The 57,084-nt window shown below is 50.7% G+C and carries 61 protein-coding genes; 50 read left to right on the top strand and 11 right to left on the bottom strand.

Going from position 1 to position 57,084, the window contains the following annotated elements:
• Positions 1-169 precede the first annotated feature (169 nt).
• The 17 genes from O9139_RS18865 to O9139_RS18785 all read left to right on the top strand — a co-directional run bounded on the left by O9139_RS18865 (position 170) and on the right by O9139_RS18785 (position 17,292).
• Positions 170-1,033, top strand: coding sequence for a MurR/RpiR family transcriptional regulator (locus tag O9139_RS18865; protein ID WP_270881017.1), 864 nt, complete (start codon positions 170-172; stop codon positions 1,031-1,033).
• Between the two features lie 180 nt (positions 1,034-1,213).
• Positions 1,214-2,128 carry an N-acetylmuramic acid 6-phosphate etherase gene (gene murQ, locus O9139_RS18860; RefSeq protein ID WP_270881016.1) on the top strand — a complete coding sequence of 305 codons (915 nt, stop codon included), beginning with the start codon at positions 1,214-1,216 and terminating at the stop codon, positions 2,126-2,128.
• Positions 2,129-2,170: 42 nt separating this feature from the next.
• Positions 2,171-3,616, top strand: a complete 1,446-nt coding sequence (locus O9139_RS18855) for an ABC transporter substrate-binding protein (RefSeq protein ID WP_270881015.1) — start codon at positions 2,171-2,173, stop codon at positions 3,614-3,616.
• Positions 3,617-3,706: 90 nt separating this feature from the next.
• Entirely contained in the window at positions 3,707-4,609 is a 903-nt protein-coding gene (locus tag O9139_RS18850; RefSeq protein WP_270881014.1) for a carbohydrate ABC transporter permease, read from the top strand.
• Positions 4,610-4,625: 16 nt separating this feature from the next.
• Positions 4,626-5,486, top strand: coding sequence for a carbohydrate ABC transporter permease (locus O9139_RS18845; RefSeq protein ID WP_270881013.1), 861 nt, complete (start codon positions 4,626-4,628; stop codon positions 5,484-5,486).
• A 27-nt stretch (positions 5,487-5,513) separates the two neighbouring features.
• Positions 5,514-6,485 (top strand): GNAT family N-acetyltransferase, encoded by a 972-nt coding sequence (locus O9139_RS18840; protein WP_270881012.1) that lies wholly within the window; start codon positions 5,514-5,516, stop codon positions 6,483-6,485.
• Positions 6,482-7,189, top strand: a complete 708-nt coding sequence (locus O9139_RS18835; protein ID WP_270881011.1) for a PIG-L deacetylase family protein — start codon at positions 6,482-6,484, stop codon at positions 7,187-7,189. Before O9139_RS18840 ends, O9139_RS18835 begins: the two co-directional genes overlap by 4 nt.
• 94 nt (positions 7,190-7,283) lie before the next feature.
• Positions 7,284-8,423, top strand: coding sequence for an exo-beta-N-acetylmuramidase NamZ family protein (locus O9139_RS18830; RefSeq protein WP_270881010.1), 1,140 nt, complete (start codon positions 7,284-7,286; stop codon positions 8,421-8,423).
• A gap of 12 nt (positions 8,424-8,435) precedes the next feature.
• The gene (locus O9139_RS18825; RefSeq protein ID WP_270881009.1) at positions 8,436-9,365 is read left to right on the top strand and encodes an N-acetylglucosamine kinase; all 930 of its coding nucleotides are present in this window, start codon (positions 8,436-8,438) and stop codon (positions 9,363-9,365) included.
• Between the two features lie 26 nt (positions 9,366-9,391).
• Positions 9,392-11,011 carry a beta-N-acetylhexosaminidase gene (gene nagZ / locus O9139_RS18820; protein ID WP_270881008.1) on the top strand — a complete coding sequence of 540 codons (1,620 nt, stop codon included), beginning with the start codon at positions 9,392-9,394 and terminating at the stop codon, positions 11,009-11,011.
• Positions 11,008-12,207, top strand: a complete 1,200-nt coding sequence (locus O9139_RS18815) for an anhydro-N-acetylmuramic acid kinase (RefSeq protein WP_270881007.1) — start codon at positions 11,008-11,010, stop codon at positions 12,205-12,207. Before nagZ ends, O9139_RS18815 begins: the two co-directional genes overlap by 4 nt.
• Positions 12,208-12,363: 156 nt before the next feature.
• On the top strand, positions 12,364-12,804 hold the full coding sequence (locus O9139_RS18810; protein ID WP_270881006.1) for a MarR family winged helix-turn-helix transcriptional regulator: 441 nt from the start codon (positions 12,364-12,366) through the stop codon (positions 12,802-12,804).
• Between the two features lie 36 nt (positions 12,805-12,840).
• The gene (locus O9139_RS18805; RefSeq protein WP_270881005.1) at positions 12,841-13,170 is read left to right on the top strand and encodes a DUF1904 family protein; all 330 of its coding nucleotides are present in this window, start codon (positions 12,841-12,843) and stop codon (positions 13,168-13,170) included.
• Between the two features lie 267 nt (positions 13,171-13,437).
• Positions 13,438-14,358, top strand: coding sequence for an AEC family transporter (locus O9139_RS18800; protein WP_270881004.1), 921 nt, complete (start codon positions 13,438-13,440; stop codon positions 14,356-14,358).
• A gap of 151 nt (positions 14,359-14,509) precedes the next feature.
• Positions 14,510-14,809: a hypothetical protein gene (locus tag O9139_RS18795; protein ID WP_270881003.1), complete on the top strand. Its 300-nt coding sequence runs from the start codon at positions 14,510-14,512 to the stop codon at positions 14,807-14,809.
• Positions 14,810-14,918: 109 nt separating this feature from the next.
• Positions 14,919-15,284, top strand: a complete 366-nt coding sequence (locus O9139_RS18790; protein WP_270881080.1) for a DUF423 domain-containing protein — start codon at positions 14,919-14,921, stop codon at positions 15,282-15,284.
• 145 nt (positions 15,285-15,429) lie between these two features.
• Positions 15,430-17,292 (top strand): putative bifunctional diguanylate cyclase/phosphodiesterase, encoded by a 1,863-nt coding sequence (locus tag O9139_RS18785; RefSeq protein ID WP_270881002.1) that lies wholly within the window; start codon positions 15,430-15,432, stop codon positions 17,290-17,292.
• Positions 17,293-17,428: 136 nt separating this feature from the next.
• On the opposite strand, the gene O9139_RS18780 is transcribed toward O9139_RS18785, so the two are convergent.
• Both O9139_RS18780 and O9139_RS18775 read right to left on the bottom strand, forming a co-directional pair.
• A complete protein-coding gene (locus O9139_RS18780; RefSeq protein ID WP_270881001.1) occupies positions 17,429-17,629 on the bottom strand; it encodes a hypothetical protein in 201 nt (66 codons plus the stop codon).
• A 108-nt stretch (positions 17,630-17,737) separates the two neighbouring features.
• Positions 17,738-18,235 carry a hypothetical protein gene (locus O9139_RS18775; RefSeq protein ID WP_270881000.1) on the bottom strand — a complete coding sequence of 166 codons (498 nt, stop codon included), beginning with the start codon at positions 18,233-18,235 and terminating at the stop codon, positions 17,738-17,740.
• A gap of 197 nt (positions 18,236-18,432) precedes the next feature.
• On the opposite strand from O9139_RS18775, the gene O9139_RS18770 reads away from it, so the two are divergent.
• The 4 genes from O9139_RS18770 (at position 18,433) to O9139_RS18755 (ending at position 21,222) form a co-directional block, all read left to right on the top strand.
• Positions 18,433-18,735, top strand: a complete 303-nt coding sequence (locus O9139_RS18770; RefSeq protein WP_270880999.1) for a YunC family protein — start codon at positions 18,433-18,435, stop codon at positions 18,733-18,735.
• Between the two features lie 222 nt (positions 18,736-18,957).
• Complete coding sequence (locus tag O9139_RS18765) at positions 18,958-19,746, top strand: basic amino acid ABC transporter substrate-binding protein (RefSeq protein ID WP_270880998.1); 789 nt, start codon at positions 18,958-18,960, stop codon at positions 19,744-19,746.
• A 92-nt stretch (positions 19,747-19,838) separates the two neighbouring features.
• Complete coding sequence (locus O9139_RS18760; RefSeq protein ID WP_270880997.1) at positions 19,839-20,486, top strand: amino acid ABC transporter permease; 648 nt, start codon at positions 19,839-19,841, stop codon at positions 20,484-20,486.
• A 13-nt stretch (positions 20,487-20,499) separates the two neighbouring features.
• Positions 20,500-21,222: an amino acid ABC transporter ATP-binding protein gene (locus tag O9139_RS18755; protein ID WP_270881079.1), complete on the top strand. Its 723-nt coding sequence runs from the start codon at positions 20,500-20,502 to the stop codon at positions 21,220-21,222.
• Between the two features lie 48 nt (positions 21,223-21,270).
• On the opposite strand, the gene namA is transcribed toward O9139_RS18755, so the two are convergent.
• Positions 21,271-22,275: an NADPH dehydrogenase NamA gene (namA, locus tag O9139_RS18750; RefSeq protein WP_270880996.1), complete on the bottom strand. Its 1,005-nt coding sequence runs from the start codon at positions 22,273-22,275 to the stop codon at positions 21,271-21,273.
• Between the two features lie 232 nt (positions 22,276-22,507).
• On the opposite strand from namA, the gene O9139_RS18745 reads away from it, so the two are divergent.
• The 3 genes from O9139_RS18745 to O9139_RS18735 all read left to right on the top strand — a co-directional run bounded on the left by O9139_RS18745 (position 22,508) and on the right by O9139_RS18735 (position 25,551).
• A complete protein-coding gene (locus O9139_RS18745; protein WP_270880995.1) occupies positions 22,508-23,374 on the top strand; it encodes a M15 family metallopeptidase in 867 nt (288 codons plus the stop codon).
• 122 nt (positions 23,375-23,496) lie between these two features.
• On the top strand, positions 23,497-24,516 hold the full coding sequence (locus O9139_RS18740) for a Gfo/Idh/MocA family protein (RefSeq protein ID WP_270880994.1): 1,020 nt from the start codon (positions 23,497-23,499) through the stop codon (positions 24,514-24,516).
• 51 nt (positions 24,517-24,567) lie between these two features.
• Complete coding sequence (locus tag O9139_RS18735) at positions 24,568-25,551, top strand: AraC family transcriptional regulator (protein WP_270880993.1); 984 nt, start codon at positions 24,568-24,570, stop codon at positions 25,549-25,551.
• Between the two features lie 183 nt (positions 25,552-25,734).
• Here O9139_RS18735 and mtnA read toward each other — a convergent pair whose 3' ends face one another.
• Positions 25,735-26,802, bottom strand: coding sequence for an S-methyl-5-thioribose-1-phosphate isomerase (gene mtnA, locus O9139_RS18730; RefSeq protein WP_270880992.1), 1,068 nt, complete (start codon positions 26,800-26,802; stop codon positions 25,735-25,737).
• Positions 26,799-28,025, bottom strand: a complete 1,227-nt coding sequence (mtnK, locus tag O9139_RS18725) for an S-methyl-5-thioribose kinase (RefSeq protein WP_270880991.1) — start codon at positions 28,023-28,025, stop codon at positions 26,799-26,801. The genes mtnA and mtnK overlap by 4 nt, the downstream gene beginning before the upstream one ends.
• Positions 28,026-28,211: 186 nt before the next feature.
• On the opposite strand from mtnK, the gene O9139_RS18720 reads away from it, so the two are divergent.
• From O9139_RS18720 to sufB, 8 genes are all read left to right on the top strand, one after another.
• Positions 28,212-28,661 (top strand): Dps family protein, encoded by a 450-nt coding sequence (locus O9139_RS18720; RefSeq protein WP_270880990.1) that lies wholly within the window; start codon positions 28,212-28,214, stop codon positions 28,659-28,661.
• A gap of 91 nt (positions 28,662-28,752) precedes the next feature.
• A complete protein-coding gene (locus O9139_RS18715) occupies positions 28,753-28,941 on the top strand; it encodes a hypothetical protein (RefSeq protein ID WP_270880989.1) in 189 nt (62 codons plus the stop codon).
• Positions 28,942-29,062: 121 nt separating this feature from the next.
• On the top strand, positions 29,063-29,635 hold the full coding sequence (locus O9139_RS18710; protein WP_270881078.1) for a DUF1802 family protein: 573 nt from the start codon (positions 29,063-29,065) through the stop codon (positions 29,633-29,635).
• A gap of 155 nt (positions 29,636-29,790) precedes the next feature.
• Positions 29,791-30,621: a Fe-S cluster assembly ATPase SufC gene (sufC, locus tag O9139_RS18705; RefSeq protein WP_270880988.1), complete on the top strand. Its 831-nt coding sequence runs from the start codon at positions 29,791-29,793 to the stop codon at positions 30,619-30,621.
• A 15-nt stretch (positions 30,622-30,636) separates the two neighbouring features.
• Positions 30,637-31,932 (top strand): Fe-S cluster assembly protein SufD, encoded by a 1,296-nt coding sequence (gene sufD / locus O9139_RS18700; protein ID WP_270880987.1) that lies wholly within the window; start codon positions 30,637-30,639, stop codon positions 31,930-31,932.
• Positions 31,929-33,152 (top strand): cysteine desulfurase, encoded by a 1,224-nt coding sequence (locus tag O9139_RS18695; RefSeq protein ID WP_270880986.1) that lies wholly within the window; start codon positions 31,929-31,931, stop codon positions 33,150-33,152. The genes sufD and O9139_RS18695 overlap by 4 nt, the downstream gene beginning before the upstream one ends.
• A complete protein-coding gene (gene sufU, locus O9139_RS18690) occupies positions 33,139-33,573 on the top strand; it encodes a Fe-S cluster assembly sulfur transfer protein SufU (protein WP_270880985.1) in 435 nt (144 codons plus the stop codon). Before O9139_RS18695 ends, sufU begins: the two co-directional genes overlap by 14 nt.
• Before the next feature lie 24 nt (positions 33,574-33,597).
• Positions 33,598-34,995, top strand: coding sequence for a Fe-S cluster assembly protein SufB (gene sufB, locus O9139_RS18685; protein ID WP_270880984.1), 1,398 nt, complete (start codon positions 33,598-33,600; stop codon positions 34,993-34,995).
• Positions 34,996-35,277: 282 nt separating this feature from the next.
• Here the strand turns inward: sufB and O9139_RS18680 are convergent, their stop codons facing one another.
• Positions 35,278-35,658 carry an Asp23/Gls24 family envelope stress response protein gene (locus O9139_RS18680; RefSeq protein ID WP_270880983.1) on the bottom strand — a complete coding sequence of 127 codons (381 nt, stop codon included), beginning with the start codon at positions 35,656-35,658 and terminating at the stop codon, positions 35,278-35,280.
• Positions 35,659-35,929: 271 nt separating this feature from the next.
• Between O9139_RS18680 and O9139_RS18675 the strand changes: the two genes are divergently transcribed.
• Positions 35,930-36,427, top strand: a complete 498-nt coding sequence (locus O9139_RS18675) for a hypothetical protein (protein ID WP_270880982.1) — start codon at positions 35,930-35,932, stop codon at positions 36,425-36,427.
• Here O9139_RS18675 and O9139_RS18670 read toward each other — a convergent pair.
• Entirely contained in the window at positions 36,422-36,697 is a 276-nt protein-coding gene (locus O9139_RS18670; RefSeq protein ID WP_270880981.1) for a hypothetical protein, read from the bottom strand. The genes O9139_RS18675 and O9139_RS18670 overlap by 6 nt on opposite strands.
• Positions 36,698-36,821: 124 nt before the next feature.
• Between O9139_RS18670 and O9139_RS18665 the strand changes: the two genes are divergently transcribed.
• The 6 genes from O9139_RS18665 to O9139_RS18640 all read left to right on the top strand — a co-directional run bounded on the left by O9139_RS18665 (position 36,822) and on the right by O9139_RS18640 (position 41,253).
• Positions 36,822-37,934, top strand: a complete 1,113-nt coding sequence (locus tag O9139_RS18665) for a C40 family peptidase (protein WP_270880980.1) — start codon at positions 36,822-36,824, stop codon at positions 37,932-37,934.
• Between the two features lie 119 nt (positions 37,935-38,053).
• Complete coding sequence (locus tag O9139_RS18660; protein ID WP_270880979.1) at positions 38,054-38,275, top strand: hypothetical protein; 222 nt, start codon at positions 38,054-38,056, stop codon at positions 38,273-38,275.
• Positions 38,272-39,009, top strand: a complete 738-nt coding sequence (locus O9139_RS18655) for a hypothetical protein (protein WP_270880978.1) — start codon at positions 38,272-38,274, stop codon at positions 39,007-39,009. Before O9139_RS18660 ends, O9139_RS18655 begins: the two co-directional genes overlap by 4 nt.
• 5 nt (positions 39,010-39,014) lie before the next feature.
• A complete protein-coding gene (locus O9139_RS18650; protein WP_270880977.1) occupies positions 39,015-40,211 on the top strand; it encodes a glutathionylspermidine synthase family protein in 1,197 nt (398 codons plus the stop codon).
• On the top strand, positions 40,208-40,867 hold the full coding sequence (locus tag O9139_RS18645) for a hypothetical protein (protein WP_270880976.1): 660 nt from the start codon (positions 40,208-40,210) through the stop codon (positions 40,865-40,867). Before O9139_RS18650 ends, O9139_RS18645 begins: the two co-directional genes overlap by 4 nt.
• On the top strand, positions 40,864-41,253 hold the full coding sequence (locus O9139_RS18640) for a DUF350 domain-containing protein (RefSeq protein WP_270880975.1): 390 nt from the start codon (positions 40,864-40,866) through the stop codon (positions 41,251-41,253). Before O9139_RS18645 ends, O9139_RS18640 begins: the two co-directional genes overlap by 4 nt.
• 3 nt (positions 41,254-41,256) lie before the next feature.
• On the opposite strand, the gene O9139_RS18635 is transcribed toward O9139_RS18640, so the two are convergent.
• From O9139_RS18635 to O9139_RS18625, 3 genes are all read right to left on the bottom strand, one after another.
• Positions 41,257-42,303, bottom strand: coding sequence for an HD-GYP domain-containing protein (locus tag O9139_RS18635; RefSeq protein WP_270880974.1), 1,047 nt, complete (start codon positions 42,301-42,303; stop codon positions 41,257-41,259).
• A 115-nt stretch (positions 42,304-42,418) separates the two neighbouring features.
• Positions 42,419-43,453: a ThiF family adenylyltransferase gene (locus tag O9139_RS18630; protein WP_270881077.1), complete on the bottom strand. Its 1,035-nt coding sequence runs from the start codon at positions 43,451-43,453 to the stop codon at positions 42,419-42,421.
• A gap of 32 nt (positions 43,454-43,485) precedes the next feature.
• The gene (locus tag O9139_RS18625) at positions 43,486-44,199 is read right to left on the bottom strand and encodes a molybdenum cofactor biosynthesis protein (RefSeq protein ID WP_270880973.1); all 714 of its coding nucleotides are present in this window, start codon (positions 44,197-44,199) and stop codon (positions 43,486-43,488) included.
• 301 nt (positions 44,200-44,500) lie between these two features.
• Here O9139_RS18625 and O9139_RS18620 point away from each other — a divergent pair, with 301 nt between their 5' ends.
• From O9139_RS18620 to O9139_RS18585, 8 genes are all read left to right on the top strand, one after another.
• Complete coding sequence (locus O9139_RS18620) at positions 44,501-45,973, top strand: bifunctional metallophosphatase/5'-nucleotidase (RefSeq protein WP_270880972.1); 1,473 nt, start codon at positions 44,501-44,503, stop codon at positions 45,971-45,973.
• 98 nt (positions 45,974-46,071) lie between these two features.
• The gene (locus O9139_RS18615) at positions 46,072-46,884 is read left to right on the top strand and encodes an undecaprenyl-diphosphate phosphatase (protein ID WP_270880971.1); all 813 of its coding nucleotides are present in this window, start codon (positions 46,072-46,074) and stop codon (positions 46,882-46,884) included.
• Positions 46,885-46,996: 112 nt separating this feature from the next.
• Entirely contained in the window at positions 46,997-48,130 is a 1,134-nt protein-coding gene (locus O9139_RS18610) for an HD-GYP domain-containing protein (RefSeq protein WP_270880970.1), read from the top strand.
• Positions 48,131-48,217: 87 nt separating this feature from the next.
• Complete coding sequence (locus O9139_RS18605; RefSeq protein ID WP_270880969.1) at positions 48,218-50,440, top strand: MMPL family transporter; 2,223 nt, start codon at positions 48,218-48,220, stop codon at positions 50,438-50,440.
• Positions 50,441-50,586: 146 nt separating this feature from the next.
• Positions 50,587-51,714: a radical SAM/CxCxxxxC motif protein YfkAB gene (gene yfkAB / locus O9139_RS18600; protein WP_270880968.1), complete on the top strand. Its 1,128-nt coding sequence runs from the start codon at positions 50,587-50,589 to the stop codon at positions 51,712-51,714.
• Positions 51,715-51,735: 21 nt separating this feature from the next.
• Positions 51,736-53,082 (top strand): hemolysin family protein, encoded by a 1,347-nt coding sequence (locus O9139_RS18595; RefSeq protein WP_270881076.1) that lies wholly within the window; start codon positions 51,736-51,738, stop codon positions 53,080-53,082.
• 18 nt (positions 53,083-53,100) lie between these two features.
• Positions 53,101-54,147, top strand: coding sequence for a sporulation integral membrane protein YtvI (gene ytvI / locus O9139_RS18590; protein WP_270880967.1), 1,047 nt, complete (start codon positions 53,101-53,103; stop codon positions 54,145-54,147).
• A gap of 24 nt (positions 54,148-54,171) precedes the next feature.
• The gene (locus O9139_RS18585; RefSeq protein ID WP_270880966.1) at positions 54,172-54,867 is read left to right on the top strand and encodes an HAD family hydrolase; all 696 of its coding nucleotides are present in this window, start codon (positions 54,172-54,174) and stop codon (positions 54,865-54,867) included.
• A gap of 51 nt (positions 54,868-54,918) precedes the next feature.
• On the opposite strand, the gene O9139_RS18580 is transcribed toward O9139_RS18585, so the two are convergent.
• On the bottom strand, positions 54,919-55,599 hold the full coding sequence (locus tag O9139_RS18580) for a C40 family peptidase (RefSeq protein ID WP_270880965.1): 681 nt from the start codon (positions 55,597-55,599) through the stop codon (positions 54,919-54,921).
• A gap of 173 nt (positions 55,600-55,772) precedes the next feature.
• Here O9139_RS18580 and O9139_RS18575 point away from each other — a divergent pair, with 173 nt between their 5' ends.
• From O9139_RS18575 to O9139_RS18565, 3 genes are read left to right on the top strand one after another with little or no spacing between them, the layout of a single operon-like run.
• A complete protein-coding gene (locus O9139_RS18575) occupies positions 55,773-55,997 on the top strand; it encodes a spore coat associated protein CotJA (protein WP_270880964.1) in 225 nt (74 codons plus the stop codon).
• Positions 55,994-56,260 carry a spore coat protein CotJB gene (locus O9139_RS18570; RefSeq protein ID WP_270880963.1) on the top strand — a complete coding sequence of 89 codons (267 nt, stop codon included), beginning with the start codon at positions 55,994-55,996 and terminating at the stop codon, positions 56,258-56,260. Before O9139_RS18575 ends, O9139_RS18570 begins: the two co-directional genes overlap by 4 nt.
• 15 nt (positions 56,261-56,275) lie before the next feature.
• A complete protein-coding gene (locus tag O9139_RS18565) occupies positions 56,276-56,845 on the top strand; it encodes a manganese catalase family protein (RefSeq protein ID WP_270880962.1) in 570 nt (189 codons plus the stop codon).
• The last annotated feature ends 239 nt before the right edge of the window (positions 56,846-57,084 follow it).

The following is a 57,084-nucleotide window of genomic DNA, read 5'->3' as shown; positions in this document are numbered from 1 at the left end:
CCCTTGCAATAATTTCATGCTCATTATAAAATGAAGTAAAATTTCAGGGTTGATATTTATTTTGAAATAAAATTTCTGAAAAACAGCAATATGAAGCCATTGAACTTGTGTGTGCGAAACATTACACTAAAAGTAATTTTGAAAACGAAGACGGCAAAGGAATGAACGTATGTCCATTAACGATAACATTTTAATTAAAATTAGAGATATGAAGGACAGCCTAACCCCCGTTGAGAAGCTGGTGGCCGATTATGTGCTGGACAACCTTGAAGAAATTCCTCACCTATCGATTAAGAGTTTGGCTCAGTTGACGAAGACAAGCGACGCCTCTGTGCTGCGGTTCTGCAAGACGATGGGCTACAAAGGCTACCGGAATTTCATCGTCAGCATTTCGGCTTCTATTGGCTCTATGGATGAAGAGCAAAAGGATCAATATACGGACATTCAGCCAGGTGATGATCTGCATACGATCATATCGAATATATCCCGCAACAATATGAAATCGATCGAGGACACGCTTAGTGTTATCGATAAGCGTGAGATCGAGCGTGCTGTGCAAGTGCTGCGCGAGAGCAACCGTATCGTTTTTTTCGGTGTTGGGGCATCGGGTCTCGTCGGCATCGATGCGGAGCAGAAGTTTTCGCGCATTAATAAGATGTGCCACACCTATACGGACGGTCACAGCCAGCTGACAGCCGCGACGCTGCTGGAGAAGAACGACGTCGCCATCTTTATCTCGAACTCCGGTAACACGGCTGAGATTCTGGATGCGCTGGAGATCGCCAAGAAGAACGGCGCTTGCCTAATCGCCATTACCAAATATAACAAAAGCGCGCTCGCCGAGCAGGCGAATATTGTGTTAAGTATTTCGACACCGGAGGTTACAATTCGCAGCGGAGCGATGGGATCGCGCATTGCGATGTTGACTGTTATTGATATTTTGTTCGCGGGTGTGGCCAGTGCTGAGTATAAGAAAGTGAAGAAATATTTGACCAAAACCCATGATATCCTCGCCAGCAAACAGCGAAAATAGTAGGAAGACACTCGGTTATGCCTGAACAACCGTGGTGTCTTTTTTTGTCGGATTTAGAAATAAAAAATCAAATGTTAATTTTATCATAAAATAAAATTTCAAAAAGTATTGACCCTTCTGAAACTTTTCGTTAATATTAAACCATGGATTAGGAATACTACACAGGATAGGAGGATAGCTATGGATGAGTATCTGTCAGGGCTAACCACGGAAGAGATTAACCAAAAGACACTGATGATAGATGAATGTACCACAGAAGAAATGCTGCGCCTCATGAATGAGCAGGACGCTTTGGTACCGAAAGCGGTAGCTGCTGAAATTCCGCAAATTGTGAAAGCGGTTGAATTGTTGTATCAGTCGCTAAGCACGGGAGGCAGAATGTTCTATGTAGGAGCTGGAACTTCTGGCAGACTCGGCGTGCTCGATGCTTCAGAATGTCCTCCTACTTTCGGTACTGACCCGAACATGGTTCAAGGTCATATTGCCGGGGGAGACGGAGCACTGCGTACAGCTGTAGAAGGTTTTGAAGATAGTGGGGAGGAAGGGATCGCCCTGATTGAACGCTGCGGCGTGACGAATCAGGATGTGGTCGTTGGCATTACAGCCAGTGGAAGCGCTCAATTCGTAATCGCTGCCCTGCAAGAAGCCAAACGGCGCGGCGCTGCAACAATCGGCGTTGTGAACAACAAGAACTCCAAGCTAGAGCATGTAAGTGATGTGTGTATTGCCCCAGTGGTTGGGCCGGAAGTCATTACAGGATCGACCCGTTTGAAAGCGGGGACAGCACAGAAGCTGGTTCTGAATATGCTATCGACCAGTACGATGGTAAAACTAGGCAAGACGTACAACAACCTGATGGTCGATATGAAAGCGAGCAACATCAAATTGCTGGATCGTTCCGTACGCATTATCCGCTCGGCGACGGGTGTGGATGAAGCGACGGCCAAGGAAGCTTTGGAGCGTGCCTCCAAGAATTGCAAACTGGCGATTATGATGATCAAAAGCGGACTGGATGCACAGGAAGCCGAGCAGGCACTGGCCCAATCCAAAGGTAGTTTGAAAGCCGCTCTGCGCAGTAACAGCAAAGTCGTGTAATTTGGATTTTGCGCAACCCTATCATATCTAGGAGGTCTTCGAATGAAAAAGAAAATGCACGTTTTTGCATCGGTTTTGGCTTTAACGTTGGCTGCAACATCGTTAACGGCTTGCGGTTCGAAATCCGACACCGGTAAGACAGGAGCAGCTTCCCCTGCAGCGAGTGCGGGCGCAGCGAATTCCACAGCGAAAGATACCATTACGGCTTTGCTGCCGCCGGTTTCGCCGAACTACCAAAAGAACTTCGACCAAATGGCGAAAGACTTCAATGCTTTGTATCCGAACTTGACGTTGAAGATCGAACCGGCGAGCTGGGAAGATGTGAAGCAGAAGCTGGATACGCAAGTGAACGCAGGCAGCCCTCCGGATATCGCGTTCGGCGGCTCTGACGGCATTCCGAAGTACATCCAGCAAGGTCTCTTGATGGATATTACGGATGCGGCAACGCCAGACATGATTAACGATTATGATAAAGCGCCTCTGGATTACATGAAAAACGGCAAAGGACTCTACGGCTTCCCGGCTTACATGGAAGTTCACGCACTGGGCGGCAACAAAGAGTACTTGGAGAAAGCCGGTATCGACTGGAAGAAAGTACAGCAAAACGGCTGGACTTACGATGAATTCCGCGATGCGATCAAAAAAGGCGTAGTTACAGAAAATGGTAAAACCCGTTATGGCTTCGTATTCGCAGTGAAAGGTGTAGCTGCTGTTGACTACCTGGGCATTATGGCGAAAAACGCAGGTATGCCATATCCGTTTACGAGCGATATGAAATATGCGTACACAAGCAAGAACTACCTGGGCTTGCTCAAAGATCTTCGTCAATTGATCGACGACGGCTCCATGCCGAAAGAGCTTAGCTCCGTCGATGCCGGCAAACGCTGGAATATGTTCCTGACTGGTCAAACGATGATCACAGGTAAAGGCTTGGCGGTATTCGAGAACTCCGCGAAAGCCAACAATGCCAAGCTTGCCGCTAAAGACGCAAGCGCGGTGAAAGACAGCATCCCGGTTGACTACGTGGTGCTTCCAGCTCCAACGTTCCAAGGCGCGAAAGCTTCGTCCGCTACGGTTGTTGACGGATACATGACATTCCGCGGCAAAAAAGAGCCGACTACTGAGCACAAAGCCAACGTCGTCAAAGCAGCTTACTTCTTGGCAAGCGGCAAAGTGGCAGCAACAACGAACAACGATTTGTTCGCGGCACACATTACGAAGTCGGCTAAAAAAGAAGCGGAAAGCATGAAAATTGACAGAAATCCGGACAACGTCGCGGCTGTTGACAACATGCTGAAAAATGCAACGCCGGCTCGCTCCGACATTCCTACAGAATTGTCTGCGAAAGCTATCAAGCTGGAAACGGAAGTTATCGTTCCTAAGTTCCAAGGCCTGATTGCCGGCGAAGTAACGCCTCAGCAAATGTATGACGCTGTGAAAGCCGCTGCGATCCAAGCATTCGGCGAGAACGGAATTGTAAAAGATTAAGAAGAATTCATTGCCTTCGGATAGTCGTGGTGATCGCTGCACGACTATCCGAAACTATTTTAATCAGAGGTTCTGGAAGGGGGTTCACTCATGGCTGATATCGCGAAACCGATGAAGAGAAGGAAAATCAGGGGTGAGGGAGCCTGGGGATACGCATTTATTGCTGTTGCACTTGTCGTATTCGCCATGTTTACAGCCTACCCCGTCGTAAGTGCTTTTCTCATCAGCCTTCAAGATTATAAGCCGCTTGGTTCGACGTACATCGGATTCGACAATTACGTCAATACGTTCAAAGACGCTTTATTCTGGAAAGCTTTGCGCAATACTGTTGTCTATACGATTCTGACTGTTCCGGTCAACCTGATCTTGTCGATGGTCATTGCCATCTTGATTTTACCGCTGCGCAAGAAAACGCAGTCCTTCTTCAAAGGGATTTACTATTTGCCGGTCGTCGCTTCCGGCGTTGCTTTGTCCGTCGTCTGGCTGTGGATCTTCGATCCGATGAAAGGCGGGATTTTGAATCAGCTTATCGCTCTGTTCGGCATCGAGAATCAGAACTGGCTCGGTTCCGGTAAGACGGCGATGTTTTCCTTGGTGCTGATGTCCTGGTTGTCCAGTCACGGCACGAGCATTATCATTTACTTGGCCGGCTTGCTTGGCATCGATGATACCTTCTATGAAGCGGCTGATCTTGACGGCGCTAACTTTTTCCAGAAATTGTGGTACATCGTCGTTCCATCTTTGAAGCCAGCTACGTTGTTCCTTCTGGTTACTGGTGTCATCGGCTCGTTCCAAGTGTTCCAGAACGCATACTTGATGACTGGCGGCGGCCCGGATAACGCAACAACCATGGTCGGTTTGCTCATCTTCAATAATGCGTTTACGTACTTTGACTTTGGCAAAGCCGCGGCGCAATCGTTGATTCTGGCTGTCATTATCGCAGTGATCTCGGTTGTGCAGTTCAAATATGCAGGCAAAGATGTCGAGTATTAAGAGAGGGGGATAACAAATGGCGTTATACAGCAATCACGACGGAAGACCCAGAGTGAAAACAACGAGAAATGCGATCATTTTTATCGCCCTTCTGCTTTTTGCTTTGGCCACGATATTTCCTATTTATTTCATGGTGATCTCTTCACTTGGCGATCCGGTTGAAGCAGGCGCGGTCAGCTACTCCATTTTCCCATCGAAAATTACGTTTGCTTCCTATAAATACTTTTTCGATTTCAGTGAGTATTCGTACCGTTGGATCTTGAACTCGCTGATTGTCGCGACTTCGGTCATGGTCTCGAACGTGATTTTCGCCAGCATGGCGGGATATGCGTTTTCCAAGCTTACGTTTAAAGGCAGAGGCGTGCTGTTTGCCATTCTGCTCGTCTCAATGATGATTCCGTATCAAGTGACACAAGTTCCTTTGTACGTGTTGATTGTCAATGTCTTCTCGCTGCAGGACACGTATACAGCGCTTATTGCGCCAAGCCTTGTCACGGTTTATAACATTTTTCTTGCCAAGCAATTTATGAGCAGCATTCCGAATGAAGTGCTGGAAAGCGCCAAAATCGAAGGTGCCAACCAATTTCAAATTTATTGGAGAGTGATTTTGCCTCTGTCCAAAACGGTGCTCGCCGTTATGGCGATTCTGACGTTCATGGATAGCTGGAACACATTCTTCTGGCCTTTGCTAGTCACGAATTCTACGGAAATGCAGACGATTCAGGTCGGTTTGAAAAATTTCCGCTTCGCCAATACCACATATATCGCGCCTATGATGGCAGGGGCTACGATCTCTGCGCTGCCGATGTTCATTCTGTTCTTCAGCTTGCAAAGATACTTCCTGGAAGGCGTTACTGTGGGTGCGGTGAAGGGATAATTTAAGCGAAGCTGGGGGTGTGCGGTGATGATCGTCACTTGGGATGATCGCTATAAGCAGGCAGTTATTGCTTTGTGGAATGAAGAGGCTGTTAAGGACGGGTACAAAGAGTTGACGGAACAAAGCTTTGACGACATATTCAGGCTGAATCCGTATTTTGATGCTCAGAATACTTTCCTTTTACTGGAAGAAAATGTTGTGAAAGGTTTCGCCTGCGGCTGCACAGGAGATGATCTTCCGCTAGGAGCACAGGCGGGTTACATCACCTGTATGGTGCTGGCTGGCAGCAGCCAAACAGACGGCAACTACATGCGTTTGCTGGATGCATTGGAGCAGCGTTTCAAACTGTTAGGCAAACAGCAAGCGGATGTGCTGTTTTTCAATCCGATGAGGCTGCCGTGGTATATCCCGGATACGCCGCAGCATGAGCATAATAATGCGCCAGGGTTGCCGGTCGATAGCGCAGTCTATAAGTTTCTTCTACAAGCGGGATATATGGAACGGACGAAACAGTGCGCGATGTACTTGCTGCTTGAAGGGTTCACGATTCCGGCGGATATGAAGGCCAAGGAAAGTAAGGCAGCGGCTGGCGGATACACGGTGGAGCTATTTGATGCAGCGAAGCATCACGCAGTAGCAGAGATGCTCGAGGCGCTGAACAATCCGCTGTGGCAGCAGGAGATCGGGCAGTCGACCCAAACGGGTGTTCCCGTTGTCGTCGCGGCCTTGCATGGCCAGGTCGTCGGCTTTGCCGGTCCTGTGATTCACCAGGCGAACGGCCGCGGTTATTTTGCCGGGATCGGCGTGCATCCCGAGCATGAGGGGCATGGTCTCGGCAGCATTTTATTCTTTAAGCTGTGTGAAGCGTTCCGGGAAATCGGCACTTCATATATGTCGCTTTATACCGGGATGACCAATCCGGCAATCCGTATTTATGAAAAAGCAGGGTTTCGCACGGTGAAACATTTTTCTGTCATGAGGAAGGAGCTTGCCCAATGAGCGAGAAGAAGTTGACGATTTTAGGTATCGGCGGTCATGTCGGCGATGTGGAATTAACGGCAGGCGGCGTAATGGCGAGCCACTCTCTGAAAGGAGACCGCATTGTGACGCTGGCGTTGACAGCCGGCGAACGGGGCGTGCCTGCAGGCAGAGATATGCAGGAGTACCGCGAGCAGAAGGTGCAGGAAGGCAAAGCGTTTGCCGAAATGCTCGGCGGCGAATCCATCGTCTTTGAGATTCCTGACGGCGAGCTGCAGGATAACGATGAGATGCGCTTCCGCGTATGCGATGTGATTCGTGAAGTGAAACCGGACGTCATTATTACCCATTTTAAAAATAGTATGCACAAAGATCATATGACCACGCACCGGATTGTCAACGATGCCCGCTTTTATGCGGCGCTGCCGACATTTGAGCGTGAGAAGCCAGCGCATTTTGCCGCTAAGCTGTATTATGCCGAGAACTGGGAAGATGCTGTTGATTACAAGCCCTATATATATGTAGACTTTAATCAGGAAGCTTTTGACCTGTGGGTGAAAGCGGTCTCTACCCATTGGTTCGTCACCGGCAGCAAATCGTTCCCTTATCTGGAGTACTATAAGCATCTGATGCGGGTTCGCGGGATTGAAGCGAGAAAAGAATATGCGCAGACGTTCATGGTACCGGCAGAAACGATGCGTGTTCTGAAAAGTGAATTAGTGTAAAAAAACGGACAGCCTCTAAACGCGGCCATTCATCCTTGAGATGGCCTGGATAGAGGTTTTGTCAATCCAGCGTCTATTTGGAGGGGAAGCCGCAATGATCCGCAACGGTATCGATAATCTGGGGCGCTACGCCCACTTATTCAAAGGCAAACGCCTGGGGCTAATCACAGCGCCGACGGGCTTGAATCGTGATTTTGTCTCGACGATTCAAATTTTGCATGAACAGTTCAATCTGGTCGCGCTCTTTTCCCCGGAGCATGGGGTACGGGGCGATCAAGCGGCCGGCGCTTTTGTCGATACGTACTTGGACCCGATGACACAGGTGCCGGTGTACAGCCTGTACCGCAAAGATTCGAAAAGGCTGACGGCTGAGATGCTCGATGAGGTAGACGTTGTCGTTTATGATATTCAAGATGTAGGAACACGCTATTATACATTTATATATACGATGCTTTATGCGTTGGAGGATTGTGCCAAAGCGGGCAAGGAATTCGTGGTGCTGGACCGCTTGAACCCGATGGACGGCGTGACGGTGGAAGGCAATGTGTTAAAAGAAGGCTACCAGTCGTTCGTCGGCAATTACCCGCTTAGCGTCCGTTATGGACTGACAGCAGGGGAAGTCGCGACGATGGCCAATGACGAAATGCAGTGGAACGCCAAGCTGCATGTCGTGCCCTGCGAAGGCTGGGAGCGAAGTATGCTGTTCCCGGACACCGGGCGGACGTGGATTATGCCGTCGCTGGGCCTGCCGCGCTTTGATTCGGCGCTGCTCTATCCAGGCACATGCCTGATCGAAGGCACGAATCTTTCCGAGGGCAGAGGGACGACGGCACCTTTTGAAATCATAGGCGCTCCCTTCATCGATGCCTACAAGCTGGCTGACGAGATGAATGGCAAGAAGCTGCCTGGCGTTGTGTTTAGGCCGGTTTATTTTAAACCGTCGTTTTCCAAGTTCCAGGGAGAGCTGTGCGCAGGGGTGCAGATCCATGTGCAGGATATCCGCGCTGTCCGGCCGTTGGAGACAGGTGTGACTTTGATGTATACGATTAAAGAAAACTATGAGCAATTCTCGTTCCTGCCTCCGGTAAGGGAAGGCTCCAGGCCGTTTATCGATTTATTAGGCGGGGATAATCTATATCGTGAGGAGCGGGTGGATGTGCCGGCGCTGCTGGAGCGGTTCCGCGAAGAAAGCGCTGCATTTGCCCGCAGGAAACAGCGGTACCACTTGTATTAAGGAGTTGATCCAATGAAATATGCAGCTGGTTTGGACGGCGGCGGCACGAAGACCGCAGTGACGATAGCGAGTGAATATGGGCAAGTGGTGCATACCTTCACCTCCGGCGCGATTAACTTGAACGGTCAAGACGAGGCGAGCGTTCGCGCCAGCTTGCGTGAGATTTTTGCCACGATTGCTGATGTGTGCGGCGGACTGGAGCATTGCGCGCAGGTTTGTATCGGAGCTGCAGGTGTCAGCAATCCAAGTGTCAAGGAGCGCCTGGCAAGCTGCGTCCGCGACAGCGGTTTCGCGGGAGGCCTGTTCGTCACCGGCGATCAGGAAACTGCGCTTTATGGCGCACATGAAGGCAACGTCGGCGTGATTCTGATCGCGGGAACGGGCTCTATCTGCTACGGCAAGCAGGAGAACGGGGAAACGTACCGCTGCGGCGGCTACGGCTATCTCATCGATGATGAAGGCAGCGGCTACAGCATTGGCCGTGATCTGCTCGCTACAGTCGTGCGGGCGCATGACGGACGGATGTCGGAAACGGTCATCACACGCCTGGTTTACGAGCAATTGCAGGTGGATACAGTTCAGCAAATTATCGGTTTCGTTTATGACAAAAACACGAATAAGAAGGATATTGCGGCACTGGCGCCGATCTTATCCGAGGCTTGTGCTTCTGGCGATGAGGCTGCTTTGGCTATCGTAAACCAAAGTGCAAGGTCGTTGTTCGAGTTGGTCGTTCCTGTCGTTGACAAGTTGTCGATGCAGCACGGGAACTTGGCGATGGCAGGGAGCGTGCTGTTGAACAACACTTATATCCGCAACGCTTTTATGGATAAGTTCAGAAATTGGTACCCGGATATGGCGTGCTATACCGCAAAAAATGACGCTGCACACGGCGCGCTCTATATGGCGCTTGAGCGGATGAAGGCTGTGGGCGGGCTGGAATAAGCTTGCCTGGGAGGAGAGATGGGGAAATGAAAGACTTGAAGACGATGTCGCTGAAAGAAAAAATCGGCCAATTGCTGCTCTGCGGTTTTTTTGGCACGGAGCCGACAGCTGAGCTCGAAGCTTTGATCGCTGAGCATCAGATCGGGGGTGTGATTTATTTTGCCCGCAATGTCGCGAATACGAAGCAGGTTGCTGCATTATCACAGCGTTTGCAGGAGATTGCGGCTGGTTCCGGCACCTTGCCGTTATGGGTATCCATCGATCAAGAGGGCGGCATGGTGGCCCGCATTACGGAAGGCGTAGCTTTGATGCCGGGTCAGATGGCGCTGGCCGCCGGTACGGAAGGACCGCAAGCTGCTTACGACGCTGCGCTCATTTCCGGCACAGAACTTCGCCACCTCGGGATCAATTTGAATTTCGCGCCCGATTTGGATGTCAACAATAACCCTGACAATCCGGTGATCGGCGTGCGCTCCTTCGGCGAATCGCCGGAGCTGGTGGCCAGCTACGGAGTGAAGGCTATGCAGGGCTTCCAGGATGCGAACGTTGTGGCGACCGCAAAGCATTTTCCAGGGCATGGTGATACGAACGTGGATTCGCATCTGGATTTGCCGACGATTACGCATGATGAGGCACGGATTCGCGCTGTCGAGCTGGTACCGTTCATCGCGGTCATCGAGAACGGCGTCGATGCGATCATGTCTTCGCATATTTATTTCCCGGCCTTGGAGCCCGAGAAGCTTCCGGTAACGCTGTCAAGGTCCGTCTTGACGGGCCTGCTGCGCGAGGAACTTGGCTATCAAGGCGTGATCATGACTGATTGCATGGAGATGAATGCGATCTCCGAGCATTACGGCACGGTCGAAGCGGCCGTGATGGCTGTGGAAGCCGGGGCTGACCTGGTGTTGATCAGCCATCGTCTCGATCGCCAAATCGGGGCGATCGAGGCGATTGAGCGCGCTGTGCGCGAAGGCCGCTTGACCGAAGCGCGCATCGATGCTTCGGTCAAGCGCTTGCTCGCGCTGAAGGAGCGGCGCGGCTTGTTGGCACCGCAGGCGGCGGGCGGTGCAGCTGCTGTAGGGACCGCGGAGCACAGCGCGGTCGCTCAGCGCCTCAGCGAGGCGAGCATCACGCTCGTCAAGGACGAGCAGTCGCTGCTGCCGCTGAAGCCGGTACGCACACTCGCGGTCACAGTGGCCGCTGCCGTTTCGTCGGGCGTCGACGAATCGTATGCGGGACCCGCGAGCTTGGGCGCTGCGCTGGCTGAGCACGGCCTCAACGTGCTCGATCGCGTGCTTCCGCTGCAGGAGCTGGCGCAGCACCGCGATGCGGTGCTGGCGGATGCGCAGGCCGCGGAGCAGATCGTCATCGGGACGTACAACGCCCGATTCCATCCGGCGCAGGTCGAGCTGGTGCGCGACCTGCAAGCGCTCGGCAAGCCGCTGGTCGTCGTGGCGCTGCGCGTGCCGTACGATTTGCTGGAGCTGCCGGACGCCTCCACATTCATCGCGGCCTATGAAAGCCGGCCGCTCGCGCTGGCCAGCACGGCGCGCTGCCTGCTGGGTGAGCTGCCGTTCCAGGGCCGCTTGCCGGTGACGCTGGGCCCGGACTATCCCGCTGGCTGGAGATGGGAGTCGGGACGATGATGCTGAGGGAGCTGCTGGAACGCCAATCTTTGATTGTTGCAGGCCTCATGTCAGGCACATCGCTGGACGGCATTGATGTCGCCATTGTGAGAATCGATGGCTGTGGTTTCGAGGCCTCAGTGAAGCTGCTTCATTTTGAGAGCTTCGGCTATGACGCACAGCTACGGGAGCGGCTCAAGCAGCTGTGCTCGCTCGATCAATCCAACGTGGCGCTGCTGTGCGGGATGAATTTTGCCATTGCCGAGCGCTTTGCCGATGCCGTATTTAAGACGGTGGCTGCCGCCGGGATGAACATGGAAGATGTCGATCTGATCAGCACCCACGGGCAGACGGTTTGGCATATCCCAGTTGCCGATGAAGCGGATGCGTTTCTGCCGAAGTCGACACTGCAGATCGGGGATTTGTCCGTTCTAGCCAAGCGGACCGGCCGGCCGGTTGTCGGCGATTTCCGCACCGCCGATATGGCGGTCGGGGGTCAAGGCGCCCCGCTTGCTCCTTACGGGGACTTGATTCTGTTCCGCGATGCGGTCAAAGGGCGCATCCTGCAAAATATCGGCGGCATCGGCAACTGCACGGCGATTCCTGGCGGTTTAAGTGCGGCCGATGCCGGGCGGCTTATCGCTTTTGATACGGGACCGGGGAATATGGTCATCGATCAGGTGGTTTATGAGCTTTCCGGAGGTAAGCTCACGTATGACGCGAACGGCGCATGGGCCGCCACGGGGCAGGTGCATGAAGAGCTGCTGCGCGCGATGCTGGCGCATCCGTATTTTGAGCAGCTTCCGCCGAAAACAACGGGACGGGAGCTGTTTGGAAAAGCTTACGCCGCCGCCTGGCTAGCGGAAGCTGCGCGGCATGGGCTGCCGCCGGAAGATATCGTCGCGACGGCGACTGCTTTTACGGCGCATTCCATCGCCGGCTCCTATCGCCATTATGTGTTTCCGCATTGCGGGATCGCGGAAGTGATCGTGAGCGGCGGGGGCGCGCATAATCAGGAGCTGATGCGCATGCTGCGCGAGCTGCTGCCTGAGCAGACGGTAAGCACGTCTGATGATTTCGGCTTTTCCAGCGACGCCAAGGAAGCGATTCTGTTCGCGCTGTTGGGCAATGATTGGATTCATGGCGTGCCGAACAATCTGCCGTCAGCAACAGGGGCGGAGCGCCCGACGCTGATGGGTAAGCTGGCTATGCCTTAATACTGCCAGACGTCTCTTTGTGAGGCGTCTGGCAGTTTTTTTTGTTCGGATGAGGCGCATTGACATCGGGTAAGTTTTCATATACATTTGAAACAAAAAGGTTGTTCACAAACTAAATTGGAAGAGATACGGAAGCAGGAAGGGAGGCATACTTGTATGAGCAGCAATGAATTTTTAAAGCTTGATAATCAGCTTTGCTTCAGCCTTTACGCCTGTTCGCGTGCGATTACGCGGATGTACCGCCCTTTTTTGGAAGAGCTGGGCTTAACTTATCCGCAGTATTTGGTATTACTTGTTTTGTGGGAGGAAAAAGAAAGTACGGTCAAAGCGCTTAGCGAGAAGCTGGATCTGGATTCCGGCACGCTGACGCCAATGCTCAAACGAATGGAGAGCCAGCAGCTAATCGTGCGGCAGCGGTCGGCTGCAGACGAGCGGGTCGTCGTGATTCGGATTACTGAGGCTGGGCTAGCGATCTATGAGAAGGCGCTGTGCATCCCACAAGCGTTATTGACATCCAGCGGCTTGAATCTGGAAGAGATAGCGACGTTCAACGAGCAGTTGAAGCGCATTATTACGAGTGTCAACACGCATCCGTAAGTTGGCTTCATGTGAGGAAGAAAGAGGGGGAGTAACGTGCCAAGAATTTCAGTTAGAGGTTTAACGGTGGAACAGGTTTGCGCGATCAGTGATTCTCTGGTCGGGGAACTGGCGGATATTTGTGGCTGTGGGACGGACAATTTTACGTTGGAGTGCGTGCAGCATACCGCGGTGTTCGCGGGGAAAATTGTTGCGGCGTATCCCTTCGTTGAAGTAGCATGGTTTGAAAGAGGACAGGAAGTCCGTGACAAGGTTGCCCGCTCGATTACCAAGCATGTGCTTGAGCTGGGGATCGCGGAGGCAGAGGTTGCTTTTACGACGTATGCGGAAAATGCGTATTACATTAACGGCGTCTCTTGCGAGTGAGCAGGCGGGCTGTGAGGCGGGAACGTTAACCTAACGTCTGCCGCGCCTTGAGGCGTGAAAATGGCAGTTAACGTTGTTATACGACGTTAACTCGCCCCGCACGCCGCACGCCTCTCATTTCCTGGGCAATGACGCTTATCTAATCATAACCAGATCAGAGCTCATGCACCTAGCACTCTAGGCGAAACATCGTCGCCTAGAGTGCTTTGTTGTGTTAAACTAGTAAAGGCTTAAAAGTTAATAGAGAGAACGAAAGAGAGAGAGCTCATGACTTACTTTTTGTACATCCTCGTGAATAACATTGTTCCCATCAGCATCATGATTGTGATCGGAGCCGCCATTTATAGGGCGTTTAAAATCGATATTCGAACGCTGTCGAAGTTGAATTTTTATGTATTTTCCCCTGCGCTCGTCTTTACCAAGCTGTATGAATCTCAAATGGACTTGCATGTGCTTCTGCAGGTGTTGTCCTTCTTCGTTCTGTTTTTCGGTCTGCTCTGTGTATTGATCGAGGTTATCATCAGACTGAAAAAGATACGAGGCGGCATGCGCAGCGCGATGCGCAACAGTGTCATCTTTTATAATAGCGCCAACTATGCCATTCCACTGAACCAGACCGTTTTCGCCGGTAATACTTACACCTTATCAATTCAAATTGTCATTATGATTATGCAATCGGTCATCCCTAACACGTACGGCATCTATGCGGTGAACGCTCACAAATCGAACTTGAAGACGACAATGAAGACAATTCTCTCGCTTCCGGTCATTTACGTGATTCCCGTTGCGATTTTCATGCGCTATATGCATATTCCTGTCCCGCACTCTGTTTATCTGCCTTTGGAGTACATTTCCAACGCGTTTATGGCAACAGCGCTGCTCACGCTTGGCGTACAGCTTGGGGCCATGAAATGGAAGTTTAACTTTTCCAACGTATTTTTATCCAATGTGCTGAGACTAGCGATTGCGCCGGCACTCGGCTTCCTCATCGTTTGGGTGCTCGGAATCGAAGGGATTACGGCAAAAGCGCTCGTGCTCTCCTGTGCAGTGCCTACTTCGCTGAGCAGCGTGCTCTTGGCGATTGAGTACGATAATGAACCGGAGTTTTCCTCACAGGCCGTATTTACATCGACATTATTCAGCATGATCACCATTCCGGTAGTTATTTTCCTGTTGGGCACTTCCTAATGCAAGCATCTTTTGGACGCGATAACGATTTAGTTCCGTGTCTTTTTTGTTACTGTCGGGGCATTTGTCATCATTTAAGAAGGAATTTATTGAGAAAGATGAGAACTTTAAATTTGACATAAAGGAAAAAAGAAGGAGGCTTTTCATACAAATGCACTATCATATTGTTCAAAAGGTTGACGTTGTAGATATGAATAACGAGATTATTTCAGAGGTTTTTTTTGAACATGGTGATTTTACGACAACTCCGTTGTCGATCGGTACGACGATCATTATGTATCCGCTTGGTCTGAAGGGGTTCGAGGTTGTTTATGATCGAAGATTTAACAATCCCAGCAAGTACAAGGTTGAAGAAATTGAGATTAATTTGATGCAGGAGCCGACGGTCACGCGTGTTTTCCTGGAGCCTGTAAAACTGATTCTTGGCCAGCACGATATCGGCGAGATGTAATTGTCAAAACACCGTCATATAACCCTACTCTAACATATGGATTCCGATTTGTAGATCAGCTACAATAAGGTATGACAATCGACATGTTATGAAGGAGACTATGACAATGATGAAACTTTTTATATTTCTCGGTAGCATAAATGCTTTTCTATCTGTTGCATTAGGCGCTTTTGGCGCTCATTACTTGAAGCAGAAGCTTACGCCTGATAAGCTCGATGTTTTCCACACAGGTGTGCAGTATCATATGATTCATGCGATCGGCCTGATCGCCATTGCGCTAATCTCGGATAAATTGGCCAACAGTTCGCTAGTCAATGCTTCCGGTTGGGCGATTTTTATCGGCATCGTATTGTTCTCTGGCAGTTTATATGCATTGAGTCTCACGGGGCTGAAGGTGTTTGGTCCGATTACACCGCTTGGCGGCGTTAGCTTCCTGGTGGGTTGGATCTTATTAGCGATTGCAGCGCTGAAATAAATTTTTGACAAGAGTCGGTATATTTCGACTCTTTTTTTCATTTTCAGAAGACTTTAGCAGGAAAAAGGACTTGATTTGTAGAATTAGATGTTGAATTCGTTTCTTTGTCAGGTTTGGCAGGAGCAGTAGAAGGAGGATTCAACTTGTGAACAAACGGGTATATGTAGGCGTGTATATCCTACTCGTCATATCCGGGAGCTTATACATACAACCGTACGCGGCGTGGATTTGTATTGCAGCCTCTTTGATGCTTCTAGTTTTGTTGTTTTGGCACAAACCCAACATCCAACATACCGAGCAGTCCGCACATAGTTCATCTATTGAGTTAAGTGTGCTGGACTCTTTATTTGATCATAATCCGAATGCCATCGGTGTTCTGGATCAAAACGGAAAATTCGAGCGAATTAATCAAGCGGCTGAATCGATTTTTGGCTATCGGGGGGCTGAGGTTCTTCATCGGCCATTCTTGCATTTTGTCACTGAGGAATGCGCGAATGCGGCGCTTGGCAGTTTGGAACTGGCGCGGGACGGCAAGCCGATTACCTTTGAAACGGCGGTTATCCATAAAAGCGGCTATCGGGTCGATCTCAATGTGACAGCCATTCCAATTCGAAGTCAATCCGGCAACAGCGGTTGCATTTTAATCAATCAGGATATTACAGAGCGCAAGCGCGCGGATGAGCAGATAAGATACTTGGCTTATTATGACGATATGACAGGGTTGCCGAACCGTTTGATGTTCACGGAACATTTGAATGAAGCCATACCTTTATCCAATGCTGTTGGGCAAAAGCTCGCTGTCTTTTATGTCGATATCGACCGCTTCAAATTGGTGAATGACAGTTTCGGCTACGATTACGGCAATATGCTGCTGCTTCAATTAGCCGAGCGGTTTACACGGTGCATGACGGAAAATGACTTTCTCGCGCGCACGGAAGGCGATGAATTTGCCTTCTTTTATACGAATGTGGCGGATTACAACGATGCGATGGCGCTGGTCGCCAGTATTAATCGAGTGCTGGAGGAGCCTTTTCTGCTAGAGCAGTACGAGCTGCACATAACAGCCAGCATCGGCATTGCCATTAGCTCAGAAGGCCAAGATGCGGATACGTTAATGAAGAATGCTGATATCGCCCTGGATCGGGCTAAAGAGAAAGGCCGGAACGATTTTCAAATCTTTAATGCTGACATGTTGTCCGCTTCCATTAACCGGCTCAAGCTGGAAAATGAACTCCGCAAAGCGATCATCGGCGAAGAATTTATCCTCAATTATCAGCCGCAGGTGGATATTGAGACTGGCCGCATCGTTGGCATTGAGGCTTTGATTCGTTGGGATCATCCTGAGCGGGGCATCGTTTCACCGAATCATTTCATTCCGTTTGCCGAAGAAACGGGCCTGATCGTCTCTATCGGGGAATGGGTGATGCGCGCCGCGTGCAAGCAGAACAAAGCTTGGCAGGATCAAGGTCTGCCGGCTATGCCGATTTCGGTGAATTTGTCGATGCGGCAGTTTTTCCAGCATAACCTTAAGGGTAAGATCAGCTATGTCCTTGAGCAAACCGGTCTTGATCCCCGGTACCTGGAGCTGGAAATTACAGAGAGTATGACAATGGATGTCGATCATGCGATTCAATCGCTGCTTGAGCTCAAGGAGCTCGGCGTAAATGTCAGCATTGATGATTTTGGTACCGGCTACAGCTCGCTGTACTATTTGAAAAAATTCCCAATCGACAGACTCAAAATCGACCGTTCCTTCGTACGTGATATCATGGTCGATCCCAATGATGCTGCGATTGTAGCTACGATTATTGCCATGACGCGCCACCTCAAATTGAAGGTCATAGCTGAAGGCGTCGAAACGGAAGACCAACTCCGCTTCCTGCATCAAAACAACTGCCACGAGGTGCAGGGCTACTGGTTCAGCCCGCCTGTCAGCGCAGCTGAGATGGAGCGCATCCTTCGCGAGAACAGCAGCAAGCAAGATGCTGTTCATCAGCAGCGGTTGTAAGTAGATATACTGCTAGGGCTGTCCTAAGTCATCGGTGATGACTTGGGGCAGTTTTTTTTGAAAATAGGTCTTTAGAGAAGCGTGCTGCCGTATAAAATGGAAAGTCGTGACCACCGGTACTGACTGCAATATAACCTCACCACCGCTTGGTGTAACTTGCTGTATTCGAATATTGACCCGGTCGAGGGTCGTGAGAGTTTTTGCCGGCGAGCGGATAGGTCGGCGCGCTGGGGTTAAGCGGCCAAGGCGATTCCGCGCTCAAGGGCCGCCCCCGCTGGCCCGCAGGGATTAACGTTGTTTCCAACGTTACCGCGACAAAGCCGCGCCCGCTATTCACGCTCGTGCCACCTTCCGCGGCGCCCCCCTGCGTGAAACGCAAAAAAACCGTTTCCCTCTTCAAGCGGCCAGTGCGCCACCATGAACCAAGAAACGGTTTCTTTAACACTTATGAAGTAACACTGAAATCTTCAATCTCGTTCAACTTGAATAAATACACTTTCTTCTCATCCACATGATATACGGTGACCGTCTGGCCGCTGTTGTCATAATTCAATATGCGGCACGGCAAGCTGAGCTTAATGCCCTTAGCCTTAATCACGGTTAACCGGATCAGCGTGTTGTTCGTTTTGAAACTTTCGAGCTGCTCAATTACTTTCTCTGCAGACGCGATGTCCGGCGTTGTGCCAGCAGATGCGGAAGGCGAAGCTGCTTGCGGGGCTTTTTGTCCAGATGTTTTGGGGAGCTCTGCTCGCCTATTATTGACATTAAGATCGATTAGCTTGCCTAGTTCGATGCCGCTTTTAATGTTATAGTCCTTGATCCTGTCCGTGTTCAGTACTTGCAGGAGTTTCTCCAAAGCAAGGCCATTGCTGGCATCTTCGATTAAAATCTCTACGTTGAATAAGTGACCTGTTGTTATGTTGTTGCTTGCTTTTTGACTCATATGAACTCCTGCTCCTTTAACAATGAACCAGTTTGTACATTCTTACTATATCACTTTCTATTGATCAAACAAAGACGTGGTTTTACTGAATGAGCGCTCCAAACAAAAAGAAGAGGCTGCGATTTGGATCGGTGCACACCGTACTAGCCCGCCTTGCATATACTACCGTAAGACTGCAAAGAGGAGCTGTGCAGAGCATGATGCGCGTAGAACCGATTCTTCTAGAAGGACATACAGCTATCGCCATAGAAGTGAAACTGCCCAAGACCACATTGCTTGTAGTGACGACGGATAAAGGATATATCATGTGCGGTGCGCTGGATGTCGCGCTGCTGAACGAGCGGCTTTCGGATCGAAATATTATTGCCGCACGGGCTACAGGAGTTCGGACGATTCAAGAGCTGCTTGACGCTCCGCTTGAATCCGTCACATATACAGCGGAGGACATGGGAATTGTAGCGGGAATGACCGGCAGGGAAGCGATAATCAGAATGATGTGAGGGCAAGGATGTCGATGAAAACGTTGGAGAAGCAAGGATTCCAGCGTTTTTTTGCTGTTTATGCACAAAAGGGCATGTGCTTTTTGTGTGAAAACATAAAAGTAGGATGTTTATACATGTTCCTGCATTTTCCTGCATTTTTTGCGAGACTTATGGATTGTCATTTTATTAACCAAGTGTTAAAATTAGTTCTATCATTTTACATATGGCGAGGGATTAACATTGAAAAAATTTAGCGTATTGATTGTAGCTTTAACATTTGTTCTTGCTTTAACAGCTTGTGGGGCGAAACAAAGCGGCGGCACGAAAGTGAAGTTCGCGACAGATGCGGCGTACGCGCCGATGGAATTCATGGATAAAGACAAAATGACAGGCTTCGACATCGATTTCTTGGCAGAAGTTATGAAAGTGGCAGGCATGCAATACGAAGTCGTAAATACAGGTTGGGACACAATGCTAACAAGTGTTCAACAAGGCAAAGAGTACCAGGCCGGAATCTCCAGCGTTTCGATTACAGATGAGCGTAAACAATCTTATGATTACTCCATTCCTTACTTCGAGTCCGTGAACATGATTCTCGTTAAAGAAGGCAGCCCGATCAAAAGTGCAACAGATCTGAAAGACAAGAAAGTAGCCGTACAAATCTCCACAACAGCGGATACGTTGATGAGCAAAATTATGGGTCAAGATAACAAGTCCCTGAAACGTATGGACAATAACACACTTGCCCTTCTTGAACTTGATAATGGCGGCGTAGATGCGGTTGTTGCCGACGTTGCAATCGTTCGCGAATACATCAAGAACAACCCGAACAAAAAGCTGGTTGCAATCGCGGATCCAAAGAACTTCGATTCCGAGTTCTACGGCATCTTGCTTCCTAAAGGCAGCGAGTTGAAAGCGAAGCTGGACCCAGCAATTAAGACTGTGATTGAGAACGGCACATACGCAACACTGTACAAAAAATGGTTCGGTCAAGAGCCTGACACAAAGAAATTGCTTGGACAAAAATAATATGTTATAAGCATGCGTAATTTTATCATACGCATGCTTTTGTCTTGTAAAGAGCGAGATGGGTAAATTAGGTTTTAGAAAGGATAGTGATTATGGATTTTCGTTTTGATATTATTATCGAATATTTGCCGTTGCTTCTGAAGGGTACGCTTTGGACGATTGGCATTTCGATTCTCGCTATATTATTTGGTTCTGTATTAGGTCTAGGGGTTTCACTTGGCAAGATGTCGCACCGCGGTTATTTACGCTGGCCGGCAAGCATTTATGTGAACTTTTTCCGCGGCACCCCGCTGTTGGTGCAGATCTTGCTCGTTCACTTTGGCGTAGTACCGTTGATCTTAGGCTCGACGAATGCCATTGTAGCCGCGATTGTGGCGCTCTCGTTGAACTCAGCCGCATACATGGCTGAAATTTATCGCGCAGGCATTCAATCCATTGATCAAGGGCAGACAGAAGCGGCTTATTCCTTGGGAATGACGCCTGGGCAGACGATGAGAACGATTATTTTACCGCAAGCGATCAAGCGTATGATTCCGCCTTTCGGCAACGAGTTTATCGTGTTGATTAAGGATTCGTCCTTGTTTGCGGTCATCGCAGCGCCGGAACTGATGTATTGGTCGAATGCGATGCGCAGCCAATACTTCAAAGTATGGGAGCCATATTTGACAGCAGCGCTGATTTATTTCATTCTCACTTATTCCCTTAACAAGCTGCTTGGTTATTTGGAAAGGAGAGTGTAGCGCAATGAGCAATATCATTGAAGTTAGGAATTTGAAAAAAGTATATGGCGACAATGTCGTTCTTCGCGATATTAGTGCGGACATTCAAAGCAAAGAAGTGCTGGTTGTCATCGGTCCTTCAGGCTCAGGCAAGTCGACGTTTCTTCGCTGCTTGAACCTTTTGGAGAAGCCGGATGGCGGCACAATTTTGATCGAAGGCAAATCTTTAATGGATCCTACGAACAAAATCCACGAAATCCGCATGGAGCTGGGGATGGTGTTTCAGCGTTTCCACTTATTCCCACACATGAAGGTGATCGACAATATTACACATGCCCCGGTTCATGTGCGCAAATGGCCGGTGGAGAAAGCGCGCAAGAAAGCTTTGGAGCTGCTGGAAAAAGTCGGTCTTCTCGATAAAGCGAACGCCAAACCGGACTCGCTGTCCGGCGGACAAGCACAGCGGGTGGCGATTGCCCGGGCGTTGGCGATGGAGCCGAAGATTTTGCTGTTCGACGAGCCGACTTCTGCGCTTGACCCTGAGATGGTCGGCGAGGTGCTGAACGTCATGAAGAACCTTGCGAAGGAAGGGATGACGATGGTTGTCGTTACCCATGAGATGGGCTTCGCCCGTGAGGTAGGGGATCGCGTCATTTTCATGGAGCAAGGTGTTATCGTGGAAGAAGGCACACCGGCGCAAATCTTCGAGAACCCGAAGCAGGAGCGGACGAAAGCATTTTTGTCCAAGGTGTTATAATAAAAAAGAAGGAAGGATCGGAGCCGATCTTTCCTTCTTTTTTTGTGCTTACCAGCCTCGCTCGTAAGGCTTAGGCGGCGCCAGCTCGACATGGAGCTGCTGTGCCGCCGAGCGTGCCCAGTACGGGTCGCGGAGCAGTGCCCTGCCGAGGAAGATGAGATCGGCTTTGCCGCTTTGTACAATGTCCTCGGCCTGCTGGGCTTCCGTGATCAAGCCGACAGCGCCGACGGCGATATCGGCTTTGGTGCGGATGGTCTCCGCGAACGGTACCTGGTAGCCAGGGAACGCATTAGGCACGACCGGAACATTGCCGCCGGAGCTGACGTCGATCAGGTCGACGCCAAGCGTTTTCAGCTTTGCGGCGAAGTAGGCGTGATCTTCCGGCGTCAGTCCTTGCGGATCGTATTCATTCGCAGAGATGCGCACGAACAGCGGTCCGTCCCAGCGTTGCTTGACCTCGGAGACGACTTCTTGCAGGAAGCGGAATCTTCCGTCCGCATCGCCGCCATAAGCATCTTCCCGACGATTGGTCAGCGGGGACAAAAATTCATTAATAAGATACCCATGTGCGCCATGGATTTCAATGATATCGAAACCAGCCTGCTTGGCGCGGTCTGCAGCTTCGCCAAAAGCGGCAACCAACGCTTGAATCTGCTCAAGCGTAACGGCTTCCGGCGTTTTGTATGTATCGGAGAATGGCAGCGCTGACGGTGCAACGATAGGGCCATCGACTGTCGCTTTGCGTCCGGCATGAGCCAGCTGGATGCCGATGTGGGCGCCGTGCTCATGGACGGAGTCCACAACGCGCTGCAAACCTGGAAGGTGCTCATCGCTCCAAATGCCCAGGTCTCTCGCTGAGATCCGACCTTGCGCAGTAACCGCTGTAGCTTCGAGAATTACGAGACCTACCTGTCCGACGGCGCGCGTGGCATAGTGGACATGATGCCAGTCCTTCACCGTTCCCGAATCATCGGAGGAATACATGCACATCGGTGACATTACAATGCGGTTTTTTAGCGTGACTTGCTTAAGAGTAAAAGGAGTAAAAAGCATTAGACCACTCACATCCTATTTTATTTAATAAAGATACGATTATGAAATTGACTAAGACGTATAGTTCGATTGTATACTAAACCGCTTGGAATTATCAAATTTAAACATGACTGATTATTTGGCTAAACTTGAAAGGACGTCACGCAGAGAATAAAATATGGAATGGAACTTTATCCGGACGAACGCAGTCTAATAGATAGCACTTTTATATTTCAAGGAGGCTTCACTTACAATGAACAATTACATGAAACCGGCGCTGGCGCTAGTCGCAGCGTTTACGATATTGGGAGGCTGCGGTCATGAAGCCGCGCCTGCGCCCTCGCCTTCGGCAGGCGCATCGGCAAGCGCCAGCGCAGGTTCGACAGCGAGCGTGACGCCAACGGCCACGGCGTCGGCGACGCCTCAGGCGCCATCGAGCGCAGCGCCGCAGCAATCATCGAAGCCGTCGTCAACCCCGAAAGGATCGCCTGCGCCTACGACGAGCGCCGGCAAGAACGGAGCCGCCCAGGTCGTGGCGCAGCCCGCTAGCATGACGGTGCTCGTTAACAAGCAGAATTCACTGCCTTCGGATTATGAACCGGCCGATCTGGTTTATCCGGATGTGCCATTCGTTTTTAACGAGAAAATCGAAAAACGCAAAATGCGTAAAGAAGCAGCCGGCGCGCTGGAGAAGCTTTTTGCCGGGGCGAAAAAGGATGGCATCAACCTGGCTGGAGTATCCGCCTATCGCTCCTACGCGACACAGAAGTCTGTTTTCCAACGATATGTAGCCCAGGACGGTGAGGAGAAGGCGAAAACCTACAGCGCCGTTCCCGGAACGAGCGAGCACGAAACGGGTCTGGCTATCGACGTATCCGGCAGTGACGGCAAATGTGCAGCCGAGGACTGCTTCGGCGGTACGAAGGAAGCCAATTGGCTCGAAAAGCACGCGCCAGAGTACGGCTTCATCATCCGTTATCCGAAAGGGAAGGCCGATATTACGGGCTACCAATATGAACCTTGGCATATCCGCTATGTCGGCACAGACCTGTCCAAAGAACTGGCAAGCAAAGGGCAGACCTTGGAGGAATATTTCAACGCGGTGCCTGTAGCCAAATAAAAGCAGGATAAGCCATCTTTACCATGTCGTGATTTTGTATAGTCGACTGTCGCCAATTTGAAATGTATCAAGAGCTTTTGTCATGCTAAAATGAATACAAGTCATTATTTTGGAGGTCATTCATGATAAAAGTAGCTATGTTAAGCTTTTGGCACGTACATGCGAAAGATTATGCCAAGCAGGTCGAAGGACATCCGGATACGGAGATCGTTGCCGTATGGGACGAATTGGAAGAGCGAGGTAAAGCGGAAGCGGATAAGCGTGGAGTCGCCTTTTATTCCGATTTGCAGGAGCTGCTGGCCAATCCGGACATTGATGGCGTTGTTGTGGATACCCCAACGAATATACACCGCGATGTGATGGTGGCTGCTGCCAAGGCAGGCAAACATATTTTTACGGAAAAAGTTATCGCCCCGACGCTGCGCGAGGTGAATGAGATTTTACAAGCGATCGAAGAAGCCGGTGTGACGCTGACAGTATCGCTGCCACGGTTGAACTTCAATTACACGCAAGCCATTCAAGCTATCGTAGAGCAGGAGCTGCTCGGTCAAATTACGCTTGTGCGGACGCGCTTGTCCCACAATGGCGGGCTGTCCACAGCGGCGAATCCTAACGGCTGGCTGCCTGAGCATTTCTACAACGCTGAGCAGTGCGGTGGCGGGGCCATGATCGATCTTGGCTGCCATCCGATGTATTTGGCGCGCTTGCTGCTCGGTATGCCGCAGTCTGTCAGTGCTTCCTACGGATATGTAACGGGCCGTGAAGTTGAGGACAACGCTGTAGCGACGCTGCAGTACGAGAATGGCGCGGTTGCCGTTGTTGAAGCCGGTTTCGTGAATCCATTCTCGCCGTTTGTGATTGAAGTGCATGGCACTGACGGCAGCTTGCTGTACTCGGACCATGACCGCAAGCTGTTGCTGCGCACTGTTCGTTCGACAGAGGCTGCTAAGGAGTGGCAGGAGCAAACGAACTGGCCGGAAGCGAAGCCGACTGCTTTCGATCAATGGGTATCCCATGTTCAGCAGGGAACCAAAGCAACGGACAACATCCGCATTGCAACTGATTTGACGAAGTTGATGGAGGCGTCTAACCGCTCGGCAGCTTCGAAGCAGCAGGTTCGCATTGAGTCGCTGCAGCCTTAACAAGCTTAAGTTTTGAGAAGCTTCTACGATTAGGCTACAGGAGGTTAAGTGATGAATTCAACCGGTCAAGCTAAGCTGGCGGCCCCGCCTTTTTACTTTGAACCTATGCTTGAAAATCCGCTGGCGCTGGACCGATTGGAGCTGACTTTTCGTTGGGGCTCTTACGGGCTGCGTGTGCTGAGGTGTCACTTCACTTCGTTTCCACCCGGCACAGTCATTGAGTTTCATCATCATTCCGAATTTGAGTTTCATTACATCCCACGAGGCAAAGGCAAGGTTACACTAGACGGTGTAACCTATGCGCTGCATGAAGGCATGCTCTATGTGACCGGCCCCGGTGTCAGTCACCGTCAGGAAGCGGATGCAGGGGAAGCCATGGATGAGCTCTGCCTGCACGTGGATATCGTGAAATTGGAGCAAGCGAGCAACTCCGATGAAGGGGCATGGGGCGAGCTATGGGAGACGGCTGAGGCTGATGCCTGCATCCGGCAACTACATGAGCTGCCCCGTGTGCCTGCACACGACCGGCAGGAGGCGATGAAATGGTTTCTCGTCGCTTACGAGGCGTGGCGCAACCATTCATTGGGCCAATATACGATTATTAAGCAGGCTATTGTTCAGATGCTGCTAAGGACGGTTGGCGCGTACTTGCGGGAACAGCAGGGCGTGCATCTGCCAGCCCGCGATATGAAAGTATACCGCTATCAATTGGCGGTTCAGTTCATTCAAGACAATTTCCGCAGACCGTTGACGCTGGAAATTGTGTCCGAACGGCTGCAGATCAGCTCCCGGCAGCTGCAGCGCATTTTTAAGGAGCTGGCTGGCATCGCATTCAGCGATTATTTGCAGCAGGTCAGGCTCCAGCATGTGTGCAGCGAGCTGCTGCAGAGCACGTGGACGCTGGAGAAGATCGCTGAGAGCAGCGGCTTTGCCACGAGCAATTATTTGCATTATGTGTTCAAAAAAGCATACGGCATGACTCCAGTGCAGTATCGCGAGAAGATGGCGCGAGTCGTTGTTGAGCTGCCGGTGTGATGTTACGAGAAAACCTCCATGCATATGGAGGTTTTTTGCTTGCTTTTGGGGGGAGAACGGGGGGAGTGCGCGATCTGTCCTCTGCAATGGGGCTATTTTCGAACTAGTGCGTTTCTCGTGCTTGAGACCAGCCAGCCAGCACAAAAAAGGCTGTCCCCCCTGGGAACAGCCCTCAATGCGCTCTTACTCAAATAGCTTGCGCAAGTTTTCGCCGTATGGCGCGCGCACGATGCCTTTTTCCGTAATAATCGCGGTCACGTATTCGCTCGGTGTTACGTCAAACGCAGGATTGAACACCTTCACACCTTGCGGTGCCGTACGTTTGCCGAAGCCTTGCGTAATCTCATCTTCGTGACGCTCTTCAATCGGAATATCCGCACCTGTCGGCGTATTCAGATCGATCGTCGACAGCGGGCACGCGACGTAGAACGGAATGCCGTGCGCCTTAGCCAGCACAGCTACGCTGTACGTGCCGATTTTGTTGGCCACGTCACCGTTGGCCGCCACGCGGTCCGTACCGACGATGACCGCTTGCACCCAACCCTTGGACATGACCGCGCCGGCCATGTTATCGCAGATCAGCGTCACGTCAACGCCGGCCTGCTGCAGTTCAAAAGCGGTCAGCCGTGCGCCTTGCAGCACAGGCCGGGTCTCATCGGCGAACACCTTGATGTTCATGCCTTTTTCCTTCGCCAAATAAAACGGCGCCAGCGCCGTGCCATATTTGGCGGTAGCCAAACCGCCGGCGTTGCAGTGCGTCAGCACGCCGAAACCATCTTCGAACAGCGTCAGCGCGTGTTCGCCGATCAGCCGGTTCGTTTCCTCGTCCTCGGCTTGAATCTTCTGCGCTTCATCGAGCAGCGCCTGCTTGAATTCAGCAGCGCTAGCACCGGCTGCAGCAAGCTCGTTCGCCCGCGCGCGCATGCGGTCGAGCGCCCAGAACAAGTTCACCGCCGTCGGACGGGACGTTGCCAAATAATCCGCTTGCTTCCTAGCTTCCGTCAGCAGCGCGTCCACAGCTGCATCCAGCCCGCGGATGCCGAGGTAAACCCCGTACGCGGCAGCGATGCCGATCGCCGGAGCGCCGCGAACTTTCAAATGCCGGATCGCTTCCCACACCTCCACCGGTGTTTCCAGCGGCAAATACACAATCTCCTCCGGCAGCAGCCGTTGGTCCAACAAGTCCAGCTGCTGGCCATTCCAGCGCAAGGACTGCAATGCGCCTTCTACATGATTTACACTAGTGGTCATAGAACGAATCCTCTTTCTACTGTCGATTCTTTGATAGCAAGCTCGATAAGCTCATCGATGGATTTGGCTTGACGGTTGAAGCGAATCAGGGTTGTGCCGATCGCCAGCGCCATACGCTGTGCGCGCTCTCTGGCCGCTGCGTCTTCAATTTTGTCAATATCCGCTACATGCGCCAGACCATAAATGCGGCGTACCATTTTGGCCCCTGTAAAGCCAAATGTATCCTGCAGCAAGGAAGCCATGAAGTGATCCTGGTAGCCAGGTGTTTGGAAAACACGGTCGACGCCATGCTCATTCCACAAGGCGCGGAAATTACGCTCAAAATGCGTCCACACGTCTTTTACCGTTTGCAACAAATAGTTGCGGTATGCAGTGCGGCTTTCTGGATCGGGGCTCCAGCCTTCTTGTGCGGCAAAGTTCAGCAGCAGATTGGCAAGGACAGCACCGATGTCAAAGCCCATTGGGCCATAATAAGCAAACTCCGGATCAATCACTTTCGTCGAATCCGGCTTGATGAAGATGCTGCCGGTATGCAAATCGCCGTGCAGCAGCGCTTGAGCGCTGGTCAGAAACTTATTGCGCAGAATGGCGACTTCAAGATGCAGCTCGTGGTCTTTCCAAATTTTTTCGGCAGCATCACGGATATGTGGCTCGATGCTGTTCGTTTCGGCATCCCGATACGGATCGTCGAAGATCAGATCTTCCGTAATTTTGCAAAGCTCAGGATTGATAAAACGTCCGAGCTGTACTTTTTTCTCTTGCTGGTTTTTCCCCAGGTCCGAAGTGAAGAAAAGCGTATGAGCCAAGAAACGGCCGATATGCTCGGCGAAGAGCGGATATTGGTTGCGCTCGATAAGCCCGCGGCGCATAATGACATGATCGCTCAAATCTTCCATAACGGTGAGCGCCAAATCCGACTCGTAGGCGTACACGTGCGGTACGAGGTCCGGGCACAGCGCTTCTTCGATTTGCAGTGCTTCGCTTTCGATCCGTGCGCGGTCCAGCGTGAGCGGCCAGGATTCGCCAACGACCTTGGCATAAGGTAAGGCCTGTTTCAAAATAATGCTTTTGCCCGTCGCGGGTTCCGTAATGTGAAAGACCAGATTCAGGTTGCCGTCGCCGATTTCGCGGCTTGCCAACTCAGATCCGGCTTGGAATAAATCGGGGATCGAACGTGCGTATTCGATGGCCTGCGCTTCGCTAAGCGGATGATAATTGGACATGGTAAAGCCTCCTCTATGTATTGGTGTTAAATCCAACCAATTTACTGTGTATTATTCATCTGTACACTAGTATAAGATAAAATGCCAAAGCTTGAAATACTAAGTTACGAAAACCTGCATAAAAGTACATGATTTCGACGTTTTTGGACAAGACTAGCCTGTACGAATACTCAGGAGGCGATGTTTATGGCGGTAGCTGCCGCACAGTCCATTCAAACGATTTTGAACAAGCAAATTGCGAATTGGAGTCTGCTTTATGTAAAACTTCATAATTACCATTGGTATGTCAAAGGTAATCAGTTCTTTACGCTGCATGTGAAATTCGAGGAACTGTATAATGAAGCGGCACTTCACATCGACGAGCTGGCCGAGCGGCAGCTTACTGTTGGCGGCAAGCCTGTGGCCACGATGAAGGAGTATCTCTCGACGTCTTCTTTGAAGGAAGCAACAGGCTCAGAGAACGCCACGCAAATGGTGCAGTCGCTTGTCGACGATATCACCGTCGTGGTTGAAGAGCTGAAGGCCGGGATCAAAGCGTGCGATGAAGCGGATGACGAGACGACGTCCGACATGCTGCTAGGGATTCAGACTTCGATCGAGAAGCATCGCTGGATGCTTCGTTCCTTCCTGGGCTAGGCCGGATTTACAAAACCTTTAAGCTGCGCAAACATTAGATTGACGATTTTCTGGTATATTGAGAGCAACTGATCTTGGGAGGAACGTTAGCGTGATGAGAGTCCTGAATCTGCTGCTCGTATGCACCGCTTTCTTTTTATTGCTAGTATTAGCCTTTAACGCGGAATCACCCGGCTCGGCTGTAAGTTCGACAACAACCCCGAACCCGAACCCGATGAAACAGAATCAGGAACAGTTTGCCCGCATTCAACCGGCATATTACGCCGAAACTGCAAAATAAATCGATATAGGGATGGCCAGACGGCTGTCCCTTTTTGTTTTGCGCGTAACGTTGTGTTGTTATCGGAGATTTCTTATAATGGATAGGATCATGTGGAGAACGAGGTGGACGAGGTTTGGTTATGTTACCTATCGCCCTTAAAGAGTGGGCATCGGCCATAAAAGCGCTGGAAGACGGCAGCCAGATCTTCATCATGCGCAAGGGAGGCATCGTTGAGGAAACGAGGGATTTTCAGGTGCAAGCAGACGCTTTCTTTCTATATCCGACTTACGAGCACCAACGCAAGGGGTTATTAAAGGAAGAGTTTCGAGGCGTCATCGATGATACGCTTGCTGGTTGGAGTCCCGATGACAAGGAGGTCAAAATCGGCGTATACGCGCAAATGGTTGAAGATATCTTGGTCAGCGACCAAGAGCAGTTGGACAAGATATTTCCTTTTCACATATGGACAGAGAACTTCACAGAGGAAAGATTAAAGTGGAAACGCAGCAATCCGCTGCATATTATGCTGCTGAGAGTACATAAGTTGGAGCAGCCGCTCCACATCCCGATCGAACAAGCCTATCTGGGATGCAGATCATGGATTCAAGTACAAGCAAGCCTGCCTTCGGACATCGCGATGACCCCTGTGCTCAGCGACAGTCAATTCGCGGCGCAAGCTGACGAAATCAAACGCAGACTGGCGTCGAATTAGGTCAGGAAGCCACAGAATGGACGACTTACTTGCGGAATTCCCCTTTCTTGATTTGATGTAGTAAGTTATAATAGAATTATTCTAATGAGAATCAGTGAGAATCAGTTAATAATGATTTTCATATACAAGTACATTTAATTATGGAGGCTTACGAAATGGCAAATTCACCAACATTCACAATAGACGGTCTGAAAGCGAACGTCGAAGGAAAGGAAATCCTGAAAGGACTTAGCCTCGAAATTAAAGGCGGCGAAGTTCATGCGATTATGGGCCCGAACGGTACTGGTAAGAGTACGCTGGCTTCCGCATTGATGGGCCATCCCAAATATGAAGTAACAGAAGGCTCTGTTGCGCTGGACGGCGAAGACGTGCTGGAAATGGGCGTTGACGAGAGAGCACGCGCTGGCTTGTTCCTAGCTATGCAATACCCAAGCGAAATCACGGGCGTAACGAACGCCGACTTCCTGCGCAGCGCCATTAACGCACGCCGTGGCGAAGGCAATGAGATTTCCTTGATCAAGTTCATCCGCCAAATGGAAGCGAAGATGAAGCAACTGGAAATGAACCCAGAGTTCATGCACCGTTACTTGAACGAAGGTTTCTCCGGCGGTGAGAAGAAGCGTAACGAAATTCTGCAAATGCTGCTGCTTGAGCCGAAAATCGTCATCCTTGACGAGATCGATTCCGGTCTTGACATCGACGCGCTTCGCATCGTAGCTGAAGGTGTTAACGCTATGCGCAACGAAGAGCGCGGCTTCCTGATCATCACGCACTACCAACGTTTGCTCAATTACATTAATCCTGATTTTGTACATGTTATGATGCAAGGTCGTATTGTGAAATCCGGCGGTCCTGAGCTGGCAGAGCGTCTGGAAGCGGAAGGCTATGACTGGATTAAAGAAGAACTCGGCATCGTGGACGAAACGGTTGGTCAAGATGAGGAAGAATTCAAAATTCCTATGAACACGACTGCACCGAAGTACTAAATCAGGAGGATTACGATGAGCACTCAAACTACGCTTTCCATCGATTCGAATGCGGTCATCGAGCTCTCCCGCAGCAAGCAGGAGCCGGAATGGATGACAACCCTTCGAACAGAAGGGCTTAAGCTTGCCGAATCACTGGAATTACCTAAGCTTGAAAAAACAAGAATCGACCGTTGGAGCGTTTCCTCTTACGGCACATATAAAACGCAAGCCCCGCTTTCTTCCCTGGATGAGCTTCCGGAAGTAGCAAGAGGGCTGGCAAGTCCGAACAACCTAATCGTACAGCGCAACTCCGGCATCGTGCACAAGCAAGTAGCTGAGGAGCTTAAGCAGCAAGGCGTTATTTTCACCGATTTGGAAACAGCCCTGCAAGAGCATGCCGATCTGGTGCAGCCTTACTTCATGAAAGCTGTTGAAGCGAACGAGAACCAAGTGACGGCTCTTCATGCGGCGCTTTGGAACGGCGGTATTTTCCTGTATGTACCGAAAAATGTTCAAGTCGAAGTTCCGCTTCAAGCGCTCTTCGTTACAGATGATGCCGAAGCGAGCTTTGCGCCGCACGTGTTGATCGTCGCTGAACAGTTCAGCTCGGTCACTTACGTTGACAACTTCGTGTCCTCCCATACAGGCGGACAATTGGTTCAGAACGGTATCGTCGAAGTGTTCGTGAAGCCAGGTGCCAAAGTGCAGTATGCTTCCGTTCATAACTTGGGTGAGACTGTAACAGATTTGACTTACCGCCGTGCGATTCTCGAGAACGACGGCGCGGTTCAGTGGGTTGTAGGCGAGCTGAACTACGGCAACACGATGTCCGATACGACATCGATTCTTAAAGGCAATGGCTCCGATTCCGACGCGAAAGTCATTTGCGTAGGTACGGATGAGCAGAAGCTGAACTTGACGACGCGTGCCGTTCACTGGGGCAAAGCTTCCACGAGCGATATGATTACACGCGCGGTTATGAGAGATGGCGCAACTGCGATCATCAACGGCATCACGAAGATCGAGAAGGGCGCTACCGGTTGTAACGGCCAGCAAACGGAGAAAGTGCTGATGCTGAGCCCGAAAGCTCGCGGAGACGCGAACCCTATTCTGTTGATTGATGAAGACGATGTGAAAGCAGGCCACGCAGCCAGCGTAGGCCAAGTGAATGCCGAGCAAGTGCATTATCTGATGTCCCGCGGAATTCCGAAGGAAGTCGCGCAGCGCCTCATCATTTACGGATTCTTGGCGCCTGTCGTTTCCGAAATTCCGATCAAGGCGATCGAAGAGCAATTGCAAGGCTTAGTGGAGAGGAAGCTGGGGCAATGAAACCAAACGAGATACGTGAACTGTTTCCCATTCTCAAACAGGAAGTGAACGGTCATCCCCTGGTTTACTTGGACAGCGCAGCGACATCCCAGAAGCCGATCACGGTGATAGAAGCACTTAAGCATTATTATGAGTGGGACAATTCAAACGTACACCGTGGGGTTCATACACTGGGTTCTCGCGCTACGGATGCTTATGAAGGGGCACGCGCTAAAGTTGCCCGTTTCATTAACGCCACCAGCGAACAGGAGATCGTTTTTACAAGAGGTACAACGACTGCCATCAATATCGTGGCTAGCAGCTATGCCAAAACGCTGCGTGAAGGCGATGAAATCGTCATCACGCCGATGGAGCATCACAGCAACCTGATTCCTTGGCAGCAAGCTGCGAAGGCGTCGGGAGCCACGTTGAAATATATTCCTTTACAGCCGGATGGCTCGATCGCCATCGCCGATGTGGAGAACGTCATTACAGACCGTACGAAAATTGTCTCGGTCGTCTACGTCTCTAACGTGCTTGGCGTGATCAATCCGGTGAAAGAAATTGCAGCTATCGCACATAAACATGGTGCGAAGATGATGGTCGACGGCGCACAAAGCACGCCGCACATGAAAGTGGATGTGCAGGATTTGGATTGCGATTTCTACGGGCTTTCCGGTCATAAGATGTGTGGCCCTACCGGAATCGGGGCATTGTATGGGAAGAAGGCTTTGCTGGAAAATATGGAGCCGGTTGAATTCGGCGGCGAGATGATCGACCATGTGGATCTTTATGAATCGACATGGAAAGAACTGCCTTGGAAGTTCGAAGGCGGAACACCGATCATCGCCGGTGCTGTCGGTTTAGGCGCGGCAATCGATTTTCTGCAAGAAGTCGGAATGGACAATATTTTTAAACACGATATGCAGCTGACGAATTATGCGCTGGATCGTATGTCGCAGATCGAAGATCTGACGGTCTATGGTCCAACGAACAACCGTGCCGGACTCGTAACGTTCAATCTGGGCGATGTCCATCCACATGATGTGGCAACCGTACTGGATGCGGAAGGAGTCGCTGTCAGGGCAGGTCACCACTGTGCTCAGCCATTGATGAGATGGCTGCAAGTGACGGCTACCGCGCGGGCCAGCTTTTATCTGTACAATACAGAAGATGATATTGACCGACTTGTAGCGGCCTTACAAAAAACAAAGGAGTACTTCGGTCATGCAATTGGATGATTTATACCGCAGAGTGATTATGGATCACTATAAAAATCCACGCAATCGTGGGAAATTCGAATCTGACGAGGCTGTGACGATCGACCTGAACAACCCTACCTGCGGCGATAAAATTTCGCTGCAGATGCAAGTGGAAGGCGGCGTCGTGAAGAACGCTAAGTTTCTTGGAGAGGGCTGCTCGATCAGCCTTTCTTCCGCTTCGATGATGACAGATGCCGTCAAAGGCAAAACACTCGAAGAAGCGCTACGTATGGCTGAAGACTTTTCAAGCCTGATGAAGGGCGAGCATCCCGAGTTTGAATACGAGGATATCGAAGCTTTATCCGGCGTGAACAAGTTCCCGGCTCGGATCAAATGCGCAACTCTTGCCTGGAACGCACTGCGCAAAGGCATTGAGCAGACGCAAAAGAACGGAAAGTAATGAAAGAAGAGGTGGAAATCAACCATGGCTAAACAAATGCCAGATCTCGAAGATTATAAATATGGTTTTAGAGACGAACATAAAGCGGTGTTCCAATCCGGTAAAGGCTTGACTCGCGAAATCGTTGCGGAAATTTCCAAAATGAAAGGCGAACCGGACTGGATGCTTCAATTCCGTCTGAAGTCTTTGGAGCAATTCTTCGCGATGCCGATGCCACGCTGGGGCGGCAACCTGGATGATCTGGATTTCAACGACATCCAGTACTATGTGAAACCGTCCGAGAAGCAAGGTAAAACGTGGGAAGAAGTGCCTACAGAAATCAAAGAAACGTTCGATAAACTCGGTATCCCTGAAGCGGAACAAAAGTTCCTTGCAGGTGTATCTGCACAGTACGAGTCCGAGGTCGTTTACCACAGCATGCAGAAGGAACTTGAAGAGCAAGGCGTTATCTTCACAGATACTGATACGGCGCTTCGTGAGTACCCTGAGCTGTTCAAAGAATACTTCGGCACGGTAATCCCGCCTAGCGACAATAAGTTCGCGGCGCTAAACAGTGCGGTATGGTCCGGCGGTTCGTTCATTTACGTACCAAAAGGCGTAAAATGCGAAATCCCACTGCAAGCTTACTTCCGGATTAACTCGGAGAACATGGGTCAATTCGAGCGTACGCTCATTATCACTGACGAAGACAGCTTCGTGCATTATGTAGAAGGCTGTACAGCTCCGATCTACAGCACGAACTCCCTGCACTCTGCGGTGGTTGAGATCGTATGTAAGAAAAATTCCCGTGCCCGTTATACAACGATCCAAAACTGGGCGCCTAACATCTACAACCTCGTTACTAAACGTGCAGTTGCTGAAGAGAATGCAACTATGGAGTGGGTTGATGGCAACATCGGTTCCAAGCTGACGATGAAATATCCAGCTGTTGTGCTGAAAGGCCGCGGCGCCAAAGGCATGGTTCTGTCCATCGCCGTTGCGGGCAAAGGGCAACACCAAGACGCTGGCGCGAAAATGACGCATCTGGCGCCTGATACAACTTCGACGATCGTATCTAAGTCGATCTCGAAGCATGGCGGTAAAGTAACTTACCGCGGCTTGGCTTCCTTTGGACGCAATTCGCAAGGTTCCAAAGCGAACATCAAGTGCGATACGTTGATTCTGGATAACGAATCGACTTCGGATACTATTCCTTACAACGAAATCATGAACGATAACATTACGCTGGAGCACGAAGCTACTGTATCCAAGGTATCTGAGGATCAATTGTTCTACCTCATGAGCCGTGGTTTGACAGAGGCGGAAGCTACACAAATGATCGTTATGGGCTTCATTGAGCCGTTCACGAAAGAACTGCCAATGGAGTATGCTGTTGAGATGAATCGCCTGATCAAGTTCGAGATGGAAGGTTCTATTGGTTAAGAGTTAATCGACACATATATGTGTAAAATCCGTAGATATTATCTACGGATTTTTTTATTTTGCCCTTGCATTGGACCCGGTTCTAGCAACAAACCGTCAAAAGGCGTTCTGTAGACAAAAAGCGCATCAAGCGCCTTTTGTTGAACTAACTATCGGAATCCGTTGTTTGAAAAGAATCCTGCGTTGCTTATTTATGTAAGGTTGATAGTCTTTTGCTTATGCTGTCGCAAAAAGCAGGGAACCCCATCTTCTCAACAAGTGGGGCTGTTCTTTTTCAATATGCTACTTAGCGACCCGTTCATCTGCTTGATCTTCATCTTCTTTGAAGGATACACCTTCAACCTTTACATTGACGGAAACGACTTTGAGGCCTGTCATATTCTCAATGGTTTCCTGAACATTCTGCTGCAGCTCGCGGCATACATCTTGAATGCGGGAGCCATAAATGACAATCACACGAAGGTGGATGGCTGTTTCCACTTGGCCGACCTCTACAGAGACGCCTTTTTGAATGTTTCTGCCGCTCAGCCGTTTAGCCAAGCCTTCTGAAATGCCTGCAGACATGGCTGCAACGCCTGGTGTTTCCAGTGCGGCAAGTCCTGCGATGGTTGACACGACGTCATCGGAAATCGTAATTACGTTAGTCTGATTGTCTTTTGACATACGGATAGCTCAACTCCTTAAATTCGATATACAAATGAATCCTAAAAATCAACACCACGCAAGGATTCACTGAATGAAGGGGCAATTTCGTAAAGTTATTGTAACAACAAAATATGACAAAAGTTCGTTAGTAATTGTTATTAAATGGTTAGTTTATCCGTCTCCAGACTGATTTCCAAGCCTCCCCTGGACGGTTTTGAGTAACTAACTCGTATGCTATGCTAAATGCAATAACGGCCGTGATATCAGGCATGCAAAGCGAGGGAGCGACATGTCAAGCGAGAAATGGTTCAACGGAATGTGGGAAAGCCGCGGATGGAATCAGCGGGAGATCGACTATCAGTGGCCATCTCCAGCGATGCCGATTATCAACATTCGGACAGGCGGGGGCCGTGGCAAAAAGGTGGCTGTAGGCTTCATTGCCGTCGGGGACGTAGCGATCGGTGTATTCTCCATTGGTGCCGTGAGCGTAGGCGTATTCTCAATCGGCGCAGTGGCGATCAGCTGGCTGCTGTCCATCGGGGCAGTCGCGATAGCTACGTATTTGGCTGGAGGCGCAGTGGCGATCTCTAGCTGGTTTGCGGCTGGGGCAGTCGCCATCGGCCAGTTAGCTTTAGGGGCTGTTGCTATCGGGCAAACAGCATTGGGGGTAGTCGCCATTGGTGCGAGAGCATATGGGCTCGTGCCCATAGGGAATCACGGTTTTGGCCTCGTACCGCTTACCGTGGATTTTTTGAAGTGGATAGCAGGATGGTTCAAAACTTCATGATTTCCATTTAATTTGCAAAGTTGGATCCACCCAGAGCGGCACGGCGATGCTTAGCACCCAGAGAACGATCAATAAGAAGGAAATGAGCGATAAAGCCAAACCATATTTCTTTCCATAACGCAGGTAACTGACGATTCCGCATACAAGCGCTGCCAGCCCGAAGAGGAAGCCGAGTGGGATGCCGAAGAACAAGGCGTTGAGAAGAACGGCGATCAAGCCGAAAATAACGCTAAGCAACGGCAGCGCGGAGCGATTAGGGCTCTGGTACATTGTAGTCCACATCCTTATTAACAATTTCTAGTTATTCCTACATTACCACAATTCATGCATATTTGTAGCAGGGTTGTCTCACCCTAAGGAGGTCAAAACATGTCCTTAAAGGAGAAGAGAACCCATGTGGAAAAGGTTAAAATCAACAGCAGTTGGCGGTATGGCCGTTATTCTGGCAACGACGACGGGATGCGGCAGCGACTATGCACAGCCTAAACCGACAACGCCGGCAGCATCGCCTTCAATTCAACAAGGCACGAGAAGCTTGTCACAGGCCGGCCAAGGCGTAAATATGCTTAGCACTAATCCAGCCAGTGGTAATGCTATTATCCCTATAAAAGCAATAGGAAACGTGAATTATGTGTCGGCCAATGATTTGATCAAGCTGTTGAGATTCCAAACCGATTGGGATTCTACGAAATCAAAGCTTATGATTGGCGATAATGACGCAAACTTCGAACTTATCGTGAATTCGAATAGAGCCATCAAAGAAGACAACGTGATTCATTTGAGTCAACCTATTGTCAAAGAAGGGGATACTGTCTATATTCCAGTATCGGCTTTGGGGGATCTGTTTCAAGATGATATGTCCTTTGACGTTATGGAGCATCAGGTGAGTATTCACCCAACGACGATACCGGTGATTGAACACGAAGGAGATCCGGATCCGGATCCGAGCAGCAATTCGCCTGAGCTCGATTTTGCTGATGATCCGAACGATCCTTTCAAGGGGAATGAGTCGGCCACGAATCCGGCGTCCATTGAAAATCTGAGCAGAGAAGATCTGGAGGTATGGGCGCAGTCGGTCGCTCCGGAGGCAATTCCTGTGTTGAAGAACATCAATCTGAATGCCGTGATCAATAAGGGCGAGCAGTACATGGGTGTAAAATATAAATTCGGCACAGGGCCTTATCCGCAGACAGGAAAATTCGATTGTTCAACCTTTACACAGTACGTATTTGGAAAATATGGTGTCAAACTACCGCGGGTTGCACGCCAGCAAGCAACAGTGGGGAGCCAGGTGAGCCGCAAAAGCTTGAGAAAGGGCGATTTAATGTTTTTCTACGTGCCCGGTCGCTTCAGAACGAACAAAACCGTGGGCCATGTCGGTATTTACATGGGAAATAATAAAATGCTGCACGCCTCGCCAGAGCCGAAAAATGGCGTTCAAATCAGCAATATCAATATTCCATACTGGAAGAAAACATTTTTACGTGCCAAACGCGTTGCAACTTAAGAACAGGTGGAAAAAGCCGATCCTGCGGGATGGGCTTTTTTCTTTTTTAATAAAACTTTGAAACAAATTGCCCGCTCTTGCGTTTTACATATTAGTCACATTTTTGAGGAGGATCCTTGATGAAAATCGTATTCATGGAAAAACTGGCTGGCGGGCAGCTTCGCAACATTGGTGATCGTCCATGGGATCAGTCGTTGATCCAATCGCTGCAGTCAGCCAATTATGTGCTTATCAACCAAAAGGAATATGAAATGATAGAGGGAAGACTCAATTTGGATGATGACACATTCGAATTGCTGTTAATCACAGCAGGTGGACATGGAGGAGGTAGCGAAGAGTGAAGAGGCCGTTCAAAGTGGTGACAGCATCCGTGGGCTTGCTGTTAGCCAGCCAACTGTTCATCTACCCGCAGACACCAGCCATTGCTGCAGGGACGCCGTCACTGGTCGAGTGGTCGAACGATGAAGTGAAAGCTTATTATGACGCGGCCGTAGATTGGAGTCTGCCGATTCAGGCAGCGGAGAAGGACAGCTCCGCGTCACCTTCGCCAACACCATCAGCGGCGGTCGGTGGATCTACTGTCACAAGCAGCGGGACTGCGCCGATTATTGTAAATCATAGCTATGGCGGCGGGTTTGGTTGGGATGACCTGCTGCTGTACCACCTAATTTTTAACTCGGGCAGCCCTTATTCCTCCAGTACTTGGGTCAGCAATCATACGACATATAATTATCGCTCAAATACCCCTTATGTCACGAAGACGTATCAAGGTAATTCCTTCTCCAACCGGTCTGTAGCGAAATCGCCGACGACTTCCAGCGGCAAGGGGACGTTCTCAACGAATAAATCGTCAGCTAGCACAACAACGGGAACCAGCACCAAAAGTACGTCAAGCAGCAGCACGAGCTCTTCAAACAGTGCTAAAACAAGCACAGGCAGCAGCTCCAGCGTAAGCACAGGCAGCAGTTCCAGCTCGAGCAGCGGAAGCTCGAAGTCCACTTCAACGTCCAGCGGCAGCATCGGTGGGAAGTCGAGCGGCTTCAGCTCCTCCTCCTCGTCCAGCTCGGGAGGTTAATTCGGATGGTTTACGAGGTCATCGGAACCCCTTCACCCGACCGGGCGGCCCGCGTACGACAACTGGCGGAGCTTGGATTCACGTGGGCGGACCTGGAGGAGGAAGCCTACTGGATGGACCAGCTCCTGGTGATGGAGCGAGCGTCCTATCATGAGCTGTTCCGCGCGGCAGAGCTGCTGTGGAACATCTTTGATAAAGCGGCCAGACGTGTCAAGGGGCGCAGGGATCTATACGAGCAGCTGTCAATTCCCGAGGTGCTGTGGGATGGGCTTGACCGGCTGGAGATGGCTGCGCCGGGAGTTATCAGCAGATATGCCAGGTTTGATTTTGCCGTCGATCAAGCAGGCCGCATCAAACTGCTGGAGCTGAACGCCGATACGCCGACAGGGTACGTGGAAGCGTCGATCGCAACACCCTGGATGTGCGCTCAGTATGACATCGCTTCGCCGAACGCCGGCATGAAGGAGCTTATCCGCAGCGCCTGGGCAGCGGAAGCACCGGATTATGCCGCTTGTACGGGCTATGGGCAGCACGTCGAGGATAGCGGCACTATCGACGCCTTAGTCAGTCATAGCGGGCGCGAGATCACTTGCATCGATTGCTTGGATTTATGGATCGATGAAGGGGTTGTGAAAGTCGGCGAGCATCAGAGAATCGAGCGAATGTTCGCCCTGTATCCGAAGGAATGGATGGGAATTGACGACGGGGGCGAGGCGTTTTCCTATGCGATTGAGGAACGGTTCATCGAGCTGTTTAATCCGCTGCATGCGATCATTCTGCAATCCAAAGGCCTGCAAGCGCTGATCTGGGAGCTGCACGAGAAGCGGGATCCGATATTTACTGAAGAAGAGCATGCCGCAATTGACACGTATATGCTTGCGACCTATGTAACGCCGGCTTTGTCAGGGAACTACGTCTCCAAATCGATGTTCGGCCGCGAAGGAGGTTCCGTCCAGCTGTTCGATGCGAATGGTGAGCTGGAAGTAATGGACGAAGCGGGTTTTGATACGAGTATTTTTTTCAAGCGCGTATATCAACAGCGGACGGAACTGCCGAAGCTTGGATTTGCGGATGGAGAGATGCATGTGCTGACAGGACTTTTTGTGTTGAATGGGCTGCCTTGCGGCTTGTTAGGCCGCGCAGGCGGCATGATTACCGGTAATTCAAGCCGCTTTGTAGCGATAGGAGTGAAATCAACTTGAAACAGACACGATTTTGGCTAATGGCCGCCGTTATTGTTTTTGCCATCTTTGTGATTTGGGGAATAATGGGGATTTTCCACAAAAAACCATCGGCTATGAGCGCGGCATCGACGGCGTCCGGAAATTCAGGAACAAGCGCGAACGTTGCGGGCAGCAATAATATGCCGTGGGATTATCAGATTCAAGAAGCCAAGGTAGGGGATTTGCTGGATGGTGACATGCTGCTCTTGCCTAACCAGGAACGTATTTCGAATGATCAGAACTTTGCGACCGGCGATCAAGTATGGGTGCTTCGTTATATGAATGCCGCGTTCACGACTAACGATCAAGGGAAGAACGACGTGACGCTCTCGCAATGGAAGCCGATTAAAACGTACAAAACCAAAGAAGAAGCCGATAAGGATTTGGCGGATTTGAAAACGGAAATCAAGACAGACGTGCATTTGGTTGGGGAATATAAAACAGAGCTGGATGGGAATTTTCGCTATTTTGCTGTTGTTGACATGCCGACGGGGCAAAAAGTCAAGCAGCCGATTTCGGAGGAACGCTACGCGAAGCTTAAGGGTAAGGAGAACGTGTCCGTGGTGATCGAGGAAGTTCATGATTACAGTGACTATGATTTATCGATGGCAAAATTCCGGGGGTGGGCAGATTGATCGCCATAAATATTATTATTAGTTTGTTAGTTATCGTTATTCTGCAATTCGCCGGAATGTACGTGTTCAGTTTGATGACGCCATACCGAGATATGGAGGAAATCAATAAGGGCAATGTGGCTGTGGGCATCACGATGGGAGGCAAATTTATTGCAACTGCCATTGTACTTGCCATTGCCGCATATACGAATTCCTCCATCTGGCATATGAGTCTATGGTTCGCGGTAGGCTATGTATGCTTGATTGCCGCATACTGGGTCTTCGATTGGCTGACGCCAGGCTTCCGGCTTTCCGATCAATTGAAGCAAGGCAATGTTGCCGTCGGTACTTTATTGGCAGCTGTCTATATTGGAATGGCCTTAACCATTGGCAGCTTGATTATTTAGGATTTACATGATGATCGACGTGATCTCTACGCCTTTGAGCATCGAGAGATCGACGAAGTTTTCATTAATTTTGATCAGCGGGTTGAAGAAATCGCTAGGGTTGGTCATCACGATCAGGCCTTTTCTTCCGTCGCTGAGTAAAACTTTTTTCCCGATGAAGTTAGGAATCATATTCCGGATAAACACCTGCGTGAGTTTTGGGTCCAATTGACCGAAGCTCATGCGGTGCAGTTCTTTTAGGACATAGAGCAGGTCCCGTTTCTCTTGATAGATGCGGTCGCTGATCATGGCGCTATAAATATCGGCAACCGCAACGATGGATGCGTAAGAATGGATCTGCGTTTCGGTTTTCTTCAGCGGATACCCGCTGCCGTCCATACGCTCATGATGCTGAAGGGCGACAAGGGCCAACGTATCATCTTTAAGCGACTTGCGAATGATTTCATAGCCGTAAATGGTATGCTTCTGGACTTCGCTAAACTCGTCGGCGGTCAGCTTACCCGGCTTTTTCAAAATCTCTGGGTCAACCTTGCTTTTCCCGATATCGTGCAGATACCCCGCTTTCCCGATGATTCGCGCTTCTTTTTCAGGCTTACCCAGCCACGTGGCCAAATAATACGAAAGCATGCCAACTTGTACGCTGTGTTGATATGTATACTCATCCTGGTTGTTCAAACAGAGGAGCAGAGATACAATATCCTTCTCGTCCTTAAAGTTTTGCATGACATCATTGAAAGCGGATTCAACAACTTCACTTGAAATGGATTCGTTCAAAGCCGCACTTTGAAATAGAGCTTTAATGGCCTGGTTAGCCGCGTGGAAGGAATGAGTCTGTTCGGATGTGATCTGATAATGAAACGTCTCATCTTCCTCTACGCGTTCTGCTTGTCTAGGCACAATGTCGACATAATCCACTTGGTGACGTGCGAGAGTCGTAATATCACCCGCATCAACAATCGTTCCTGCGGATAAGAGGTGAAGTCCAGAATGATTGTAAGTATCGGATGCTAGCTTGTCACCGATATTTAATTCTAGTACGTGAATGCGCATCGGTATCCCTTTCCAAGGCCTATATGTCATATTAGGTATAAGGATATGGTATCAGCAGAGAAAAGGGATGACAATAAGCATCTGGACCTACTTTTTTTGTGAATTTCCACACAAATTACATGCCGATGTAGCGGCTATATAAGTTTTTAGCCTGAATTAAATCATCAGTTCCTTGGACAAGCACGCGTCCGTCAGGGAAAATGACAAGGTTGAGATCAGCGCTCGGCTGAAATTTTAACAGGAAGCGATTCTTTTCCACCGGCCCAAGAGGCGAGAGCCGCTTCTCCCAATCGTCGAGCGACAGCTCGGCGGGCTGGACGGGATGAATTTGCACGGAGTTGCGTCCGCACAGCGATTGAATCGTGTCACTATCCAGCAAGGCATCCAAATACTCATAGCGCTCTTGCCCGCATGCCGGGCAATCCGCTTTGCGGGCACCTGCTACATGGATGGAGGAAGTCTGGTTATACCAGAGATCCCATTGCTGCATATGGAGATTGAGACGCTCCTGCGCGCCGACAAGCAGCTTGAGCGCTTCCGTGGCTTGATGAGAGGCGACGACATGAATGATGCCGCCAATGACACCGGCGGTATCGCAAGTCTCCGTCGTGCCGGCAGCAGGGGCCTGCGGGAACAAGCAGCGTAAGCAAGGGGTCTGCCCTGGCACAATCGTCAGGGATACCCCTCGGGAAGCGACGGCGCCGCCGTAGATCCAAGGGATGCCCAGCTTCTGGCTCACGTCATTGATAAGGAACCTGACAGAGAAATTGTCGGTACCATCGAGAATAAGGTCAACGCCGCCTAGCAGCTCTTCGGCATTGGTAGGGTTTAAGTCTGTCACATGAGGCTCGATGGCCACTTGGGAATTCACGAGCGCTAATTGTTTGGCTGCAGCGATCGCTTTCGGCATTGAACCGGCTGCATCTTGTTCATTATAAAGCATTTGCCGCTGCAGATTGCTGGGCTCGACGAAGTCGCGGTCGATCAAGCGGACATACCCGACCCCGGCCCTGACCATATGGTTCGCGAGCACGGTGCCGAGCGCGCCCATGCCGACAATGGCGACCCTGCCGGCGATAAGCTTGCGCTGTCCTTCTTCGCCGATCGGCGCAAACAGCACCTGGCGGGAATAGCGAGCATCGACGCTCATATGTTGTTCAAGTTCGCTAGCATGTTCCACGATCATTCATCTCCCGTTCCTGATTCCGGCGTCTGGAGCGGATTCCACGGACCCGTCTGGCTGCCTTTCCACTCCGAGCCGTCTTCCCATATTTCTTTTTTCCAAATGGGCACAATCTGCTTGAGGCGCTCAATCGCATAGCGGCTCGCTTCATAGCAGTCGGCACGGTGCGGCGAGGAGACCGCGATAACCACGCTGGCCTCAGCAATGGCGACGGCACCTAGTCGATGCGTGATGGCGCACAGCGTTCCAGGCCAACGCTCATCGATTTCGTCGCCGATTGCGGCCATCATTTTGAGCGCCATCGGCTCATACGCTTCATATTCCAAGAGGACAGTGCGCTGCCCGAAGGTCATCTCGCGTGTGGTCCCGACAAAAACGAGCGAAGCACCATGGTTGGCATGGTTCACCTTCGACGTAACTTCGGCGACGTCAATCGTCTTATCCGTGATGACATAATATGCGGGTTGTCCACCGGATACCGGGGGAATCAAAGCTAGTTCGTCACCTTCCTGAACCGTCTCCTGATCGCCTGCATACGCTTGATTTTTGGCAAAAAAACAAGAGGAAATGAGCGCGTTGGACGCAGGAAAGCGTTCTATTAACGCTGCCTTCAGCGCTCCGATCGTCATGGTGTCTTGTTCGATATCCATGGTAAGGACAGAAGTTCCCAGCAAGTCGACCAGACCTGCAAAAAGTCGAATATGTATTCGCATAGCTGCGCTCCTGAATTATCATAGTATAGTGTAGAATCCTCCTCAGCATATCATATTTTAACGGGACAATGGTATAATGGGGGGAGCATTTTGCCAGGATCAAGGAGCTTCGGCTTGTCGTCCGAGGTTCGCATCCAGTGACCAACCGCTGCAGCGCGAATGAAGCGGGGATCCCGCGAGGCATGCAGCGCCGTTGTAAGCGTTTGAAATTCAAGAAATGAGTACGCCTGAAACTGCATAAGAATTAGACATGTTGGTTGGTGAGCGGAAGTCGAAAGGCGACTTCAGGGAGGTGAGCGGCTTGTCAGAAGATCTGAAACGTCTTGTCATTTTACATACGAACGATATACATAGCCATTTTGAACAAATGCCCAAGATTAGTGCCTATTTCCACCGTGTCCGGGATACGCTGCCTGCCGATCAGGTGCTGACGCTGGACATTGGCGATCATATGGATCGGATGCGCCCGGAAACCGAAGGGTCAGATGCGGTCGCAAATGTGGCGATTATGAACGCAACCGGTTATGAGGCGATGGTTGTAGGCAATAATGAAGGCTTAACGTTTACGCCGGATGCGCTTGGCGCTGTTTTTCGCGAGCATGCGGCTTTTCCGGTGATTGGGAGCAACATTTTGGAGCGAGAGACGGGAAGAACGCCGGATTGGATGCAGCCTTATCTCATTATCCATAAGGCAGGAATGAGGATAGGATTAATCGGAGTTACAGTCTCGTATCCCGATTATTACAATTTGCTGGGCTGGCATGTCAGCGACCCGATAGAGGCTGTTAAGGCGCAGGTTCACCGGCTGGCCCCGCAAACCGATATCCTCATCGTGCTGTCGCATCTCGGCTTGCGGACAGATCAGCGTATGGCGGAGGAGGTGGATGGCATCCATCTCATCCTTGGCGGACATACGCATCACTTGCTGGAGGAGCCGCTCTTCATTAGCGGCACCTACATCGGCGCGGCCGGCAAGTTCGGGCAGTACGCCGGCCGAATCGATCTTGCCTACGATCCAGCGCAGCGCCGGATCGTCTCGCTGCAAGGGCGCGTCGAGCCGATGGCCGGCGCGCCGGACGACAGCCGCGTAACCGCGCTGCTGTCGCAGTACCGCGCGTCCAGCTCGGCGGCGCTGGACGCGGAAGTCGCGAGGCTGCGGCAGCCGCTGCGCCTCGATTGGTATGGCGAATCCCCGCTCGGCAACTTGCTTGCCGCGGGGATTCGCCGCTGGACCAGCGCCGAGATCGGGCTGGTCAATAGCGGCCAACTCCTTCAGGGACTGAAGGAGGGCCGCCTCACCCGCGGCAGATTGCTGGAAATCTGCCCGGGGCCGATCAACCCCTGCCGCCTGCGGCTCAGCGGGGCTGATCTGCTGCAAGCGCTCGAAGAGTCGCTGCTTGGCGAGTTCGTGGAGAAGCCGATCCGCGGGTTCGGCTTCCGGGGGGAGGTGCTGGGCGTACTGTGCGTCGACGGCCTGCGCGTCTGCGTGGACAGCTCCCGCCCGCCTTATGCGCGCATCGTCTCCGTGATGGTGGGCGATGAGCCGCTGCTTGCCGACCGGGAGTATGTGGTCGGCACGATCGATATGTTCACGTTCGGCTCCGGCTATTTATCCTTAAGCAAGGGCACGAATGTGGAATATATGCTTCCTGAGTTTATCCGTGATGTGCTCGCGTCAGAGCTGCAGAATGAGAACGCCATCGCGGCCTGCGGTGAAGCAAGGTTCACGGATGTTGCGGATGCATCCAAGGCAGAGGAGAATTTGGAAGCATAAAATTTTTATTAAGAAGTTGTCACACGTCCCCAATTACAGGTAAAATGTAATAATGGACAACGAGTCCTATCATTAACTCTCAATTGTAGGGGGAAGTCATGCATACTCTTTTTGAAGCGGCAATCATTGGGATTGTAGAAGGGTTGACCGAATTTTTACCGGTTTCTTCGACAGGCCATATGATCTTGACGCAAAGTCTATTGAACACACAAAATGACGAGGTTATGAAAACCTTCGATTTTGTGATCCAATTAGGCGCAATTTTAGCTGTTGTCGTCATTTATTGGAAACGTATTTTATCTTTGTTTGGTCTGATCAAAAGAAAAAGTGAAAGCCGCTCCGGGAGAAAATTGAATTTGCTTCATATTTTAATCGGGATTATCCCGGCTGGTGTCGTAGGTTTTGCTTTAAATGATTTTGTAGATGAAAAGCTGTTTAATTCCTTGACGGTTATCGTAGGTCTTGTCCTCGGCGGGATTTTGATGATCATTGCGGAAAAAAGCAAGGCTCGACCAACAACGGAAGTCATGGACGATCTGACTTACCGTCAGGCATTCTTCATCGGTCTCTGGCAACTGGTTTCCATTTGGCCGGGTTTCTCCCGTTCCGGCTCGACGATTGCCGGCGGGATGCTTTCTGGTGTTAGCCGTGCGGCTTCTGCGGATTTCACCTTCATTATGGCGATTCCGATTATGTTCGGCGCTTCAGGCGTGTATTTCCTGAAAAATTATCATGCCCTTTCTTCAAGCGATTTTGGCTTTTTTGCCGTTGGGTTTGTTGTTGCTTTCATCGTGGCGCTGCTCGCTGTCGTTACGTTCATTAAGCTCGTGCAACGCTTGAAGCTGACATATTTTGCTTACTACCGTTTTGCCGTAGCGATTATTTTTGCCATCTATATGCTTGTTTCATAGGCATTAAGACCTGACGAACCGTGTCGAAAGATGCGGTTTTTTTTGTTGAACTTTTGCAGGAAATCTATTACAGTTAAGGAATGACAATGTTGACATAAGCGAGGGAATTGGAATGCGTTTGATGCCGATCAGCAAGTGTCTCCCTGGCATGAGGCTGGCTAAAAATATATACAATGAAGATGGTATGGTATTGCTCGCCGTTAACGTAGAACTTACCCAGCGGTTGATAGACCGCCTTTTCAGCCATGGTTTGGACTACGTTTATATATCAGATCCGCGTACAGACGATATTGTGCTAGAAGAAATGATAAGCGATGAGACCCGGAACAAGGCGATTGTTGAAGTCCGTAATACGTTCCGCAAAGTGACGGAAAACGCTCATAAACGCGGCGCGGTCAGCTACTATGATATGGGCCGCAAGTTCCGCGATATTATGAAGATGATGATCGACGATCTCAGCACACATCGCGGTGCGATGGTTATGCTTAACAATATGAATATTAAGGACGATTACTTATTCCAGCACTCGGTGAATGTGGGCATCTATGCGATCATGCTGGGGATTAGTTTCGGATACAGCCGTGAGAATCTGGAAACGCTGGGTTTGGGGGCGCTGCTGCATGACATCGGCAAGATGAAAGTGCCGTTGGAGATTTTGCGCAAGCCAGGCTCGCTCACAGACGCAGAGTTCGAGGAGATGAAAAATCATACCGTCTACGGCTTTCAACTGCTCAAGGATGAGCCGAACGTTCCGCTTTTGTCGGCGCACTGCGCGCTTCAGCATCATGAACGCATGAACGGGAGCGGTTATCCGCGCGGTCTTCATGATGTGGACATCAACGAGTTTGCGCGTTGGGTCGGTTTGGTGGATTCCTATGACGCGATGACGACGACGAGGGTATATCGGCGACCGCTGCTGCCTCATGAAGCAATGGAGCAGTTGTTCACAGGCTCCGCTACGCTGTATGACCAGAGCCAAATCGCGTTGTTCCGTGATAAAATCGCCATTTATCCGCTCGGGATAGCCGTCAAACTGAACACTGGCGAGCAAGGGATCGTATCGAAGCTCAACATCGCGATCCCGCATCGGCCCGTAGTCCGCGTCCTGCAGGACGAAGGGGGCCGGAACTTGAAAGAACCTTATGAAATTGACTTGTCCACGAAGCTGTCGGTGCTCATTTCGGAGGTAGGAGAAATCCAAATTGGAGATGAATTACCAGATCTAAGCATACCGATGCTATTTTGAGTTAAACTAATAGAACTTTCAAACTTGAAGAACCTGGACATCCAGGTTCTTTTTGCAGCTTATGGGCTTTCATCAAGGGGGATTGACATGAAAGAAACCGAGGTCCAAGGCCCCTTCTGGCATTGGGGCTATGCGATGTACCGCTTCCGCTGGCTGGTCTTGGCGGCGGGTATTGTCCTGCTGCTTAGCTTTGCGTTCTTTGCCCAGCGAACACCCGGATTGCTGAAAGATAACGGGTTTACGCCCAAAGGCAGCGAAGCGGATCTCGGCGATACCGGACTCCGTAACGACTTAGGCCTGCCGTTAACCGTCATCCAGCTCGTCTATTCGGGGAAAGGGCTTGATCTGACGGAGGAGCGCCAGAAGCAGGCGATCCTGGATGAGCTGGCTGACTTGGGCAAGCTCCCGTATGTCGAGAACATCAGCTTCGTCAGTTCTCCGCGTAACGAAGGACATCGCGATGTGCAGGCGGTGTCCGTAGCTTTGTCCTTGGACACGGATCCAGCGCTGGAGAAATACCCGGAATTGAAATCACGGGTGCGCGCGCCTGCGGGGATGAACGTCTATGTGACCGGCGGCCCTGCGATCATGTACGATATGCAGACTGCCAGCAAGCGGGACATCGCCAAGTCGGAAGCGATCGGTCTGCCGATTGCCTTGGCCGTGCTGCTATTCGTATTCGGCACACTGGTCGCCGCTGTCCTGCCGATGATTGTCGGGCTCATGAGCGTAACCCTGACATTGGGGATTACATATTTCATCGCGCAGCATCATTCGCTATCCAATTTCTTGCCCAATATGGTGACGATGCTGGGGCTTGCGGTAGGGACCGATTATGCGCTGTTCCTCGTCAGCCGGTTTCGCGAAGAATTGGGGCGTCGCCCGAACATTGCGGAAGCGGTGGCGATGACGAGCCAAACGGCGGGCAAATCGATTTTTTTCTCCGGCATTGCCGTATTGATCGGCCTGCTCGGGATGCTCTTTGTGGATTTGACCTTTTTCCGGTCGCTTAGTTTAGGCGGCGTTATTGTCGTCTCGATCTCCGTGATTGTAGCGAACACGGTGCTGCTCGCGCTCTTCGCTATCTTGGGGCAGCGGATTGATGCGCTGCAGGTCGTCCCCCGGCGGTTTCGCAAGCAAAACAGTGGGAGATTATGGGAACGGATAGCCTACGCTGTGATGAGGCAGCCGCTCATGTTGGTCATCATCGTCGGTGGCTTGCTGCTCTATGTCATGATACCGATCAACCATATGAAGCTGAACATTCCTAACGCGGAAGTGCTGCCCCCGAGCTATGAGTCTCGATACGGATCGGATCTATTGAAGCTGGCCTATGATTCAAGAACGATGGGGCCGATCCAAATCAGGGTTCACTCCGCTGCGCTCATCTGGGAGGAAGCGTCGGTTCGCGAAGCGCGCGCATATGCGGAGCGGATCAAGGGCATCGCCGGGGTCAAAGAGGTGCAAAGCTACCTGACTCAGCTCGGCAACCACTCCGATGCTGAGCTCTCCGCTTTGCTGCAGCAGCCCGGCGTCAAGGAGCGGATCGAAGCCGCCAAGCTGGCGAAGGATCATACGGCGCTGATGAACGTCGTGCCGGAGTACGATCCGGATGACCCGGCGACATCCGAGCTCGTCAGGCAGCTGCGCAGCCTTGATTCGGGCGGCCTAGAGACCGCCGTAACCGGTGGACCGGCATACCGAATCGATATCATTGACCGGATCCAGGGGGAGATTCCGCAGGTACTTTCTTTTGTCATGGGAATAACCTACCTTGTGCTGCTGCGGGCTTTCCGCTCTGTCCTGCTGCCGCTGAAAGAGGTGCTGATGAACATGCTGAGCCTTGGCGCCAGCCTTGGGCTCGTCGTGCTGGTGTTTCAATACGGACACTTTGCCGATATGCTGCGTATTACATCGATTGGCTATGTCAGCGCAACGCTGCCGGTCATTATTTTTTGTGTTGTATTCGGCATCTCCATGGACTACGAAGTGTTTCTCATCTCCCGTATGATGGAAGAATACGAAGCGACAGGAGACAATGACTACAGCACAGCGGAAGGCCTGAAGAAAACCGGCAGCTTGATTACGAGCGCCGCCTTTATTTTAGTCGTGGTGGTCGGTTCCTTCCTCTTTACGGATATTGAGATCATGAAAGCGCTGGGGCTTGGACTTGGTCTGGCGGTGCTCATCGATGCCACGATCATCCGTGTTATGCTTGTGCCGGCGTTGATGAAGCTGCTGGGGCGGGCGAACTGGTGGGCGCCCAAATGGCTGAGGTCGCGGGCAGCGGCACCGAGGGCTTTGCGGTAGCGTTAGCCCTCGGCCCTCTCTGGCCGATGGGGCTGGTTTCCTTTTTTCTTAATCATAAGTTACAATATAGGGCATAGGTATAGGCGTAAATATGAGTAAATTGTTAAAAACGATGAATATTTAGGAAATAGGTCAGGTGTAACAGCATGAATATGAATGAAACAGGCTCCCTCTTGCCGGAGCTATCTCCCCAGTACGATCCTTGGGATCCGATCCGATCCTATCGAAAGTACGGGAAGCATGTGCTCACCAGTGTGGAGCTTACCATTACCAATCTTTGCAACATGCGCTGCGAGCACTGCGCGGTTGGCGATTCCTTGACGATGTCGGAGGGGCCGCGCCTGCCGCTGGACATGGTGCTGCGCAAGCTGGATCAAGTCGAGCACTTGGAGACGATCAGTTTGACCGGCGGCGAGCCGTCTTATCATATGAAGACGGTCAAGGACTATATGCTGCCGATCTTGAAATATGCGCGCGAACGCGGCGTCCGAACGCAAATTAACTCCAATTTGACGCTGGATTTGGCCAGATACGAGCTGCTGGCGCCTTATTTGGATGTCATGCATATCTCGTTTAATTACTTGAACGCACAAGACTTCCATCAAGTCGGCTTCGTAAATGCAAGCCATCCTATCAGTTACGAAACCGCGGCCCGCATGTATGAGCGTATGGTTGAGAATACAATCGCGCTGAGCATAGGTGGCTTGTATGTTTCAGCGGAATCGATGATTAATACCCGCACCTTCGACAAATTGCCCGGCATCCATCGGTTAATTGAAGAAATGGGCTGCAGGCGGCACGAGGTACATCCGATGTATCCGAGCTCATTTGCCTCGCATCTGCCGATGGTCACGTTGCCACAGCTGCGCGCCAGCATTCACCGCCTGCTGGACGAGCGGAACAAGGACATGTGGATGCTGTTCGGCACGCTTCCATTCTTCGCCTGCAATGACCAGGCGGATGATCTCGCGCTGATTCGAAGATTGCGCGAAGAGCCGAATGTGACCGTACGCAACGACCCTGACGGACGCAACCGCTTGAATATCAGCACGTTCACCGGTGACGTGTATGTGACGGACTTCGCCAATGAACCGCCGCTGGGCAATGTGCATGATGATGATCTGGATACGATTTTTGCCCGTTGGGAGAACAATCCGCTGAACTTGCGGGTGAATTGCTTCTGCAGCGAGGCGGCATGCTGTGGACCGAACTTGCTTGTCGCGGATTCTTATTATAAAGACGTTGATTTTAAAAACCGTCAAGCTATTATTTAATTCCTTATTTTTTAAAAGGAGATCGACGCTTTGACACACACTTCCTTTGACTTTGGAGCAGTTGTACTGAATCTGATCGTGGTCGTAGCCTTGGTGCTGATGAACGGCTTTTTCGTAGCTGCCGAGTTTGCCCTTGTGAAAGTGCGCCAATCCCGCATCCAACAACTGGTGAATGAAGGTAGCGGCAAGGCCAAATATGCGATGTCCGTCACCTCGCAACTGGATACATACTTATCGGCTACACAGCTTGGGATTACGCTTGCCTCCCTTGGTCTGGGTTGGGTTGGCGAACCTGCGGTATCGGAACTGATCATGGAGCCTTTGCTGCATTCCTTGCATATCGAACCCTCCGTCTTTACCGATACGTTGTCATTTATCGTGTCCTTTGCGTTTATTACGTTCATGCACATTGTGCTCGGCGAGCTGGCGCCTAAGTCTTTTGCCATTCAAAAAGCCGAGCTTACCTCGCTATGGCTCTCTGCGCCGCTGCTTTTCTTCTACAAGCTGTTCCGCCCGATCATTTGGCTGCTGAACGGCGCCGCCAATACGTTTCTGCGCTGGGTCGGCGTCGAGCCGGCCAGTGAGCATGAAGCGGCACATACGGAGGAAGAGATCCGCATCCTGATGGACGAAAGCGTGAAAAGCGGCCACATTGACCGGGATGAAATGGTGCTGTTCGATAACATATTCGAGTTTTCCGAGCGGATTGCCCGTGAAGTGATGCTGCCGCGGACGGATATGGATTGCCTATTCCTTGACTTAAGCTTTATCGAAAATTTAAGGATGGTGCATGAAACGAAGCATACCCGCTACCCGGTCGGGTTGGAAGATAAGGACAACATCGTCGGTTTTGTACACATCGCTGATCTGCTGACTTGTGACCCGGATGAGGAACAAGACTTGAAGACGTTTATTCGACCGATCTTGAACGTACCGGAATCGATGGAGGTCAGCCGCGTTTTGAAGTTGATGCAGAAGCGGCACTCCCAGCTTGCTGTCGTCATCGACGAATATGGCGGCACGGCAGGGCTGCTGACGCTGGAAGATATTATGGAGGAAATCGTCGGCGAACTGCATGATGAATTCGATATCGACGAACGCCCGGGTGTCGAGGTCAAAGACAAGTACACGTCCGTGGATGGGCGTGTGCTGATTGAGGATCTCAATGATATGCTGGATCTGGACATCGAAGACGAAGATGTCGATTCCATCGGCGGCTGGCTGTTCAAGAAGCTGGAAGGCGCTCCAGTTAAAGGCAAGAGGGTGGAGTTTGGCGCTCACATTTTTGAAGTATCTGAAGTCGATCGGCTGCGCATTGTGCGCATCCACATCACGAAGAACAGTTCTATGAAACCAGCAAATGAATAGGCGGAGGAGCTTCGATCCATGTCATTGAAAACAGTTGTTATCATGGCTTTAGGACTGCTGTTATTGTACGGTTTGTTTACGATCGGCCTCCCGTTCATGCTGGCGCTGGTGGCGGCGATTTTTCTCGATCCGATTATTTTGCTGCTGATGAAAGCGACCCGGGTCAACCGGCTCTCGGCCGCTTCCGTGATCAGTACGATCTTTACGCTGCTTACAATTGCATTGTGTTACTTTCTCGGCTTAAACGTGGTCACCGAATTGATCCAGCTGGGGCGTAAAGCTCCACACTACATGGATGAGGTCAATAAATACGTGGATCAGGCCGTAACCCGCACACAGGGCTTCTATGAGTCGCTGCCCCCGGACGTGGCGGAGCAGGTGCAGAACTGGCTGGAACGTAGCACGGAAACCATTACAGGCACGCTGACAAGTGTCATCAGCGGCATTTCAGGCTATTTTCTCAATGTTGCAGGAAAAATTCCCAATATGTTCGTATGGCTGATCGTGTTCATCATCGCCCTTTACTTATGCACAATCAGCTTGCCCAAGCTGAAAACCTCGTTTCTTTCCGTGTTCGAGGAACATTCTAAAGGGAAGATGGAGCACGTGCTGGTCAACCTGCGCGGGGCGATCTTCGGTTTTATTCGGGCTCAGCTGATCATGGCCGTACTCACGTATCTTATCACTTTTATCGGCTTGCTTGTGCTTGGAGCGCCTTATCCGCTTGCCATTTCGTTATTGGTTATGATTATGGAGTTTGTGCCTGTAATCGGCACTGGTATGGTTTTTATTCCATGGCTGCTCTACCAGTTTATCGTGGGACATACCGCTATGGGGATCGGTTTACTCGTTCTTTTTCTGATTCTTAGCATTTTCCGAAGAATTGTCGAGCCCAAAGTGCTTAGTGATGCGGTAGGCATCAACTCGCTTGCGGCATTGATCAGTTTATACATTGGCTTCGAGCTTATGGGGATTATGGGTCTGTTTCTCGGACCACTGGTTGTTATTATTTACCAGGCAATGCGCAAGGCAGGTTTGTTGAAGTTGAACATTAAGCTGGATTAAAAAATCCTGGAGGTGTGAACAGCTTTGAAGCTGATCTTATTCGATCTCGACGATACACTGTTTGATTTTGCAACGACATTTGACGTCGTATTGAAAAAGCTGTTCGCAGCACATCCAGTCATAAGCCGGTATGATGCGGATGCGTTTTTTGAAACTTTTCAGCACTATAGCAATGAACTGTATTACTTGTATGAGCAGCGGATCAGTACGGTGGAGGTTTACCGCAACCGCAGGCTGATTGAAGCTCTGGCAGCGTTTCAGTACACAATGACGGAAGAGGAAGCAAGTGATTTCAATCAGAATTATATTCGCGAGTATGTGAGGAGCTTGCAGCCTGACCCGGCTGTGCAGATGCTGCTAAACCGCTTGAAGGAACGTTATCAGCTCGGAATTATCACCAACGGGCCGCATGATATGCAAGAAGGCAAACTTGAGCGACTGGGGCTGATGGAGCTGTTCCCGTCTGAACAAGTCTGGATCTCGAATGTTGTCGGCTTGGCCAAGCCCGACCCGCAAATTTATCAGCTGGCACTGGATCACTTTCAGGTGCAAGCGGAAGAAACGATGTTTGTCGGGGACTCCTGGGAAGCAGATGTTGCGGGGCCGATACGGGTAGGGATGCAGGCGGTATGGGTCAATAAATACGGCAAAGCGCCGCAAACGGATGTAAAGCCGCATGCCATTATTTCGAACATTCATGAACTTATCGATCTCTTATAAAAAAACGCCGACTTCTACGAATAGAAGATCGGCGTTTTTGGTTTATGCACTTTAGTAGACGCGCTTGGCGCCCATATATTTGGGTCCCCAATAGGAGCTGTTCATACTTTGCGGGTAGATGCCTGCAGAACGTGTAGCCGAGAGGAACTGGCCGTTCCCCATATAAAACCCGACATGGTCCACAACGCCTGGTGTCGCAATCGCAAAAAAGACGAGGTCGCCGGGCTGCAAATTAGCGGTAGCGACGGATGTGCCCATTCCGTAAAGCGCAGCAGAAGTTGTACGGGCAATCGAGACGCCATGAGTCTGGAACATGTAGTAAATAAAACCGGAGCAATCAAAACCTGTCGGACTACTGCCGCCCCAGAGATACGGAACATGCACATAATTCATGGCATCGTTCATGATAGTGCGCTTAGTCAACGCATGGGCAATGCTCGTTTGGGTTGCTGCGTCAGCAACACCTGTAACAGGCAAGCTGTAAGCCTTTTGAAAATCTTTGACTGCTTGTGTTGTAATCGTGCCAAAATATCCGGTATTGGTAGGGTATGTAAAAAATCCGAGTGTTTTCAAATTGGCTTGCAAGCTGGTAACCGAATTGCTGGACATTCCTTGCGATAGTGAAGAACTGGTGGCTGTAGCGGCGTACGCGGGCGTTGTCGGCATCATGCTGCTTACGGAGGCTGTCATGAGCATGGCAGCAGCAGCGAGAATAAGCTTTTGTTTGAACATGTGATTTCCTCCATTTTCTTCTAATTATGTAAGTTTAATTCCTTTTTCCTTATTGTAAAGGGTTGTACAGCTTTCATACAATATAGAAATCTTGGAAAACAGTTGAATGTTGGTCAAGTAGGGCTGCATAGCCTTGTTATAGGCGTCTGTTCGAGACAAAAGGAGGGAGTTGCATGCACTCACAGTTTAAAGCATGGTATCCGTATGCCGGTCCGTTTGATCCGTGTCCGCCGATTCGAGTGAAATTTTACAATACACCGCCGCAATTATTTATCCCTTTTCAGCCTCCGGGATTACCGCAATTCAGTCCTTATGAAGCACTGAGACTTGGAACACTTTGGCCGGCGTTATACGGGCCTTATGAAGCTAAACCGGCAGAAGGAAGTGACAGACCATGAGCCATCCTGTATTGCCGGAATCGTATTATAAGCAGTTGCATGATCTACAGGCCGTTGATTTTGTACTCGTTGAATTGAACTTGTATTTGGATACGCATCCTGATGATTTTGCCGCTATTCAGCAGTACAATCAATTCGCGCAAAAACGGATGCATATGGCCCACCACTTCGAGATGGAATTTGGACCGCTGATGCCCTTCGGCCACTCCTATTCCAAACATCCTTGGCAGTGGATTGAGACGCCATGGCCATGGCAAGTGTGAGAGGAGGCAGTAAAGATGTGGATCTATGAGAAAAAGCTGCAGTATCCCGTAAGAGTCAGCAAATGCGACCCCTACATGGCCAAATTACTGCTTGAACAATATGGGGGTGCAGACGGGGAGTTGGCTGCTGCGCTGCGCTACTTGAATCAGCGTTACACGATTCCGGATAAAGTCATCGGCCTGTTGACGGACATCGGCACCGAAGAATTCGCTCACTTGGAAATGATCGCTACGATGGTGTACAAACTCACCAAGGATGCTACTCCCGATCAAATGAAAGCTGCGGGCCTGGGGGATCACTATGTCTCGCATGACAACGCGCTGTTTTATCAAAATGCAGGAGGCGTTCCTTGGACGGCTACATACATACAAGCCAAGGGTGATCCGATCGCGGATTTATATGAGGATATCGCAGCTGAAGAGAAAGCCAGAGCCACGTATCAATGGTTGATCGATATGACCGATGACGTCGACTTGCAGGACGGCTTGAAGTTTTTACGCGAGCGGGAAATCATTCACTCTCTACGCTTCAGGGAAGCGGTTGAGATTTTGAAAGAGGAACGAGAGGTGAAAAAAGTATTTTAGACGCAAGGAATGATTTTGCAACTAAATAAGTCGGGTAAAGGATAGCTAATAGGCTATCCTTTTTGTATTTGGTAATGAGGCTCGCGTCAGTCTAATGGGATAAATGGACGGCGGGGTAATAGTGGGAAGCTGGTTCTGTGGTATCTACAAAGAATGGGGGAGGTGAGGGAAGGGCTGGCTATACAGGTATGGTGGGGCACGTGGCGGGCGGCGGGCAGGGTAATAGTGCGAAGCGGGTT

This window comes from Paenibacillus aestuarii (assembly GCF_027789125.1).
In the GTDB taxonomy this organism is placed as follows: domain Bacteria; phylum Bacillota; class Bacilli; order Paenibacillales; family NBRC-103111; genus Paenibacillus_E; species Paenibacillus_E aestuarii.
The sequence above is the reverse complement of the archived record's forward strand: the minus strand, read 5'-3'. Positions and strand labels throughout refer to the sequence as shown.

Bases quoted from the DNA above. Each gene is read 5' to 3' on its own strand.
- O9139_RS18865 (WP_270881017.1), top strand. From the start codon at position 170: ATGTCCATTAACGATAACATTTTAATTAAAATTAGAGATATGAAGGAC.
- murQ (WP_270881016.1), top strand. From the start codon at position 1,214: ATGGATGAGTATCTGTCAGGGCTAACCACGGAAGAGATTAACCAAAAG.
- O9139_RS18855 (WP_270881015.1), top strand. From the start codon at position 2,171: ATGAAAAAGAAAATGCACGTTTTTGCATCGGTTTTGGCTTTAACGTTG.
- O9139_RS18850 (WP_270881014.1), top strand. From the start codon at position 3,707: ATGGCTGATATCGCGAAACCGATGAAGAGAAGGAAAATCAGGGGTGAG.
- O9139_RS18845 (WP_270881013.1), top strand. From the start codon at position 4,626: ATGGCGTTATACAGCAATCACGACGGAAGACCCAGAGTGAAAACAACG.
- O9139_RS18840 (WP_270881012.1), top strand. From the start codon at position 5,514: ATGATCGTCACTTGGGATGATCGCTATAAGCAGGCAGTTATTGCTTTG.
- O9139_RS18835 (WP_270881011.1), top strand. From the start codon at position 6,482: ATGAGCGAGAAGAAGTTGACGATTTTAGGTATCGGCGGTCATGTCGGC.
- O9139_RS18830 (WP_270881010.1), top strand. From the start codon at position 7,284: ATGATCCGCAACGGTATCGATAATCTGGGGCGCTACGCCCACTTATTC.
- O9139_RS18825 (WP_270881009.1), top strand. From the start codon at position 8,436: ATGAAATATGCAGCTGGTTTGGACGGCGGCGGCACGAAGACCGCAGTG.
- nagZ (WP_270881008.1), top strand. From the start codon at position 9,392: ATGAAAGACTTGAAGACGATGTCGCTGAAAGAAAAAATCGGCCAATTG.
- O9139_RS18815 (WP_270881007.1), top strand. From the start codon at position 11,008: ATGATGCTGAGGGAGCTGCTGGAACGCCAATCTTTGATTGTTGCAGGC.
- O9139_RS18810 (WP_270881006.1), top strand. From the start codon at position 12,364: ATGAGCAGCAATGAATTTTTAAAGCTTGATAATCAGCTTTGCTTCAGC.
- O9139_RS18800 (WP_270881004.1), top strand. From the start codon at position 13,438: ATGACTTACTTTTTGTACATCCTCGTGAATAACATTGTTCCCATCAGC.
- O9139_RS18795 (WP_270881003.1), top strand. From the start codon at position 14,510: ATGCACTATCATATTGTTCAAAAGGTTGACGTTGTAGATATGAATAAC.
- O9139_RS18790 (WP_270881080.1), top strand. From the start codon at position 14,919: ATGAAACTTTTTATATTTCTCGGTAGCATAAATGCTTTTCTATCTGTT.
- O9139_RS18775 (WP_270881000.1), bottom strand. From the start codon at position 18,235: ATGAGTCAAAAAGCAAGCAACAACATAACAACAGGTCACTTATTCAAC.
- O9139_RS18770 (WP_270880999.1), top strand. From the start codon at position 18,433: ATGATGCGCGTAGAACCGATTCTTCTAGAAGGACATACAGCTATCGCC.
- O9139_RS18760 (WP_270880997.1), top strand. From the start codon at position 19,839: ATGGATTTTCGTTTTGATATTATTATCGAATATTTGCCGTTGCTTCTG.
- namA (WP_270880996.1), bottom strand. From the start codon at position 22,275: ATGCTTTTTACTCCTTTTACTCTTAAGCAAGTCACGCTAAAAAACCGC.
- O9139_RS18745 (WP_270880995.1), top strand. From the start codon at position 22,508: ATGAACAATTACATGAAACCGGCGCTGGCGCTAGTCGCAGCGTTTACG.
- O9139_RS18740 (WP_270880994.1), top strand. From the start codon at position 23,497: ATGATAAAAGTAGCTATGTTAAGCTTTTGGCACGTACATGCGAAAGAT.
- O9139_RS18735 (WP_270880993.1), top strand. From the start codon at position 24,568: ATGAATTCAACCGGTCAAGCTAAGCTGGCGGCCCCGCCTTTTTACTTT.
- mtnA (WP_270880992.1), bottom strand. From the start codon at position 26,802: ATGACCACTAGTGTAAATCATGTAGAAGGCGCATTGCAGTCCTTGCGC.
- mtnK (WP_270880991.1), bottom strand. From the start codon at position 28,025: ATGTCCAATTATCATCCGCTTAGCGAAGCGCAGGCCATCGAATACGCA.
- O9139_RS18720 (WP_270880990.1), top strand. From the start codon at position 28,212: ATGGCGGTAGCTGCCGCACAGTCCATTCAAACGATTTTGAACAAGCAA.
- O9139_RS18710 (WP_270881078.1), top strand. From the start codon at position 29,063: ATGTTACCTATCGCCCTTAAAGAGTGGGCATCGGCCATAAAAGCGCTG.
- sufC (WP_270880988.1), top strand. From the start codon at position 29,791: ATGGCAAATTCACCAACATTCACAATAGACGGTCTGAAAGCGAACGTC.
- sufD (WP_270880987.1), top strand. From the start codon at position 30,637: ATGAGCACTCAAACTACGCTTTCCATCGATTCGAATGCGGTCATCGAG.
- O9139_RS18695 (WP_270880986.1), top strand. From the start codon at position 31,929: ATGAAACCAAACGAGATACGTGAACTGTTTCCCATTCTCAAACAGGAA.
- sufU (WP_270880985.1), top strand. From the start codon at position 33,139: ATGCAATTGGATGATTTATACCGCAGAGTGATTATGGATCACTATAAA.
- sufB (WP_270880984.1), top strand. From the start codon at position 33,598: ATGGCTAAACAAATGCCAGATCTCGAAGATTATAAATATGGTTTTAGA.
- O9139_RS18680 (WP_270880983.1), bottom strand. From the start codon at position 35,658: ATGTCAAAAGACAATCAGACTAACGTAATTACGATTTCCGATGACGTC.
- O9139_RS18675 (WP_270880982.1), top strand. From the start codon at position 35,930: ATGTCAAGCGAGAAATGGTTCAACGGAATGTGGGAAAGCCGCGGATGG.
- O9139_RS18670 (WP_270880981.1), bottom strand. From the start codon at position 36,697: ATGTACCAGAGCCCTAATCGCTCCGCGCTGCCGTTGCTTAGCGTTATT.
- O9139_RS18665 (WP_270880980.1), top strand. From the start codon at position 36,822: ATGTGGAAAAGGTTAAAATCAACAGCAGTTGGCGGTATGGCCGTTATT.
- O9139_RS18660 (WP_270880979.1), top strand. From the start codon at position 38,054: ATGAAAATCGTATTCATGGAAAAACTGGCTGGCGGGCAGCTTCGCAAC.
- O9139_RS18650 (WP_270880977.1), top strand. From the start codon at position 39,015: ATGGTTTACGAGGTCATCGGAACCCCTTCACCCGACCGGGCGGCCCGC.
- O9139_RS18635 (WP_270880974.1), bottom strand. From the start codon at position 42,303: ATGCGCATTCACGTACTAGAATTAAATATCGGTGACAAGCTAGCATCC.
- O9139_RS18630 (WP_270881077.1), bottom strand. From the start codon at position 43,453: ATGAGCGTCGATGCTCGCTATTCCCGCCAGGTGCTGTTTGCGCCGATC.
- O9139_RS18625 (WP_270880973.1), bottom strand. From the start codon at position 44,199: ATGCGAATACATATTCGACTTTTTGCAGGTCTGGTCGACTTGCTGGGA.
- O9139_RS18615 (WP_270880971.1), top strand. From the start codon at position 46,072: ATGCATACTCTTTTTGAAGCGGCAATCATTGGGATTGTAGAAGGGTTG.
- O9139_RS18610 (WP_270880970.1), top strand. From the start codon at position 46,997: ATGCGTTTGATGCCGATCAGCAAGTGTCTCCCTGGCATGAGGCTGGCT.
- O9139_RS18605 (WP_270880969.1), top strand. From the start codon at position 48,218: ATGAAAGAAACCGAGGTCCAAGGCCCCTTCTGGCATTGGGGCTATGCG.
- yfkAB (WP_270880968.1), top strand. From the start codon at position 50,587: ATGAATATGAATGAAACAGGCTCCCTCTTGCCGGAGCTATCTCCCCAG.
- ytvI (WP_270880967.1), top strand. From the start codon at position 53,101: ATGTCATTGAAAACAGTTGTTATCATGGCTTTAGGACTGCTGTTATTG.
- O9139_RS18580 (WP_270880965.1), bottom strand. From the start codon at position 55,599: ATGTTCAAACAAAAGCTTATTCTCGCTGCTGCTGCCATGCTCATGACA.
- O9139_RS18575 (WP_270880964.1), top strand. From the start codon at position 55,773: ATGCACTCACAGTTTAAAGCATGGTATCCGTATGCCGGTCCGTTTGAT.
- O9139_RS18570 (WP_270880963.1), top strand. From the start codon at position 55,994: ATGAGCCATCCTGTATTGCCGGAATCGTATTATAAGCAGTTGCATGAT.
- O9139_RS18565 (WP_270880962.1), top strand. From the start codon at position 56,276: ATGTGGATCTATGAGAAAAAGCTGCAGTATCCCGTAAGAGTCAGCAAA.